Source organism: Microcoleus sp. FACHB-SPT15, assembly GCF_014849525.1.
Taxonomy (GTDB): domain Bacteria; phylum Cyanobacteriota; class Cyanobacteriia; order Cyanobacteriales; family Coleofasciculaceae; genus Symplocastrum; species Symplocastrum torsivum.
The window spans coordinates 1-57,671 of sequence record NZ_JACJNU010000054.1 but is presented as its reverse complement, the minus strand read 5'-3'; the positions used below and the strand labels follow the sequence as shown (position 1 = coordinate 57,671).

Below are 57,671 nucleotides of genomic sequence, written 5' to 3'. Positions count from 1 at the left end.
CTTGGCGGAAGAACTTTTACCTCGCCTTGCTTGCCCTGCTGTGTTTTTATGGGGAACAGAGGACCCTTGGGAACCTGTTGAACTGGGGAAAGAGTTGGCTAATTTCTCGAAGGTAGAAGCGTTTATTCCTTTAGAGGGCTTAGGTCATTGTCCTCAAGATGAGGCACCAGAAATTGTCAATCCAATCTTGCAAAATTGGATTTTGCGGCATTCTGTTGCTCAGTCATAACTATTAAAATTTATTTTCAATAGTCTTGTTCTCTGTAGACAGTCATCCCTTTAACTTTGCCCCTGTGATGAATTTGCGTCCACTATGTAAAGCCCAGGGAACTGATACAAAAGCACCAACCTTACCCGCGTGCTCTCCCAGGGGATTAAAGCATTGAAAATGGTAGCCTTGGTCGTTGCTGAAGACAACTAACAGCCAACCCTCGAAGGTTTCCAGATGATTAAGCATAAACGGGTTCAAAATACTATTGAAGAGTAAAATCATTTTTTAGACTCAATAGTATTCGTTGTACGCTCTCAACGGAACCGTATTGACATCAATCCTAGTATGGGTGCTGATTTGGCAATGTGACTCCGTCTAAGCCACAAAGCCTGTACTGTCATTCGATCAGGACATTCAATAATTAGCTCTAGACCGCGTAGTCCTAATCGACACTGTTGCAACATCTTCCGATGAGGTAACTTTTGATGCTTGAGGAAAAGAGCGATCGCTCTCTGGCTAAATGCGGTGTAGTCCATACTCAACTCGACTTTTACATTGTTTAAAATTTGAGTTCCAGTGCGATCGCTTGACCAAAAAACGAGACATTAGCAAGGTAGCCAATGAATTAAAGAGTAAAAATACTTAAGTTATTAGATATATTGTAGGTAAAATATAAATCAAGAAGTTTAGTCGCTTGCCTAAGCCACTAACTTTTTGTTCGCTGGTTTATCAACCACTTGTCATCCGAGAGAAGAACCAGGGCAGAGGTGATTATTCAACCTTCTGCCCTCAACTTTACTGTTGTATATCATTCAAGAATTATACCAACTTATTGAGAGATGATCGCAATTATTTTTAGCTCTATTGTCCTCAAGACTACTCAGCAGAAGTAGCAGCCGTTTAGCCACCAAGTTTGGGTGACTAAACGAAGCAATCAACGTCTTAGAAATTGAGCAAACCCTTTTCCGAAGAAGCTTGCTTTTGTAGCCAGTCTTGACCTAGCTGAATAGTGACATCCGAATCCAGACTGCCGGTACTTTCAACGCGCACCTCTCCAAATCCCAAGGATTTACGGATAGTCTCAGCACTGCTGCCGTCTCCCTGTTGCGCGACGATACGAGTGACACGCAACGGTTCCTTCCATGCCTCATCAACATAGACATTTGGATAGCCAGCCTCTCGAAGTTGGCTGACTAAAGATTCAACAGCACTTGGATCATCGGTACTATCTTGAATCGCTACACGCAAATAGCTTAGGTCAGTATTGCGATCGCCACCATACCCTTGGTCAAAGTGAGTCGCCATCATCTGCTCGATTCGGCGATGGTCTGGTAGCCAGTAACTGACCTCACTATGCCCAGTTCCGCTAAACCGCCCTGGTACCATCAGCATTTGTACATTCGACCGATTCGTCTTAGTACCAAAACCGACTAAGGCAACTAGCTCCTCGACCGTTAAGTTCGTGTCAATATGAGACTGAATAACTGAGAGGATTTTTGGCATTCGAGCCAAAGTCGTGGGATTGAGAGCTTGTTCCATAAGCGCTCTCATCAGAGTTTGCTGACGCTGCACCCGACCAACATCACCATACTTGTCGTAGCGGAACCGCAAAAACTGCATGGCTTGTTCGCCATTTAAGTGCTGTCTGCCTTCCTTGAGGTCGATGTAGAGGTGCTGAGAGTCGTCTTTGTACTTCATGTCCTTTGGGACATAGACAGTAACCCCACCTAAAGCATCCACCAGTTTTTCGACACCTTGTACATTGACGCGGATGTAACGGTCAATCCCAACCCCTTCAAGGAGTTCACTTGCTGCCTTCGCCGTCAGCGCTGGCCCTCCGTGGTAGTTGGCAGCATTGATTTTAGTAATGCCATGCCCCTCTACATAGGTACGAGTATCGCGAGGAATGGACAGAACATTGAGCTTTTCTGCCTCTGGGTCAAACCGAAGGAGAAGCATCGTATCGGAAAGCCCATCAAAAGAGTTGACTAGGGCGTGGTAGCCCACATCTTCTTCTGGAGGACTCGGTAAGTCAGAGGTGAGTACTTTAGTTCCTAAAATCAGGATGTTGACTGGTCGAGTCAGCTCTGGAAGCCGCATACTACTGCGAGAGATACTCCCACCCTTGCTAAAAATAGCGGCTTCATCTGGGCTAAGTTTACTTTGTAGTAAGGGCGTACTGGACAGGGATACCGCTAGCAAGGCTCCTGCTGTGGCGGACAACATTGCCACGCCAGTAAAGCCCAACCAAAGCCAGAGCCAATGCCCTTGCTTGACCTTCAAAGGCGTTTTCCGACCAGGGTTAGTCGTTTGTTGCCCCGGACTGGATTTGTCGTAAGTTTTTCGAGCTGCCACTTGGCTTCCTCACACACGTGCAATTTAAGGATGGGAATTTAGAAAAGATAACTCACCAATGTACTAATGCTTCACCCTGAGCCTGATACAAAGTGTTTAATCAAGAACACTCATAGCAGTTTTTTGGACAGTTTGCTGCTTATACCAGGGAATTACTCAGCAAAGAGGTACAACTGAATATAACTTGTTGCTTTGGGGACTGGGAACTAGTGAGGCGTTAGCTGGGTAAGATTTCCCAGTTTCTCTACTCTCTATCCCCAATTACTCAAACTAACTAGGCTAAGACCCATCACCCTGCGCGAGATAGAGTTTGAGCAATCGACGCTTTGATAGATGCATCAACACTGCCTCACCACGGGGGCAGCCAATGCCGAAATGCTTAGAAGCTTTAACTTAAGATAAATGCTTACGCACGGTTCCTTCAGCAACACGGCTGATCCCTGGTAAGCGCGGTGACCGACGTTGCCACAGACGCACCATTAACCAAACACTCACTAAGAAGTAACCCGAAGTGAGCAGGGTATTCATAAATAACAGGCGTAGTGTCCAGAACTCTGAGAACGGCACCCCTGCTGATAATAAAATGTAACTGACCAACCAACCAAAAGCCAAGGTAACAGACAGACGACTTACAGCTTGTTGTTCCCGACTACCTTGACGACAGTAAAGCGTCCAGAGGGCAGGAAAAAAGCCAAGTACTGGAATAAGGTAGATATACAGTTGTAGGTGCTGAAGCTTTGGATTGTCTAACGGGTCAAGCTCTTTCATTAGAATCAGGGCTTAAGGCTTAGGGTTGGAGGCTATATATCTTACACAACTTCAGTCTCTTGTCCTTCTTTATGATGACATTTTTGGTGGAGTCTGTCGGTAAACGGCTTAAGTGAAGCGATCGCACCCTATTTTTTCTCAAGACAAAGTGCGATCTGCGCTTCGCAGCAGCGCTTCGCTATCGCGAGTAAAATCTCTACTCTCAATGTTCTTAGCTCATTCCCAGAGCCTTCCAAGTTTGTTGACCAACAATCCCATCCGCTACCAAATCATTTGCCTTCTGGAATGATCTAACAGCCGACTTTGTGCCTAAGCCAAAAACACCATCAATTGTGCCAGGGTTAAATCCCTTATCTTTCAACCGTTGTTGCAGTTGCTTAACTAGGGGACCACTTGAGCCTTCTTTTAAGAGTTGTGCTGAGCCACCTGTACCTTGGCTATCTATCAGATCCTGCCCGTAAATCACCGTTGTGTAGAAGACGTAACGGTCATTTAGCTGATAGCGTTGATCTTTTTTAATCAGGCTCATAAATTCCCGATGTCCCTGACGGGTACGTCCAACTAAGCAACCCGCACTAGCAAAGTAGACGTTTGTGTAGGGTAAGTCGTAGCCCCAGTGCTGATTGATCGCAAAGTATCCCGTATCCAGCTTGTCACTAGAGCGTTGGTAATCTTTATTCAAGTCCCTATGAACACTAAGCTCACCGCCAGTCTGTACAAGCCCCTCATGACGGTCAGAGGTTCCGTGAATTCCTACCTGCCAAGCTTTATACTGACCAAACTTGATTCTGGCTGCCCCGCCTGGGTTCATTGGACGCTCAGTGTAGCGGTTGCCTGGTTCAGTCGTGGCTTCCCAATTGCCGATAATCGCCGGAACACCATCAAGAATTTGAATGACCAGCCGACGGTCATTGAACTGGTTGGGAGTATCCTTGTTGAGGGTACCATCAGCATTCATTCCCTCAATGTAGACAATGTTGTATTGTCTAATTCCTTGAAAAATCTGGTAACCTTTAGCTTGCATATACCTAATGATGCGGCTTGCCAAGTCGTTACCTAGCTTGAGTTCAGGGGTTGGTATATTTTCTGGCTTGGTTTCGATTAGCTTTTCGGCAGTGACGGCACCGAGCAGTTCTGGCTCGTTACACTTCATCAGGGTTTGGAATTGCTTAAGGGCAGCTACTGAGATCGGACCAAACTTACCATCTGCTGGTGGATCTAAAAGTCCAAAGGTGATTAGCCGACTTTGGATTTGGGTAGCAAGCTCTTTATCAGAGGCAATGCCTTCCATTGTGTATTTCAGGTTTTTTTCGAGAAAGTCTTGCAGCTTCATGATGCTTTTACAGTGGTGTTGGTATGGGAGATGACTTCAGTATCTTGATCATCCAATCCGGATTTTCTGGTTCTCTTGCGATCACACCCTACCCGACATCAGGCAAGAGTGATCGCGTTAGTACTAACTTTCTACTAATAAGGTTTTATGAGTACTCAAGTGAACTTCATCCTCAAAGTTTTAATCTTCTCAGGAGGAATATCAACTTTGATTAAGTATGGTGGTTCTAGCTTGCCTGTTGAGGCAACTGCTGTTAATGCACTGATTGCAATAGTGACACCTACGATTGTTTTAGCGATCGCACTTTTGTGGCGGGCTTGGAATTATCGGCAGCTTAATTAAGCTACATTGGGCTGGCTTAAGGTAACCTTATTCAACTGAAAATCGCTATAACCGTGTAGTCATGTTGAAACAATCGCCTGGGGAATAGTAACAGTAAATGTTGTTCCAACTCCGAGTTCGCTGTTGACCGTAATTGCTCCACCCTGTAAATCCAAGCATTTCTTTACCACTGCCAATCCTAATCCTGTTCCCAGAATTGCTTTAGCATTACTCCCTCGACTGAATGGTTCATATAATTGGGCAAGATTCTCAGATGGAATGCCAATACCTTCATCTCGCACCTGAAAACTGACTCTCTCTGGCTCACAGATGAGCGTGAAGTGTACTGGGCTATCGGGCAAAGAATATTTGATAGCATTTGATAACAAATTACTGAGAATAGAGTAGAGCAGTTTTTCATCGACATAGGCATGTAAACAACTACCTTTATCGGTAAATTTGAGCGAACACTTTGACTCACTAAATAGCTGAAAATCTTCTACTAAATTAAGACAAAACGTTTGCATTTCTAACCAGTCTGGACTGTATTCTAGTTTTCCTGCATCTGCTCTTGCCAAAGTCAAAATGTCACTGAGCAACTGAGTAATCATCTTTGCAGATGATTGAATTCGGTACAGGTTTTTTAATTTATTAGGTTCAACTTGATGCTTTATGCTTTCTCCTAACAATTGAGCCGAGCCTAGAATTAAACTGAGGGGAGTGCGAAATTCATGAGACACCATTGAGAAAAGTTGAAGTTTGAGTTCGCTCAATTCTTTTTCCTGAACTAGCTTTCTTTGGAAGGCTTCGGCTTGCTGTCGTCTCAGCATCTGCCGATACAATATGACAAACACGCTGGAGAGAATACCAAAAGTCAGGACTGTACCAACTGGCTCAATGAGCATTCTCATTTGTAAATTGGCTTGAGCTTCCTCAACTTGAATTTCAAGGAGTTCTTCCTCCTTTGTTTCTAGCTCTGAAATAATTTTACGGATTTCGTCTAAGTTTTCTTTTGTTCGTTTGATTAAGGGGTCAGTTGAAACAATCTGAGATTGTCTACCTTGATAGGTTTCGATTGACTGTTGAAATAATTTCACTCGCTCGGCAATTAAATCTTCTAACTGATCGAGGCGCTGTTTTTGAATTGGAGTATCGGCTAAAGGTTGTCGGAGCTTATCAAAAATATCATCTAAACTTTTAACGGCAGCATTATATTCATCTAGTTCTTTGCGATCGCCAAAGAGAATATAGCCCCATCGCCTTGATTCTGCCTCGGTAAGTGCCGCCGAAATATCCGTTAATACATCTAAAAGCTCGTTAGTCTGCCTTACTTGATTCGCGCTTTCCACCAACTGTGCAGCATTCTGGTGCGAAGTCACACTGAGCGTGCCCATCAGCATCAAGACTAGCGCAAATCCGCCAATTGCCCACTTTCCTTCGCTTGACCACCTCATACCAAGTTGCTACTGGAGTCTAACTTGCAATTAATAATTTAGAGTGTAACTTCCCAGTGATTCTGAGACTGAAATGCGAATTTTAGTTGTAGAGGATGACGTGCAGATAGCCGATATGCTTACTGAGGCACTGACAAACCGTCACTACCAGGTTGATGTTGCCCATGATGGGGAAATCGCATGGAACTGGATTGAGGCATTTGAGTATAACTTGATTTTGCTAGATATTACGCTCCCTAGAATGAGCGGCATTCGCCTCTGTCAACAATTACGCGATCGCAACTGGGGCATTCCAGTTCTAATGCTCACTGCTCGTGACACCATTGCCGATAAGATTATCGGTTTGGATGCTGGGGCAGATGACTATATGGTGAAGCCCTTTGACTTAGATGAGTTAATGGCTAGGGTTCGCGCCCTACTCCGGCGAGGCGGTTCTGCAACTAAACCAAGCTTTGGCTGGGGAGATCTCCGGTTAAACTCTGTCACCTACGAAGTCACTTACAGAAACCAACCCATCACACTGACACCCAAAGAATATGCACTTCTGGAATTGTTAGTCCTCAATGGTCGCCGGGTGCTAGGACGGCTGGGCATTATCGAGCGGTTGTGGACAATCGACGATTCTCCCACAGAGGAAGCCGTCAAGTTTCACATCAAGACCTTACGTCAAAAACTTCGAGCCGTTGGTGCGTCAGAGGACTTTATTGAAACCGTACATGGTTTGGGATATCGAATGAAACAACTCTAAATCTCCCGAAATCCTCCCGAAATTCTTCCGAAACTCTCCCGTCTAAGAAGTAAATTTATCGAATTGGAGCCTATAAAAATCTAACGGAGGTGAGCAGCGAGACAGCTAACAATTCTAGATGAAGATACCCACCAGGAATTGCCATGCTACTGTATCGCTCAGTCTATGAAGGTTAAAAACCATCAGGAAGAAGTTAGACAGCCAGCTCTCGATACTTTACCGCCACCAATAGAACGAGTCCATATCTCGTCCTTGAGACCAGAAGAATTTGTTGAACACTATCAACGCAAAGGTATACCAGTTATCATCAAGGGTTTGCTCGATCGCGAACCAGACTGGAATCTTCACTACCTCTGCCAACATATAGGGAACCAAGAATTTCCAATTCGATATTACGGGCGAGAGCGATACAAGCAAGATAAGCGGCAGTGGACGAGTTCCGGCAGTGGTGTAGAAGCTCGCACCCTGCTGTTTTCTGAGTATGCTGAAATGCTGAGGAGTGGAGAAGCCTACGAGCAAGATGCCTATTTAGCTCGGTGTTCTCTTCAAGATACGTCACTAGCAGATGCATCGACATTGAGACGTGCAGAAGCATGGCTTAGGCTCAGATTGCCTGCAACCTCCCTTAATCTTTGGGTCGGTTCAGGAGGGCATACCTCTTGCCTTCACTACGATCCAATGGACGGTGTCTTGATGCAACTGCACGGAGCCAAGAAAATCCTGTTGTTCCCTCCACCCCACACGTACAACCTCTACCCCATTCCTGTTCTCAAGCAACTCCGCTACGGTTTGCAACTGCGGGCTGTATATAGCCAAGTCTATCCAGAGCATCCCAATTTCAACGCATTTCCAAAATTTAGACAAGCCCTTCCCCATCGCCAAGAAGGTATTCTCAACAGAGGAGAAATTCTCTTCATACCAGCAGGTTGGTGGCATGAGGTGACAGCATTGGGCAACGGAATCGTTTGCTCTGTGAACCGATTCTGGAATGTTTTTCCAGTTTCGCGGGCGATGTGTTCCTGGAACAAGTGGCGAGCGCACTTAGGGGGCGTATTGGCTGCACCTCATATTGGGTGGCATTTCTTGACAGCACTAACCAGCAGTAACCATCACAGAGAACTCAGCAAGTTAGTGCAAAGGTTGTAAACGTTATGGTAGCTTTGAGCGCCATGTTATCGCCTGTTATGAATCGGAGAATCAGGGATTTTTCAACCGACATCGAGACAACACCACCAAAGGCACAGCCCATCGACGTTTTGCCATGACGCTCAATCTCAACACGGGAGAATACGAAGGAGGGTGTTTGTGGTTCCCGGAGTATGGAACTCGGCTATTTCGTCCAGGAGTGGGAGAAGCCGTAATTTTCTCCTGTTCTCTGCTACATGAAGTTACTCCTGTCACCCGTGGCAGACGATTTGCGCTACTTTCCTTCTTCTATAACGATGAGGCTGAGGCTGCCCGCGTTCGAGAGCAAAATCGGAAGTACCTTGCCTCGAATGAGCATCAAGCCACTACCGCTACCAAAACGAAATCAAAATTCGACAAACCATCTGTGGGCTTTCAGCCTACTTCCAGAAAAAAGCCGCGCTAAAGATGCAAGAAAAAGCCATATTGCTCCTAGTAGCCGCTAGTATTTGGAGGTTTGATGCAGAGTTGATTTACCTAAATAAGTAGAAAATGTCTTCCACTGCCTTTGAAATTTTTCTAGTTCTTCTATTGATTATCGCCAACGGCATCTTCTCAGGCTCTGAAATTGCGATCATTTCGGCTCGTAAAGTTCGACTGGAGCAGCAAGCCAGCCAAGGCAATAAAAAGGCAAGGGCAGCGTTGAAACTAGCAAATTCCCCCAACAATTTTCTCTCCGCCGTTCAGATTGGCATTACGCTGATTGGAATTTTGAGCGGTGCAGTGGGAGGAGCAACATTAGCATCCCGAATGAAAGCGCTGTTGGATTTGGTTCCACCCCTTCGACCTTACAGCGAACCCTTGAGTATCGGAATTGTAGTGACGTTGATTACATATCTGTCTTTGGTCATTGGTGAACTGGCACCTAAGCGGATTGCTCTCAACAACCCAGAGAAAATTGCCTGCAACGTTGCCAAGCCGATGAGTTGGTTGGCAAAACTCACGGCTCCACTAGTCCATCTACTCGGTGTGTCAACAGAGATGGTGCTTAAGGTGCTGGGTATCCGGGCAACAGAAGAGCAACCTGTGACGGAAGAAGAAATCAAAGTCTTGATCGAACAAGGAGCAAGGGCAGGGCTGTTTGAGGTGGCAGAACAGGAGATGGTGTCGCGGGTGTTTCGGTTGGGCGATCGCTCGGTCAAATTCCTCATGACTCCGCGAGTCGAGATTGTCTGGCTGGATGTGGAAGCGTCTCTGGAAGAAAACCAGCAATTGATACGGGAAAGTCCCTATTCCCGTTTTCCATTCGCAAGAGATAACCTCGACAACTGCATCGGGATTATATCTGTGAAAGAGGTTTGGGAGGCAGGTTTATCGAGTGAACCGCTCGATTTGAGAACACTTGTACAGCCTGCATTGTTTATCCCCGAAAATACACCAGCACTTAATGTTTTAGAACAGTTCCGGCAGTCGAGCAATCACATGGCGCTGGTAACCGATGAATATGGCAGCATTGAAGGGCTGCTTACCTTGAGCGATTTAATGGCAGCGATCGTGGGCAATCTGCCTAATGAAGATGACTCTGACGATCCCCAAGTGATTCGACGGGAAGATGGCTCTTGGCTGTTGGACGGACTATTATCAATTGATGAATTGAAAGAGGTGCTACAACGAGACTCCTTCCCCTTAGAACAAGAGGTGAACTATCACACGTTAGGTGGGTTAGCGATCGCGCTTTTTGGACGGATTCCCACTAGCGGAGATTATCTTGAGGTTGATGGTCTGCGGTTTGAAGTAGTAGATATGGATGGCAATCGGGTGGACAAGGTGTTGGTGATGCCTGTTCAACCGGACGGGCACGGAGGGTCATTAGTAGGCAATGAGTAACATAAAGCGCAGGATCAGACCATGAACTCATAAGGCTTCTAACGTTGGATTTGGATCAATAATTCTCCTACTCCCCGCTCCGTACTCCCGTTCTGAAGGAACTTGGTCAAGCAGAAACAATGTATGGAGACTCTATGGCGCTCATCTGCTTCGCATCGACCAAAGCTTGATAAACCATCGCCGCCACCTCAGCGCGAGTCGCGTCTTTAGTGGGATTGAGTTGCTTGAGTTGCGGGTGATTCACAACAATCTGCTTTTTCGTTGCCGTTGCAACTTCATCCTTAGCGTAGTCAGGAATTGAAGTGCGGTCATCGTAAGCTGCCAACACATTCGCATCACCTGCTGATAAGCCCAATCCACTCACTAAGGAAACAATCACTTGGACACGTTGAACCTCATCCTTGGGTCGGAAGGTGTTATTTGGGAAGCCTGAGAGGAATTGACCCCGATAGGCTTGTTGAATCACATCCTTTGCCCAAAAATCATCAGTGATGTCAGCGAATATTGTCGCCTCCCGTTTTGCTGTAGGGTTGAATGCCTTGACAATTAAGGCTGCATATTCTGCGCGGCTCATCTTGGCATCTGGTTTGAAGGTGCCATCACTAAAGCCGCTAATCAAGCCTTGGTTGACTAGAGCTGTGATAAAGTTAGCCGCCCAGTGACCTTGAATATCTTTGAACCCCACTGGCGGAGTTCCACCATCTGTACTCGCGCTGACGATATAGGGAGAGTTAATGGCACTCACCTGCTTGGCATCAACAAGAGATTGATAAACCATTGCGGCTACCTCAGCACGGGTAGCATCTTTGGTCGGGTTGAGTTGTTTGAGTTGTGGGTGATTAACAACAATCTGTTTTTTGGTTGCCGTTGCAACTTCATCCTTCGCATAGCTGGGAATCGCGTTGCGGTCATCGTAAGCGTTTAAGGCGTTGGCATCTGGTGTTGAGGTTAATCCCAGTCCACTTACCAGTGAAACAATTACTTGAACACGCTCAACATTATCATTCGGTCGAAAGGTGTTATTTGGGAAGCCGGACAGGAATTGACCGCGATAGGCTTGTTGAATTACATCCTTTGCCCAAAAATCAGCCGCGACATCGGTGAAGGTTGTGGCTGCTCGTTTTGCTGAAGGATTAAAGGCTTTGACGACTAATGCCGCATATTGCGCTCTGGTCATCTTGGCATCTGGCTTAAAGGTTCCATCACTAAATCCACTAATTAGCCCTTTGGCAAGCAATCCTTCAATAAAAGGCTTTGCCCAATGGGTTTGAATATCTTTGAAGCCTGTGGGTGGATTCTCCTCACCATCAGCGCCATCACCACCTGATGAACCACCACCATCGGCTATAGTGCCATCAATTTCAACTGGGCCTTTGACTTTTGAGGCAGTCAATTGATTACCGATTGAAATCAGCTTGGTACTGGTGGAATTGTTGACATCAAACTTTGCATTATCCCGCAGGGTGTTGCTGCCTGGGTCATTGCTTTTGCCTAAATCGGGTACAGCTTTACCTGTAACTGACAGACCATCTTCTGTGTTTTTTTCAATCAGGTTATTACGCAGGATGGGCTTAGCTTCACCAGAGATAATTATCCCATAGCGGTTTTCTGAGATTTTGTTATCAACTACCTTAGGAGCAGAGGTACCGTCAATGGTGATACCGGAACCCGCTTGTTTGCAAGTATTTCCTCTAATTTCGCCTTGGCTGTTACGGGTAATTGAAATGCCATTACCCTCGTTGTCGATGAATGCGTTATTGAGGATGGTTGGCTTGGCATCACCAGTTGTGAAGACACCCTCACGCTTGGAATTGCTGAAGGTACAGTTGGCAATAGTCGGGGCAGTCGATTCAACCCAGACGGCTGTGCCTCGTTTAGCCAGATTGGTAACACTTACTCCTCGGAGTTCAGCGGCATTGGCAAGCAAGATTGTCACATTTTGACCAGCTTGGGTGCGGCTATTGTACTCGCCACTTCCTTCAATCAAAATGCCATTGCCTTTGTTCCCTTCATTGCCAACAACTTTGACTCCAGAGGGAATGTCTAGGGGGAAGGTTTCGCCACTAGCCGCGTTATAGTTCCCGGCAGTGAGTTGAATGGTCGTGTCGGATTGGGCTTGACTCAGTGCTTTGGTAATCGTTTTGAAAGGAGCAGACTGACTGCCAGCAGCGCTATCACTGCCAGTTCCTGGGTTGACGAAAAGAGTTTGAGCCATGGTTAGAATTTCACAAAAGTTATAAACAAGGCAACAGGGCAAGCAATACGTGCTTTGACCTCTCTAACAGGCGCGACAAAAGGCTCCTCTAGTACTAAAGTTGCAGACAAGCAAAGATACTTAGCCCTAAGGTTGAGTGAGTTTTAGCAGCCCCAGATGTAAGATTTACAGAAATATTGATCATTTCTGGAAAGTCTTTCCAAATAGGCTCTAAGTAAGCTGCACTGTTTTGCCTATCTTTCCGTCCTTCAAGCTGAAAGGAGTATCCGGAAAGTCTCTAAAATCCTGGCTAACTAGCAATGCCAGCATAAGTCCAACTACCGCACTAGTAATGAGGGCTGTTGCCCCATCGTTGTGCCTGTTGTTACTGTAATTTTTCACAGTTTAGGCTCGCTCTTGGGCAGATGTCCATCAACCGATCGGGTCATATTGATTAAGTTTAGGCAAGAAGTTGTGTTGGGTATTTGAGTGGAAGCGTCGCTTTTAAGATTACTTCCCCATCCTGTGAAAAGAGGCAGGGGGAGAAGTTTCAGCTTCCAAAGTAATCACCGTTGAAGGGAGAGTCGATGACTCAACGACTAGGGTGACCCAGTTGAGTGAGGGCATCTGTGATTGGAGCCACCTACGATCTGGTATGTTGGCATGATTGTCCATCGTTCACCCTTTTTCCTAGGCAAGATGCTTCCTTGCTAAGAAGGCTAGCTGTACAAGTGAACCTCTTGGCTTCTGGTAACGTCAAGATTTCTGTAACACTCGTAGCGCTGCATGAAGCAGCTAGAACAAGTATTATGCGTCGGATTGTTGGCATTCTACCTTTAGTATTTTTGCTGCAAGGTATTCCTGTAGTAGCCCAAGAAACAGCACCCCTTGACCCCATTGAACAAGTAGTGGCAGCTCGATTAATGAGTCCCTATCCAGATGGGAATTTCCGCCCCGAACGGATTCTCAATCGTGCAGAACTCGCATCAATTTTGGTCAAAACCTTTGAGCTAGATAAACGGGCATCTCGAAACAACAGTGGAATCCCACTTCAAGATGTCCCTCCTTCTCACTGGGCATATAACGACATTCAGCTAGTTTTGAAAAATAATGTGATGACTGGCTACCGGGAAGGACGCTTTTTCCCAAATCAACGGGTAACTCGTGCTGAGGCATTTTCGATTTTGGCTCAAGCTTATGGGGTGTTCCAGTTCCCAGAGGAAAGCGTTACAAATCTGCTTTCCCGCTATCCTGATTCAGACAAAATACCCACTTGGGCGAGAAAGTCATTGGCAACAGCACTGTATGAGGGTTTTGTGAATGTCGATGCGGCGACAAACCAGATTAAGCCTCTAGAGCCGATGACTCGTGGAGATATGGCTTACGCTTTGAGTAAGTATCTGGAACGACAGGAATCAACAGCACCAATTCCCTGGCAAGTAGAAGAACCTGCTCCGTTGTAGGGTATTGGTTGTTAGGTAGTGATTGATGGCTAGGATAAGTAGCTTTTTCTGTCCTAACGAAATCTCGACTAGGCAATTTCTAGGCTGGCTGGAGTGGACGACCTCAGAGCTATGAGAATCAATTCACCTGCTTGTTTGACTCTAAAATTGCTGTGACTTTTTGCAATAGTTGGCTCTGCTCTTGGCTGATTTCCTCTATCCTTTGCAAGAGTTGAGCCAACTGTACCTGCTGGTTAGGCGATTCTAGACTTAGAAATTGCTCAGGTTTAGGTAAAACTGGTTGCGAGGTATTAGCTCCCTTCAAACTAATTAACTTACTACTACCTCTGAACAAGAACTGACCAAGTAGAAAGGGTGATTTCAGAACTAGCAACCAAACTTTCTCTATTGATTGAGCGAGTAGTTTGAGAAGTCCCCGCAACAGGAAAACTACAAGTAGCACTATCCCCAAGGTTTGCAGGGGATGGCTAATTGCCCAAGAGATGACTGGATGAGCCGCCAGCCAATTGTGAATCATCTTACTCAGTTGAACTTGAATAGCATCAGCAACGCCACCTGTTAGAGTCTCGGTTTCTTGAACCATTTCATTGATAGAAGCTTTTGCTTGCTCAGTGGTTTCGGAAAGGGAGTTGAGCGACTGCTGTGTCGCTTGCGTAACCTGGTTCACTGCTTGCCCAGTTGCCTCGTTAAGACTGACTTTGGCTTTTTCAGCCGTTTCTGCAACTGTACCAACCGCTCTCTGTGCTGACTCTTTGACAGTGCTTACTGCCTTTGAAGCTGTTTCGCTTAGCACTCCTGTTGCCTGCTCAGCCGTCTGAGTGACTGAGCCAATTGCCTGCTCTGTTACTTGCGTAACCTGGTTTACTGCTACCCCAGTTGTTTGGGTGAGAGTCTCTTTAGCATTGTCAGCCGCTTCAGCAACTGTGCCAACCGCTTTATTGATAGTTTCAGTTAAAAAATCCTTAATTCCTTTGGAACCTTGGGATACTCCTGTTGGTAGGCTGAATTCTGGAAACAACTTGTTACTTCCTGCTTCACTTGTCATGATGTCTTCACTGTTAAAATTCAGAGAGTTTAGGGTATTAACTAAGCTGAGTAAACCTCAAAAAGCTTACTTATAGGATTCCCTTGATTCCTTCTGAACTAACAGTTTTGATGCTCTAATTGCTTAGAGCCTCAGTTGCACTCTTGTGAAAAAAGCAATAGCCGAATCCTCAGCTCAACGATTTTGCGTAAGCTGCCTAATACCGTCTTGTTGGTTGATATTAATCCCCTAGATAGCGCCTCACGAAGCTCTCTAAAGATTCCAGCTTCAAATTGTAAATTAACTCTAAATTAGTAATCTCACTTTTGGTGCAGAAAAATTCATTCGCTAGCAAAGTTCGGAAGGTACCAAGACCTTTTCGAGCTTGGGGATTTACAAAACCGATCGCATTTCGTATCCCATCCAACACTAACAAAGGTGGGTTGATTATAATCGGCTCTCGATTAAATATTCTGCCAAAGATGCGAGGAATATCTTCACGCTTCAGAATATCTGGCCCCCCTACCGGAAAGATTTGATTGCGTGCCCCTTCAACGGTGACAGAATCAACAGCAATCTGCGCCAAGTCATCAGTGCTAACAATTGATGTCCGGTTCTTGGGGTCGCCATTGAGTAGATAAATCCCAGTTTGCCGAAATTGTTCTGCGAGTGGGATAAGATTTGATGCTAATCCAGAAGGACGTAGAATAGTGTAGTTCAGACCACTTGCTTCCAGGTACTTTTCTACTGCCCGTTTTGCTTTGAAGACTGGGGCATCCTCATACCCTCTATCTGCTCCTAGCACGGAGATAAAGACAAAGTGCTGGACACCTTGCTCTTTTGCTTGGTCAATTAGTTCAATGTTGGCTCGGTAGTCTAAGGATTGAGCATCAATTCCAGAACCATGGGTGCTAATGATGTACTGCACACCTTTACAGGCTTTCTGGATATCTTTGTCCTGCCGTAAGTCACCGATAAATATCTCGGCACCTCGTTGCTCCAATTCTCCATAGCGAGAAGTCAATCGGACAAACGCCCGTACAGGTTGTTCCCGCTCCCTTAGTAACCGCACGACGCGGCGTCCAATTCCTCCTGTTGCTCCAGTAACTAAATACATCGTTCAATCTTTGTCCTAAAAATAGGTGTTAGGTGGTAGGGAAGAGGGATTTTCACGTCCCTTGGCGGTTTCAACTGTTACCAAACAATTCGGATATAGCAGTTCTCAGTTACGCGCGTGTACATCAAAAAACCTAACCCCCAACCCCTTCCCTTCAAGGGAAGGGGAGTAAGAATCAAAGCCTCTCTCAAGAGTAGGAGAGAGGTCAGAGTGTATCTCATCTAATCGAGAAGGGCTATAAATTATTAAGATTGTTAGCTAAATTCAACAATCACGGGTGTGTGGTCGCTAGGTTTCTCTAGCTTTCTGGGCGCTACATCGATCTTACAACTTGTGCAACGTTCATAGAGGTTGGCAGTGAGGTAGTGATGGTCAATGCGCCACCCTAAATTGCGGCTGAAGGCGCGGGTACGATAGTCCCACCAGCTAAAGTGACCACCTTCGGAGGTAAATTTGCGAAAAGCATCGGCTAACCCTAAGTCTAAGACTATCTGTAAGGCTTGGCGTTCAGTAGGGGAAGCCATAATCTGATTTGCCTTGCCTTTGGGGTCGTAAATGTCCCTATCTTCTAGGGCAATGTTGAAATCTCCACAGATGCACAGGGCATTAGGCTGCTTTACTAAAAGGGCTTGGATGTACTCGCGCAGCACAGCAAGCCAACGAAGTTTGTACTCGTATTTTTCGCTACCGACTGCTGCACCGTTGGGAACGTAGAGATTGACAATGCGAACGTTGCCGACGATTCCAGCAATAACCCGCTTTTGTTCATCTAAATCTCCTATATCGGTACCCACCACAGGTGCAAAGCCGATGCTGATGTCTTCTACTGCCGTCCGGCTGAGGATAGCAACACCGTTGTAAGATTTTTGCCCAGCAATGTAGAGATGATAGCCCAGTGACTCAAAAGGCGATCGCGGAAAATCAGCATCCACGACTTTGGTTTCTTGCAGACAAAGAACATCAACATTCGTTTCTTGTAGCCAATCCACGACATGAGTAAGGCGAGAGCGAATTGAGTTGACGTTCCACGTAGCAATTTTCATGAGGCTGATGATTAGGTTGAGATAGAATGCGATCGCTAAAATTTAAAACAGATATCCCTTTCCAACAATTGCCATCCTCATGACACTCCAAGAACTAGAGGCACAGCTACTTGCCTTGACTCCAGCAGAGAAAGCTCAGGCAATTCAAATATTAGCCCAAAGTTTAGCGAACACTTGGCAGGGAATTAGAAAGACTCCAGGAGTGATGGGTGGTGATGCTTGTATTAGACAAACTCGGATTCCAGTGTGGTTGATGGTGAGTTATCGTCAGCAAGGGGCGAGTGATGCCCATATCCTACAGGGTCATCCAGATCTTAGTGTTCAAGATTTAGCCAATGCTTGGGCTTATGCTCAGGCATTTCCTGACGAAATTGAAGCCGCCATCAAAAAGCATAACGAGGCGTAACTGATGGCGCGTCTGTATGCTGATGAACAGTTTCCCAGAGAAGTTGTGGAATTACTGCGCCCTTTAGGGCATGATATCCTGACAGTTCAGGAAGCGGGGAATGCTAACCAAGGGATACCCGATGAGCAGGTGCTAGCTTTTGCGGTGAGCAATGAACGGGCAGTTTTGACACTCAATCGGTTTGATTTTATTCGGCTGCACAGAACGCAACCTGACCACGCTGGTATCGTTGTTTGCAAAGAAGACCAAGATTGGGAAAGGCTGGCTATACGAATTAATGAGGCAATATCTACTGCTGAACCCTTAACAGGCAAACTAATTCGAGTCAATCGTCCGTCTTAGACTCAGCAATACCGCGCAGGATGGCGAGGAGTTACCTTGGCTTCCTGTTAACTGTTATGTGAGATTTCGTTGGCGAGAAATAAACAGTCAATTCCTCTCTTCCTCGCTATCCCTACCCCTCCAAAAACGGCTTCAGCGTCTCAGGGTCAGCAATACCGCGCAGGATAGCATTGATAATCTCAGCTTCTCTATAATTCAATGCCTCGCACAGCATCTCCTCATCTCGCTCACCGTCTAATAAGCGATGGATGGCAACCCCACAATTACCCGAACCATGTTCCGCCATTTCTTCTAGAAGGGGTTCTAGCTTTTCCTTCTCTTCTGCATCATCCACTGCGACAACCACCGCTACAATCAACTGCCCAAATTTCCGCAACTCATACTGCACCCCCCTTGACCTTGTCTGCCGCGACAGGCGACGATATTCTTTAGCTTGGGTGGTGTTGTTCTGCTTGTCGGCAATCACTGCCAAAAGTCCATAGGTTTTCCAAATTTCAGCCGCAGCAGGGTCTAAGGTTTTGCTGATACCTAAGGCTTCCTCCGCCAATAGCCGTGCGTCTTGCAGGCGGTTTGGTTGGGTTTGTAGGAGGTTAGCGAGGTTGCCGAGTGAAATTGTTACTTGCAACCAATCTTCCATAGATTTGCCGCTTTCAATCGCCTTGCGATACCAAGCCTCTGCCTCTTCAGGTTTCCCAGCAGACAGAGTGACTTGAGCTAAGTTATTCCAAGTTCCTGCAATACAGTACCGACTTCCTTTGGATTCCTTAATGCGTGCTGATTCTCTGTATGCCTGTTCTGCTGCATCCCACTGCTCGGCTATTGCGTACATTCCACCCAATCTATGCCAAATCTCTGCTTCCATTTCTGGTTCATGCAGTTGCTGGAAAGTAGTTAGTGCTTTCTGGTTGCGTTGCACTGCTTCTGGTAGACTGCCTTGGAACAGGGCTAGGAGACCTAGATTATATTCAACTAGAGCTATCCCACGCTCATTCTTTTGTTCTTTGAAAATGACTAATGATGCCTCATAATTGAGCCGTGCCTCAGCATAATCCCCGATATTCCTAAGTACATTAGCCAATTCAAACTGCAAACCTGCCACTATTGGCTTCACCTCTTCACCAGATGCCGACAACTGTGCCGCTTGTGCCAACCCCTGACGCAAGTAGGCTGCTGCCTGCGCTGCTTGACCTTGTTCCTTCAAGCACCGCCCCAGTTTGGATATAGTCTCACAACGCTCAAGACTTGGTTGCTCACCCAACCCTGATAGTATCTCAATAAATACCTGTGCCGCTTCTTGATGGCGACCTGAAATGTATAGTTGGTCGCCTCGATTGGTAGTGGTAATCAACCAGTTTTGGGAACCCACTTCCACTTGACCAACTGCTTGTTCAACCCATTGGTTCAGCGCGACGCGATTACGGTTAAATCTAAATATATCGAGCAACGGGTTTAAACCGAGAACAAACTCCACTGCCCATTCCTCACCTGCATCCAACGCCCCGTAGACCGCATACAGTAAATTAGGCAATTCTCGCTGGGCAATGGCACGGGTTTGATGAGGATGTTTACTATCTTCCGCATACAAACGAGCCGACAGCAGAAAATACACTTGCCGATGACGGGCAAGCAGTTCAGCCTGTTCGTCCGATGACAGACGCCACCGGAGGGCAGGGGCTAGGGTGGGGTGAAATTTGAGATAAGGCTCAACGATACCAGGCAAGTGTTCGGGCTGAATCAAACCCGTAGTTTCCAAAGCAGGACGAAGGATCTGCCACTGTTCCTCAGAAAATCTAGTAATCGTCAGCAATATGTTTTCACCAGCCCCACCCTGAAACACCCCCAACCGAGGCAACAATGCCTGCGCCTCACCATCCAACCTTTCCAACGACAAATTCAACGAAACCAACAAGGGATTATCCGGCGTTTCGGCAATCAACGCCTCCAACCGTTGCCCCAACTCTGCTGGACGGCGGTCTTTCAACTGCCTCGCCAACAAGCCAATCGACAGGGGATGAAACGCCACCAGCTTAAACAATTCCAACAACACGTTTCGTTTGGGCAAGCCGAATTGCGGTGCAGGCGGCAACTTCATCAAACTCTGGAAATACGCCAGCGCATCTTCTTTGCCCAACCCCCCCAATGGCAACGACAGATGTCTCAAACTCCCCTCGGTGGGATAATCGGGATGGGCAAAATCCAGCATCCGAGTCGTCAGCAACACCCGACAATCCCCCACTTCAGACCACTGTTTCGCCACATCCAACAATTCCCGCAACGGGTGTGGCTGCAATGCTTCCAAATTATCCAAAATCAGCAGCGTCGGCATTTCCCGCAACGCCTGACTCGCCGCCGACTCATCCATTAAACTCTTATCCAACACCGTCGCCAGGGTACTGACTGCCAACGCCACCGCATCCACACCCTGAAACGCGGCATAATCCACAAAAGACACCTTCTGAAACATCCCAGTCCGGTACAACCACCGTCCTGCTTCCTGTACCAAATAGGTCTTCCCCTGACCTCCAAACCCCGACACGGTAATCCGGCGCGTCCCTTGCACGAATGCCCGTTCAATCAGCCACAACTCCCGACTCCGCCCAAAAAACCCTGCTTCCTGTAACGGAGGCAAATTCCCCCAGGATGACCTCTCCCCCAACCCCTCTCCTGCAAGGAGAGGGGAGTAAGAGTCAGAGTCTTTCTCCCGCTTCCCTCGTTCTTCCTCCCCCCTTCCCTGCGAGGGAAGGGGGGCTGGGGGGGTTAGGTCATTCCTCAACAACGGCGTATCCTTACCCGCTTGATACAGCGCTGGTAAAAACCAGTCATACAACTTCATCGTGATTCGTTTATCACCCCGTTGCCTTTCGCCCCGTTCCCGGTTCAGATACAAATCCCGCCGCGCATTATCCAACGCCTCTCCGATACCTTCACCCGACACCAGACGCTGATAAAATTTGGCAAACAATTGACGGGCAGTTATCACCAATACCGAATGAGTCATCGCCAACACCGCCGGAATTCCCGCATGGGTCAACCTTGCCGCCACACAACCCATTGCTTCTTCTCCACCCATCGCCGCCGACTGACAAGCAGACAGTACAATCAATCCAACTTTCTGGCGGTTCAGCATATCCCCCAAGGTTTCAGCGCTAATCAGCGCTAATTTGCCCTGTTTATCCTCAAACAAGAGATAACCCGTATTGCCAACCTTCTCATTACCCCCTTTCGTTGCTGCCACCGGATCGCTGAGTTTCGCCCGTTCGTGCCACTGCCCATCGGAGTCAAACACGCCATGCCCATCAAAATGCACGATATCCACAGGCGGTTTGCGCCGATCTTCCAACCGCGCCACCAAATTATCCAAGGTTGCTGGACGCAAAAACTCTACCTCAACCCGTCCTGCTGCTTCTTGTTGAATGGCATCCAAAACCGCCTGCGCTTCCCCACGCGGGTCAATAAACCCTGCATCACTCGGACGACTCACCACAAACAGCAACCGCAAACAGTCTTTTACTTCAACCTTAAACGGTCTGCGTCCACCCCCCGCCCCTGCCAAACGGCGACGAATGGAGATTCGGGGATTCTCATGGACTAAAAACGTGCCTTCCGGGTCGCGCAATAATTCCCAAGGAAGCGATAAAATCCCTGGATGACTAGCACCAATCGTCAGCAAGCGTCCTGGCTCATCTTCATCTTGGAAATCATAAAACAGTCGCTGGGCAGCACGATTTTTAAAAACGGCGTTAAATAAATCTGTGCCCCATTGCGGCAGCTTATCAGCTATCTTTTTTGCCCGGTCATCGTCAACATCAGTGGTATATCGCGTTGCATAAACTTCCAAATACCATTGAATGTCTTTTTGGTCTTCTTCATTGATTGGCAAGGCAAACTCAAGTGTGTCAGTCTCTACATCATCAAATTTGACAATAACTTGATTAGTTGAGGGGAAACGCAGATTTAATTCTACCGTCACTAAGAATAATCCTCACAAAAAGCCTTGACTCCAATATGAATCACAACCACAGCAACGGCAACAACTAGAAGTTCCAGCCCAGCCCCCGAAAATCCCATTGCTACTAACAAAACTCCAAACTTGTCTATAACATCTTTATTATTGAGGTCAGCCCACTTTTTCCACTGAATATTTAGCAACCCCTCTTCTTCACATAAATCACTTTTAGCAGCACGTCCGAATTTTCTGAGAAAGCTTTTGGGCTTTTCTTTAGTAATTTATTCAATAGCTTGACTCTGCTTAATAGGCAATGAATTAGGCTGTTCAGACTCGTCTGATTTCATGCTTGAATCCGATTCTGCATTCAGTTCCCGCAGTTGGCTGTCGATTTCAGCAGATAAAGTGCTAATTTGTTCCGCTGTAAAAAGATTAGTCACGAGCTGTTCTCTCCAGTTGTTTACGTTTTATTCTAGATCTATGCTATGGCTTCCCAATCTCCCTATGGCTGAAAGTCACAGCTATACAAACAAAGTCCGCGCAGGCGGACTCAATAAAAAGGGGTATTTTTAGTCATTAGTCTGCAAACTAATAACTAACAACCAATAACCAATAACCAACCTACATCTTGCAACTTAAATCCCCAGCTTTCTGCGTAAAGCGGAGGTTTTCGGCATAGTCCACTGGACAATCAATTACTGTCGGGACATCTTGAGCGAGTGCTGTTTTCAGAGTGGGAATCAAATCAGCGGCGGAAGTTACACGGTAGCCTTTTAATCCCATACTTTCGGCAAATTTGACAAAATCCGGATTGCCAAATTTAATGAACGCTGATTCACCTACGCCAAAGTGATTTTGTTGCTTCCACTCAATCAAACCATAGCCACCGTCATTAAAAATTAAGGTGACGAATGGGGTTCCTACCCGCAATGCTGTTTCGAGTTCCTGACAATTCATCATGAAGCCCCCATCACCCGTAACAGCAACAACGTTTCGCTCAGGATGAACCAGTTTTGCTGCTATTGCTCCTGGTAGCGCAATGCCCATTGCGGCAAAGCCATTGGAGATAATACAGGTATTCGGACGCTCTCCATGATAATGACGGGCTATCCACATCTTGTGAGCGCCAACATCAGAAATTATGATGTCCTCAGGTCCCATGACCTGCCGCAAGTCATAAATTAGTTTTTGTGGCTTAATCGGAAAGCCTTCATCGTTGGCATAGTATTCGTAGTCTTCCCGGATTTCCCCTCGTAATTCAACAGCAGATGGTGTTGGTTTGCCTTGACGATCTGCCTGCTTCATTATTTCACTGAGCGAGTCAGAAATATCACCGACCACTTCCACCAAGGGAATATAACTACTATCAATCTCTGCGGGTTCTGCTCCGATATGAATTATCGGAATATTTCCTTGGGGGTTCCACTTTTTCGGTGAATATTCAATTAAGTCATAACCAACCGCGATGATCAAATCGGCTTGGTCAAAAGCACAATTGATATGGTCGCGCTGTTGCAGTCCTACCGTCCACAGCGCTAGAGGATGAGTGTAGGGAATGACACCTTTCCCCATAAAGGTATTCACAACGGGAATATTCATCCGAGTTGCAAACTCCGTCAGTTCCTCACCAGCACCCGCACGAATTGCCCCATTTCCTACCAGGATTAAGGGGTTTTTTGCTTTGGAAATCGCAACAGCGGCTTTGCCTAAACTACGGAAAGAGGCATAGGTCTTTTCTCTGCTATCTTTAGTGAGCGGTTCGCCAATTACGGGCATTGCCGCAATATTTTCTGGCAAATCAATGTGAACTGCTCCCGGTTTTTCGCTTTGAGCGATTTTAAACGCTTTCCGAACAATTTCTGTTGTATTACTAGGACGAACAATTTGAGCGTTCCACTTTGTTACGGGTGCAAACATTGCCACCAAATCTAAGTATTGGTGCGATTCAATGTGCATCCTGTCTGTTCCAACCTGACCCGTAATTGCCACTAGTGGTGCCCCATCCAGGTTGGCATCAGCAACGCCAGTCATTAAGTTAGTCGCGCCTGGGCCCAATGTCGAAAGGCATACTCCTGCCTTACCTGTTAAGCGTCCATACAAATCTGCCATGAAGGCTGCGCCTTGTTCATGACGGGTTGTAATGAATTGAATGGAAGAATGTCTAAGCGCTTCTAGGACATGCAGGTTCTCTTCCCCAGGCAATCCAAAAACATACTCCACACCTTCGTTTTCTAGGCAATGCACCAACAGTTCTGCTGTGTTCATTTCGCCCATTATTAATCTCCCTGAATATTTATTTGTTTCGCTGCCAAAGGCATCTTTGGGGCTAGCTAGTATCTCAACCCTAGCCCCAATTTCAATTCCTCGCAAAGCAGCCTCTATTACTTCACCCAGACTGTTTTGATGTTGACAAATTCATGGATGCCCTGAATCCCTAACTCTCGCCCATATCCAGAACGCTTGGTTCCGCCGAAAGGTAGACGCGGATCAGACTTAACTAAACCATTGATAAAGACTGCCCCGGCTTCGAGTTCATCAATTAAGCGATGTGCTTGCTGTTCATCGGTTGTCCAGGCACTCGCGCCTAATCCAAAAAGTGTTGAATTGGCGAGTTCAATCGCTGCATCAATGTCCTTAACTCTAAACAGGAGTGCTACGGGACCAAAGAACTCCTCTTGGTCTGCTGGGGTTCCTGGTGGGAAGTCTGCCAAAATTGTGGGTGGGTAGAAGTTACCAGGGCGATCGCTTAATCGCTGTCCGCCAATCAGAACTTTTGACCCTTTTTCGATACACTCTTGCACTTGCTTATCCAAGTCTTCGAGGATGTCAGGAGTTGCTAATGGGCCCACATCCGTGTTCTCATCCATTGGGTCGCCGACTTTCAGAGTCTGGAATTTCTCAAGGAAGCGTCGCTCAAATTCATCAGCTATCGACTCTTCGAGAATAAACCGTTTTGCCCCAATACAGGATTGACCATTATTGAGTAACCGCGCAGTCACAGCCGTTGCAACGGCTGCCTCTATATCAGCGCTTTCTAGGACAATAAAGGGGTCACTTCCCCCTAGTTCTAAGACAGTTTTCTTAATTTGCTTACCTGCTGCTGCCGCTAGACTGGCACCCGCAAACTCACTCCCTGTTAAGGTTGCGGCTTTAACCCGTTCATCATTAATAATTGCTTCAACTTGGCTGGCACCGATGAGTAATGTTTGAAACGCTCCCTCTGGAAATCCGGCTTCTGTAATCACGTCCTCGATCGCCAACGCGCATTGCGGTACGTTAGAAGAGTGCTTCAGCAAACCCACATTTCCCGCCATTAAAGCAGGGGCTGCAAAGCGGAACACCTGCCAAAAGGGAAAATTCCACGGCATGACGGCGAGAACCGCTCCAAGTGGTTGGTAACGCACAAAGCTTTGGCTGGCATCAGTGCCGACACTCACATCAGCGAGAAACTCTGCGGCATGTTCAGCGTAGTAGCGGCAAACTAAGGCGCACTTCTGGACTTCTGCGATCGCACTTTTAATGGTTTTACCCATTTCTGTGGTCATGATCTCACCGAAGTGAACCTGATCACGCTCTAAAATATCAGCCGCTTTGTAGAGCCATGCCGCTCTTTGGCTCATTGGTGTTTTACGATATTGCTCGAATGTCTGTTGCGACAGTGCTAACTTAGCTTCAATTAATTCTGTGCTAAGTGGTTCAAATGTTTTTAGTGTTTCCCCGGTTGCTGGGTTAATCGTGGCGATACCCATTGCCTCGCTCTCCACTCCCAAAGTATATGGGACTAACCTTGCTCTCCCAGTCTACTGTGCATACAACATTCAAAGCCTTAGATTATGTAGATTGCTTTACAGATGCTCTCACAAAACTCACACCGTCAAGGTTGTTACAAGTTCTGTAAAATAGGCTTCAGCAAATACTTTTGCAAAGGTAGCAATTCTTAAACAATTCTTTATTTTGTTATAGATTTGCACTACAATGACGAATGCAAAGGCAGCCCTGCTAGCTTGAAGAGGTTTTTCCTTAAACCCAAAGCAAAGACTTGACGACCTGGCGGATTGACTACGAACCAGCCAATAACAAGCGCCGTACAGCCGCTTGAAGAGTGCCTCGTCCACTCTTAGGGTAAGAGGAACGTGACCGTCGTAGGAGTTCCCTGAGGGTAGGATGGGTAATTTGGAATTTTCCCCTTTTTATGAGCAAAAGCTTCTCAGTGTTGTTGGCACTCAACTTTCCAGCGCCACACAACAGTTAGTTTTGGTCGTTGACGATGACGAAGACAATTTGCTGCTTTTAGCTTACGCACTAGAGCCGCTTGGTTGCATTGTGGTAACTGCGACTGATGGGATGAGAGGGCTTTTACTTGCTCAAACGTATCAACCCGATTTAATTCTGCTGGATGTCCTCATGCCTTACATGGATGGCATTGAGGTTGTAACTCAGCTTCGGAAAGACAGCATTACTAAGTTGATTCCTGTGATTGCGGTTACAGCTTTAGCGCTCAAAGAAGACCAAGAGCGTCTTCTAAAAGCAGGCTTCAATGATTACATTATCAAGCCTTACATGATAGAAGATATTGAAGCCACAGTTCAGCGCCATCTCTGCCAAAAGGTCGCTATTTCTTAATTTTAGGAATCGCCTCAGGATTACGAACTTCTGGAGTGATATCCAAGACAGCAATGATGCCAGTACGCCCCGTTTCCAGTGTGGCATCGCTCAGAAGATCTAGGACACCAACACTCAGGACTTCCTCTATCAGCGCTTTTAGCTGAGGTTGGATTGCCTTATCCAAGTCTGAGCGAACTTTTTGAGCTAACTCAACTTGACCTGTGTTCGCTAACAATTGCTCAGGCGGCGTAATTGAGTCTTCGACAATAACTGCCAGCTTCTCATCAAAGAGTTGACAGGTTACCTTACTAGGCTGATGTCCTAACTGCTCACGGTATAAACCCTGGAGCCGTTGAGAAAGCAAACGTTCTAGCTGCCCTCGCGTAGGCTTTGAAGACTCGTGGTTCATACAAGGGGTTGCTTAAAAAGACTAAAACAATCTAAAGGCATATTTTAAAATTATTCAACAATTTGTGCGTAACTGCTCTGGGCTGTAGAAAATCGTCGAACATTTTCTGGCGATTTTCTACGAGAGTGCTTGTCGCCTCCCTAAGACTTATCTGCTGCTGGCAAAGGATGAGAGTTTTCATTCGTCCTTGCTTCACACTTGATTGTTAGTGAGGTAACAAGCTAAATTAATGGAATTTCATGCTTTTGGGATATAAACTCAGCAATTAGCTGACTTCTGCCACAAACTTTATATTTTTGTCGATTTAAAGTAAGATATGTCTTCAGACAGGGATTGAGTTAATAAACCTCAATAAACTCCATCAACTTAGAATCAGCACAGATTAAATACAAGCCAGTCCATACAAAGCGCCATACTGCCGCTTGATGAATGCCTTGTCCATTTTCCTGTTGAGGATTGTCTCGCTTTGTTTACGACTTCCCAGGAGCAGAACTTGGATATGGAACGTCCCATCAGCAGTACTGATCAGTCTGCTGCTCAACAGCAATTAGTTTTGGTTGTCGATGACAATGAAGACAATTTGTTACTTCTTTCCTTCTTGATTGAGCAACTTGGTTGCACGATTATCACGGCTGCGGATGGTCAAACGGCTCTAGACTTAGCGCAACATCAGACACCGTCTCTCATCTTGCTGGATATGATGTTACCCGATTTAGACGGCATGGAAGTTGTCCATCGCCTCCGGGAAAACTCTCTAACCGTAAATATTCCAGTGATTGCGGTGACGGCGATGGCAAGAGTAGAAGATCGAGAGCGTATTTTATCGGCAGGCTGCAATGAGTATGTCAGTAAGCCTTATGTTGTTGATGAGCTTGAGGTGCTGCTTCGTCGTTACCTGAGTTGTTGAGTCCAGTTAGGATATTGCTTGTTGGCTAACGTTCTTAAGACTAGACCTAAAGAATTCCTTCCGAATTCGTGAAGACTTTCTTAAACTAAGGGTGTCAGTCAATGCGCCTATTGTCTCAACCGATAACTTCGGTTAGGGACAAGCCCCACCCATAAACGGATGGGGCTGTTGACGGAAGAATCAAGAATGGGGTCTCCAGGCGGGAAAACCTAATGAAAATCTCACAGCGACTTTGGCAGGTGTGCCTCTTACTTTTGTCAGTATTCGGTGGCATCCTGATGGGGCTGACACCAGCACCTGTAGAGGCTTGGCCTTTAGCTTGGATTGCTCTAGTTCCCTTATGGTTTGCCGTAGCTAATGGTCAGAAGCTTCGCCAATGTGCTTTGTACGGTTTGCTTTGGGGCATTGGCTACCATGGGTTGGCGTTGTTTTGGATTACTGGCGTTCACCCGATGGATTGGATGGGGGTGCCGTGGCTTGCTAGTATTGCGATCGCACTTTTTTGCTGGATATTTATTACCCTCTGGGGCGCTGCCTTGGTTGCAATCTGGGCAGGTTTTCTATTTTGGCTCAATCAAAAATCTAAGCTTTTAGCTGTGATTCGAGTACTCATCGGGACAGCACTCTGGTGTAGCTTAGAGGCTCTTTGGAGTTCGGGTTCCTTGTGGTGGAGTTCTCTATCCTATACTCAAAGCCCTCACAATCTAATAATTTTGCACTTGGGTCAATTGTCTGGCCCGACAACGGTGACAGCAGCAATTGTTGCTGTAAATGGTTTAATTTCTGAAGCTTGGATTAGCTACCAGCACAGCAGAGAACAAGGGCGAGAACGAGTAAGCCAAAAGGGAAACAAGAGAGAGATTTTTTACCAATCTCTAGGCAAGTCAGCAACTCCATCACCCCATCACCCCATCACCTCATCGCCCTATCGCCCCATCACCTACATAAGCATGGCACTAGGGCTATTGATTCTCTTGCACCTCATTGGCTTCAGTCTGTACAGTCGCCCATTAGTTCAAGCACCCCAAGCTGCACTGAAAGTAGGGATTATTCAAGGCAATATTCCCAACAGAATTAAGCTATTTCCGGCTGGTTGGCGTCGAGCAATTGAAGGATATACAACTGGCTATGAGGCTTTGGCAGCAGAAGGTGTTGATGCAGTTCTAACTCCTGAGACGGCTTTGCCTTTCTCATGGATTGAGCAGGTTCGCACTCAAAGTTCCTTCTATTCAGCGATTTTGGATCAGGGTGTTCTTGCCTGGGTAGGAGGCTTTGGAGAAGAGGGACGTAGCATTACCAATAGCTTGTTTACTGTTAGAGGCACAGGTGAGACAGTTAGCCGCTACGACAAGGTGAAGTTGGTGCCTTTGGGAGAATATATTCCGTTTGAGCAATTTTTGGGAGGTCTGGTTAACCGACTTTCTCCTTTAGATGCTCATCTCGTTGCGGGTAAGCCAGCCCAAATCTTTGAGACTCCTTTTGGTAGGGCAATTGTCGGTATTTGTTATGAGTCAGCGTTTGCAAAGCATTTCCGACGTCAGGCGGCGGCTGGTGGTCAGTTTATTCTTACTGCCTCAAACAATGCCCACTACAGTGAAACAATGCCAGCCCAGCATCATGCCCAGGATGTGATGCGGGCAATTGAAACAGATAGGTGGGCAGTTCGAGCAACGAATACTGGTTATTCTGGCATTGTTGACCCCCATGGCAGAACCCTATGGATTTCTGGAATTAATACCTATGAAATCCATGCACATACAGTTTATCGGCGGCAAACGCAGACTTTATATGTGCGTTGGGGAGATTGGCTAACGCCAGTTTTGTTGGGGTGTGCTGGATTATCGTGGTTTGTTTTTAGCCGTAGATATAGGCGTGTTAGTGGAGATTGATTTCTTGTTTTAAGAACAGCTTAGAAAATAGACCTCGTTCAGGCAAGAGGATATCTAGGGAGTAAAAAAGCTCTCGTAGCGGTAGGCTATCGATAGTGTTTAGGTACAATCAATCCCGTTCGGCTTTATTAAACCTTTGGCTTCCTGGCTCAGTGGACAGGGAACAGCCTTTTCTCCTGACCAATCTGTGAAAGTCTCGTCATTCTGATAATGCCGAGAAGTTTGCATCAGCAAGCGCCATGCCTCTCCTCTTTAGCGCGATTAATAAGTTCTGTTTCAGACGGCATTCTAATCTTTGATGCTAGATTAAAAAATTCAAACAGTTTGATCAACCAAAATGTTGGATCTGGCAAATAAGCAACCTTACCTGCTCGCAAGGTTATACCGTGTCGGGCTGATGATTGAAATGCATGATGCAGATTATGCCAGCCTTCACCCAAAGTCAGAACTGCAACGAACCAGTTGTTTCGACTATAATCATTAGTGCTAAACGGTTGTTCACCAACGGTGTGGGTCAGTGAGTTAACCGTTGCGACCCCGTGAAAGAGCAGGGTTGTGCTGAGGAAAAAAGCACTGAGATAGTCTACTCCACCCATAAGGTAGGAGATTGCACCCAGCGCAATGGTGGGAATGAAGTGCAATCGATCAACCATCCTCAAAACGACATCATTTTCAACATCAGCGGGCAACTTTGCGGGTAAAAAGTGTGAGGATAACAGCCATCCAGCTTGAGACCACCAAAAGCCTTTGATCCCTTTAAACGGTCGATACGGCGAATGCGGGTCGTGTTCCTGGTCGGCAAATTGATGATGCTTTGTATGATGAGCTTTCCACCAACTGGGTCCCATTTGTCCAGCGGCGGCAGCGACGATGCTACCAATCCATAGCACTAGCGCTGAAGCTTGATAGCTTCTATGTGTCAGCAACCGGTGGTAAATGCTAGTAATGGCAAACATTCGGATGACATATAGTAACACTGCCCAAGCGATCGCCCCCCAGGATAAGCCAGTGAAAATCACGAGTAGTGCACCAACATGGCTCACTACGATCAAGGTAGGACCGATGATGTAAGAAATAACGGTGAGTTGAGAGTACGGCTTCATTAAGCGTTTAATTTCCTCAGAGGATGTCTGAGAAGTGAGAAAGCTCATGTAACTAGACAACTATGGGGCAGCAACTATATGCAGTTGCTGCCCCACAGATAGTGTTCTATTTAAGTGTTTGCTTATGCAGGAAGCAACACTGTGTCAATGATGTGAATAACGCCGTTATCAGTAGCAACATCCGGCGTTGTAACTGTAGAATCATTCACCTTGACACCGTTGGAAGCGTCAATTTTCACATCTGAACCTTCAACCGTAGTAGCTGACTTCAGCTTCACCACGTCTGCCGCCATTACCTTACCTGAAACAACGTGATAGGTCAGGATTTTCTTAAGTTTTGGAATGTCCTTGAGCAAGGCATCTACTGTGCCATCAGGAAGCTTTGCAAACGCTTCATCAGTGGGCGCAAATACGGTGAAAGGACCAGTACCTTTGAGGGTGTCTACTAAACCAGCAGCTTTGACAGCAGCAACTAGGGTGCTGAATGAACCAGCATTAACAGCAGTATCAACAATATCAGGCATGTAATTAACCTAGTTTTGTGTGTCTATTAAGAATTATAAACTATTTTCTAAGGATTGTGTTGAGCTACTCAACTCTGAGCAATAAAAATACGGTGACATCTATCATACATAGGCATACGCATTTTGAACCTTAAAAGGAGTTTAATTAAAGGATAAGACTTGAGATTTGGGTTGTGTACTGAGTTGCCTAGTAAAAAAAAATACCAAGAGCAGACAAACGATTACAACCTTAGTCGCCGTATAGTTTTTAATCTATTTAATATTACTTAATATAATTTGTGTATTTAACTGTACTCTAAAAAGAGTAGTTAAAGAAAAAAGCGATCGCATCCTCCCATCAACGTAGAAAATGCGATCGCTCAACAACTTGTCTCAGTTTGTGTCTAAGTCCCACTAAGACCTTTAGTGAAGTGCAAAGGTCTCCAGAACAAAATTGTTCCTGTGGAGAGAGCAATTTAAGAGAGCTAATAGTGTAGTTTGTTTCCAACTAATACGGACTTACCCCTCACTGCTCCCGCATTACGCACTATGTCACAGCCTACTCTTGAGGAACTTGCTAAACGAGGAGATACTAACGCGATCGCAACTTTACTCAATCGCTCTTTTGAACCTAAAGGCGCGACGGCGAAAGCGGCTATCAAAAATGATGGCTTGAATATCATCATTGAAGCCGTCGAAACTCCCAATAAAAAGGAGACAGTCGCCCTGATCCGTGATGTAATTACCCGCTTACAACTGGAACGAGTCGAGACAGTGAATGTGTATGGGCGTCAACCGGGTGATGATATTCCCGATTGGCATCAAACTTTTGTAGTGGTTGATGTCTCAGCGACGCTGAATAAGGGTAAATCTTCAACAGAAGAACCATTTTCATTTTTCTCCTTTGCCAAAATGATTGGCGGGATTGGTGAATCTATTAGCCACACCACATCTCAGGCGGGGAAAGTAGTGGTGGAGACAGCCGCAGGTGTAGGTGAGGTTGTTGGTAATACAACGTTAGGGACAGGCAAAGTATTGGTCGATACCGCGACTGGCGTAGGTAAGGCAGTCAGTGATACTGTCTTTCACACCGGAAAAGCGGTAGTGGAGACAGCATCGGGAGTAGGAGGTGCGATCGCAGGTGTTGGTGGGGCAATTGGCAATAATGCGTCCCAAGCAGGTAAAGCCGCTGTCAAAACAGCAGTAGGAGTTGGCGGAAGTGCAGCAAAGCACAGTTACCAAGTCCTCAGCCAAATCACAGAATTTGTCGCGGGTACTCCGATTCTGCGAAAAGTCGTCGATCAGGTTGATTTGGTGAAAGCGGAGACAGCGGTTAAGAAGATAAAGCAAAAGTATCCCAATGAAACGCCACGACAACTCGCACACCGCTTTATGGTGGAGAAAGCGATTTATGCCGGGAGTAGCGGATTGTTCACGAGTTTGGTACCAGGGGCAGCCGCTGCATTGTTTGTTGTTGATTTAACCGCAACCTCTGCACTACAGGCGGAAATGGTGTATCAAATTGCAGCCGCTTATGGGCTTGACATTCGCGACCCAGCACGTAAAGGTGAAGTCTTAACGGTTTTTGGTCTAGCTCTGGGTGGAAACAGGCTGATAAAGGTAGGTTTAGAGTTATTGCAAAATACGCCTGTAGCTGGTGCGGTGATTGGGGCAAGTTCCAATGCAGTGATGCTATATACAGTAGGTTATGCGGCTTGCCGCTTTTATGAAGCGAGGCTGAATTCAGAAGCGACAGAGGAAACCTTAGCCGCTTCCAAGGAGGCGAGTCAAGACTACTTAAAAGGTGCGATCGCACAGCAAATCATCATGGATCAGATTTTGGTTCATGTCATCTGTGCTGAGAATCCAGAAAAATCCTGGGAAGACATTTTGCCAGAATTAGAAGCACTGAACATTAGTCCTGCCTCATTAGCGGTGATTAAAGCGAACATCAAATCTCCGCCACCATTGGATCAACTTCTTGCTCAACTCAACCGTGATTTTGCCATGCCACTCTTAGCCCAATGTGAGCGAGTTGTTCAACAGGATGGGACGACGACACCAGAAGAAGCAAAGATCATCGAAAAGATTTCTCAGAAGTTCCAGATTGACTTAAACACGATGAAAGAACAACTGGTAGCAAAATAGCTTACTAAATTTATAGCAGAAAGCCGTCAGCTATCAGCTATCAGCTTTTTGGTTTTCCTAGCTCTGCTCTTGTTTCACACACCTCCCGCTGTACCTCATCTCTCTAGGAAACTGCTTATAGCTACTCTTCACTCTCATTATGCAAACATTCTGTAGCAAATCCTTGCAAGGCGTTGCTCAATGAGATAATGCTTTTGGTAAATTTTGAATTGGTTAGAGGAAAAGCGATCGCTTTTTCCTTACCACTTCCAACTCAAGCCTCCAATTGCCTGTAACTGTGGCTTTAGCCAACCTTCGTCTTATATAAGGCTAAAAGCCTACAAGCTTTACATCTACTTAAACTATTTATTCCTGCTTCTCCCACTTCCCAATTTCGCGCCAAGAAGACACTCTGTAGCTTGAGACTTACGCAACAATTTCAAGACGAAAGTATCACTATGTCAATTACAGGTTCACTCTCAGACTTTTCCTTACAAGAAATTTTTCAGTTTCTTGAGAACGGGAAGAAAACGGGTTTACTAACACTTCGTACCTTGCCGGAATCCCCAACGACACTGATATCATTTCATTACATCTGGGTATCTCAAGGGAACCTTGTTGCAGCAGCTAACCAGTTAAATCACAACGGATTAGTTTCACTGATTACTCAATACCAGTGGGTGAGTAACCGAGCCGTTACTAAACTAGCTCAGTTTTCTCCTCCCAATCAACCACTAGGTTTATATCTAAAAAATCAAGGTGTCCTGCAAATGGCACAACTCGAACACCTATTTCAAATGCAAGTTGTGCAAGAACTATGTCCTTTATTTCAAGCGAACGATGCTCTATTTAAATTTGACCAAAATGTGCCACTACCGATGCAAGAAATGACTGGATTGAGTGTATCTGGAGTGGCTTTAGAGTTGATGCTGCAAAAACTCGTTTGGTTACAAAAAGTTTTTAAGGCAAGAGAGCAACTGCGAGAAAGGAGTGGATTAGGGAGCGCTCATGAAAAGTATTGTTGCCAGCTTAGCTTAATTCTTGATACTGCCTTTTTTCACTCATTGAATTTCTCCTTGTTTGATATTAGCGCTGGATTCGCTAAGCTCTCTCACGTTCTTGAATTATGCGATCGCCCTTATGATTTACCTAAAGGTAGAGAGGTGCAAACAGTATGTTGTGCCGGAAGATAAATTCCTATGGCTAATCTGAAAAATAGGCAATACTTGAGGAATAACTTCTAAAAGGATTGAAGGCGATCGTGCTCTAAAACAGCCGCAACCTTCTATAGAACCCATTTGAGAGCTATTCCTGAAACTAAAAGCCTTGCAGCTAGCTGGTTTTATCCCTGTTCTTGCAAAAAACAGTCTTGTTAAGCAAGCTCTATCATTGATCGCAAAGTAACGGCTTACTTCAAAGCCAAGCACCCCAGCAAAAGATGTCAAATGGGTTCTATACAAGAGGGCAATCGAATTTGGCTGAACTACGAGCTAAGTTACAAATTTTATAGATTGATCGTCAGGATTTTTTTCTTGCTTTTTTTGTCGCTCAACACGACTGTATTGTAGGGTGATGTATCCGTTCCCAGCGGAATTGGCAGCCTAAAACTGGGGCTTTTATGATCGAGTTCGCCTAAATCAATGCTTTTCGTTATATCGCCATCTGTTGCCAGATAAGCGGTAAGTTCGCCTTTATAATCTTCAATTAAAAAGTCTCTAAAGGAAACGGCTTCCCCACCCTCAGGATCTATACCAAGGAGGACCGTACCGCTGAAAGTTGCGCCTTTTCGTTCTTCATCAACTGTTGCCATTATGATTTCCGAGGGGTCTTGACCGGACATATCTGCCATAAACTTTTTCCTGGGCGAATTCTCAACAATTGAAAATGATTTTACAAGAGCGCTATGGGCGATCGCAAAACTCTCAGGACGTATTTCTGCATCGGTCTTGCAAATGTATAGCCAAGTTACTTCGGGTTTAACGCCTAATTGGAAGATTGAGTAGGGATGAGTAGAGGCTGAAAGCGATCGCGAAGCGTTGCTGCTCTTCAGATCGCATCGCAGAAACCTGATAGAGGGAGACGTTGAGAAGTTTCCGGATTCTGTTCTAGCAACCTACGAGAGCCACGGGAAGGGGTAGGCAGGAACACCAAGGTCAATTGCTTGTAGGTCATTTTCAAGGGGTCAGGAAGCGATCTCCAATCCTTGAGCCAGTTGTCCAGGACAAACAGGACTGTCCTGAAGACAGTCGTCGGGAGCTTCGCGGCCGCGATCGCCCTTCCGGTCAAATGCTAGTCACCACAAGAGAGGTTTAGTCACCACGGGTCGCGGCGGCGGCGGATTCCTTGGGATGTCCATGCCGAAGAGAAGTCACCTGGTTTTATCCCTGTTCTTGCAAAAAACAGTCTTGTTAAGCAGGCTCTATCATTGATCGCAAAGTAACGGCTTACTTCAAAGCCAAGCACCCCAGCAAAAGATGTCAAATGGGTTCTATACAGTTTCACGTTCTGATGATGTGGAATTAGGAAGAGACTAACATTCGTGGCTACTGCTATATAAAAAACCGCCCATAGCTCAAAATGGGCGGTAGGAGGTTAGATATCAAGTTACCAAGAGCAAGAAGAGTTACCTGGAACGCACACACTCTTTTTACTTAAGTGCCAGTGGAGAACGTCCGGAGAGCAAGGCTTTCGTTGTAGACTCACCCGCTTCTCGTAGCTGTCGCGTTAGCTGTAGACTCAAAAGCCCCAGCATTAGCGACTGCCCGATGACGGCCAGAAAGACACTGATTCCACTAACAGTCTCCAAACCGATCCAAGGGACAGCGGAAAACATCCACAAGCCAGGGTTTGTGGTTGGTGTCATTGATAGTATGCTCAAAACTATTGGTGGTAAGACAATTAAGCTAGCTACGCTTGTCGCGGCTAAAGGTGCCCGCTTCGATGTTTTCATGAACAGCATGATTTGAGCAACGGCAGCGTAGACGGAGATTAGAGTTACTGTTACCAGCAGCCCCCAAATTGCGAAAGTCTTGTACTCATTAATCGGCCATAGCGCCATCCAAGCAAGCAAACTTACAGAAGCGATCAATAAGTTCAACATCACAGCAAAGATAGCAGGGCTTTTTTCACCCCAAACTAAATCAGCAACAATGCCTCCTTTGCGGGAAGAACGCTTTTGATGACGGTAACGTGCCCAATCCTGCATCGCTTGACGGTGTGGACTTAGCGCTGCAATTAGACCTAAAAACAGCAGCAGGTTGAATACCAGCACCATTTGATAATTATCAAATAGACCTTTTGAAAGTGGTCTCCATTCTGAAATTTGAGGATTCAGAGCAAATCCAAGCAGCACGACTTCAAAGCAAGCCGTCAGCCAGTAGCTTTGTTGTTTACCCAAAAGAGTAGCGCTGGGGTTATGGAAGCAACGTTTAAGCCCTTGCCACACCCAGAACGTCCACAACCCGTAGTTGAGTACCATACAAGCTGCCAGACTCCAAAAACTCGCCCCAATTGGCAGATGAAACATCTGTAGTTCTCTGAACCCTCCAGTAGGGGAGCTATTAGCAGCATCTAGAGAATAGGAATCAATCAGGTACGGTACCAATATTGTGGGATTAAATAGATTCAGCCAGTCTAATGGGTTGTGTATGACGACATTGCCACCAACCCTAGCCATGCCGAACACGAACAGCAGCAAGACACCACTACCTAACCAAGCTTGGAAACCTCCTAACCAGGTACCCACTAAACCAAATAGCAGGGCTGCACTGTAAAACAACAAGCAACTAGCCGCCAGGACACCGTAAAATGCCAAAACCTGAGTGAGAGGAATTTGACCCAACAACCCAGCGACAAAATGTAACGGCAAAGCTAAACCACTCACCAAATAGAGCAGAATCGGTACTCCCAGAAGCTTGCCTGTTAAGATGCTGCGACTAGACTGAGGGGCAAGACGCAGAAAGTTCAGCGTACCTCGTTGTTCTTCTTTCGAGAGGTCACTGATTAGCATATAAGTGCCGACCACTAGTAAGGCAAAGATAGCGGTGATACTTAGTGAGGCAAATACGTCTGTCCACCACAGCGACCAGTTAATCACAAAACCACCCAAACCGTCAGCAACGCAGGTAGGAGCAGCATACTCTCGTACGACGTTAGTGCAGAAGCGGTTTTGAACTACATTTTTACCATTAGCAACGGGTAGCTGAGCTGAGAACACCATCAGCAATAGTAGTTGACCCAAGAGTGAGATGGTAACGGCAATCAGGATGTTGCGAGGCTTGAGCCGTCCTTTGAGTTCTCTAAACCATTGGGGATTCCACTCACCCACTTGGTTAACAAAATTCACAACCATGTATTTTTAGTCTCCGTATGTAGAAGCGATACTAGCTTTGAACCTGAATAAGTTAGGAGTTGCCTCAAAATCACGAGAGGACACGCTTACGGTTCCGGGCATAACTCAAAATTTTGAGCAGGTAAGGTTGCCTGATCCAATACATCAAGATGCCTGCTGATGACCCAGCTTGAGAAAAATTGTTTCCAAGTCTTCCTGGGTGCAATGGAACTCTGTTAGAGGAATCCCAGCAGAAATGAGCGATCGCAATAATCTAGCACAATCCTCTTTCTCTCCTTTAAAGTCAATTCGCACCCGTCCCGCTTCTGGTAATCTCTCACAGTTTTCGACTAAGGGATTCTTTTTGAGTTCCGCTTGTAGAGCATCTAGCTTACCCAGTGCTGACAAGAAAATTTGCTGACGACCGAGACGCTGATACAACTCATCTAACGAGGCACTTTCTACTAAATAGCCGAGTTCCATAATGCCGACAGCCGTACAGAGTTCAGCTAAATCGCTGAGGACGTGTGACGAAATCAAAATCGTCATCCCCGCTTCCTGCAACGTCTTAATAATTTCACGAAACTGCATCCGTGCGATCGGGTCAAGTCCAGACACGGGTTCGTCCAACAGCAGCAGAATTGGCTCATGAATAATCGTGCGAGCAAGGCTAAGGCGCTGTTTCATCCCTCGTGAGAGAGTAGAAATCATGCTGTTGCGCTTATTCGTGAGTTGTACCAGTTCCAAGACTTCGTGTAGGCGTTGGCGGCGTTGCTTGTGCCGTAAGCAGTAGAGTCGCCCAAAATAATCCAGGTAGTCCCAGACGGTTAAGTCATCATAAAGTGGGTAGTCATCAGGGAGATAACCCAAGCGCCGCTTCAGGGTTGGATTGCTATCATCCCGTAAAAGGCGATCGCCATTAATATAAATTTCGCCTGTTGTTGGTTCCTCCGCTGCTGCCAACATCCGAATTAAAGAGGTTTTACCTGCACCGTTTGGGCCAATCAATCCGTAAACGGTACCCGCCTCTACCTGTAAATCAACGTCATTGACAGCGATATGACGATCAAACTGCTTAGTGAGTCCGTGAGTAGAAATTGCCAGTTCTTTTGCCATGAGTGTTTTTGGGGCGAGACAATTGGTTAATGCCTAAAGCTGAAAGCAGCTTTCCGTGTGTACCTGCTCTAGCTAAAAAGAGCAGCTTGTAAGTGTCAGTCTTAATAGACCTTTTGCATAAATCCTGCAATGCCCCTTCGCATCCCCCTTTTGGGAGACTTTAAATTCAAGTTCTCCGCAGAATTGGGGGCTAGGGGGCAAAAATCGACTTTTGCAAGAGGTCTAATGAACGGAATCCTAGCTTTAGCTACAACATCTGATAGGAGCTTTTGAGAAACTTAAACAAATTTTGTAAACTGTGTTACTCGATTTTGGTTTCAAAGCCTTGTGACATCTACAACCAGGGACGGACGGTGTTTTCTGCTAGGTCAGCCCTTAGATCAGTTAAGTCCTTAGCCGTGAACGTTAAATTGACCTTAGATAACAATCAATCTAGCCCAGATAGGCGTTGAGCCGTCTTGGTCTGTTAAGCAATCTTGGTACAAAGGAGACATCTATGGTAAATGAGAACCAGCCGACTTGGAATAAGCCTGACGACAGTATTGACCGCCTTGTGACGAGTCAATCCAATACTCCTACAACAGGCACAAGCACAGGCAGTAGGTTAGTGACAGAAGAAAATCAGCCTACTACAACAGGCACAAGCACAGGCAATAGGTTAATGACAGAAGAAAATCAGCCTACCACTATGTCTCAATCCAATGCTTCCTCAGTAGGCATGGGGATAAAGGGAATGAATCCTACCTTAGCGAGACTACTTGTAGGCGGACTTGTTGGTGCTACGTTGGGTACATTAGCTGGTGCTTTGACTGGGAAGAAAGCTACTAACGGTTTTAACCACGCTGCACAAGGTGTGGGGCAAGCGTTAAAAACTATAAGTGGAGGACTTAACCAGACAGCCAAAGGTGTAGGCGACGCAGTAAAAAGTGTAGGTGAAGGTGTTGGTCAAGCTGTAGTTGGTACTACATCGGACGTAGTAACGGGTACAACTGAAAGTCTCAAGCCAGTTGTACAAGGTACGTTGGATGCCGTCAAAGATACAGCTAATAATGTTAAGCAATCGGCAGTAAGTGCAACCGATGCCGTCAAGAACAGTGTCAGTCAATCGGTAGTAGGTGCAGCCGATGCCGTCAAGGACACAGCCGAGAATGCCAAGCAGTCCGCAGTAGGTGCAGCCGATGCCGTTAAGGATACAGCTGAGGATGCCAAGCAGTCAGTTGGAGGTACAAGCCAAACCACTACTGGTCAGACTAGCTATATGCAGTACACCGAACCTCAGACAACCGACATAATAATTCCAAGGGAAAAAGAGCGACTGATCATCGATCAAGACATGGATGTAGAGCCTGGTGCAGCAGACTTCACTGAAGGGCAGACTACTGACATGGAAATATCCAAAGAAACTAGTGACTCAGACTTTAATTATGGCGTGTGAAGATTTTAGTCTTCATATTGCAGCTAATAAAATCTGTCGGCACACTCAAAGCTTGAGTACTAAGGTTTTAAGCTTACCGATGAAAGCAATACACTGTGAGAAATGCTCACTCTTTCAGTAATACATCCCTTGGCTTATAGCCAAGACAAATGTAAATAAGGTAGTCATAAAGCTCTAAGGGCAAACAGCCTTTCCAAGGCTTGAAGGATGCGATCGTATCCCTACAGCTTTATGACTACCTTCAAAAGCAATAATTAGCAAATTATCTGACCTAAACTTTTTGATTAGCTCCTCTTGCAAGGAGAGAAAGCAAGGTCTAATTGCCGCTTTTTGGTCGTATTACTAAACAATCCCTAAATTTTTGGCACCAAACAGAAGATTATTATGAGTGAGAAAAACCAGGTTTTGGATACAGAGGACGAGATTACGGTTGAGCAGATTCCGTATCAATCTCAATCTGATAATTATTCAGAAGGGACTGCTAAGGGTATTGGATTAACTAAAATAGCGATTGGAGCGCTCATTGGTGCAACTTTGGGTGCAGTAGCTGGGGCTTTAGCTACCAAGGGAACAGCCGAAAGGGTCAACCAAACTGTAAAAGGTGTAGGGAACGCAGTTAAGAGAGCAGCGGAAGGTGTTAATGAGACTGTACAAGATGTAGGGAACTCTACTCAGAGTGTCGCTAACGGTGTTAACGACACGGTCAGGGATGTAGGGAACACTGTTAAGAACACAGCAGAGAATGTCAACGACACTGTCAAAGGGACAGTGGATGTTGTCAAAGGGACAGTGGATGTTGTCAAAGGGACATCCAAGGATGTGAATGATAGTGTAAAAGGTACAGTGGACACGCTTAAGAATGTAGCTGAGGATGTCAAGCAATCTGCTAATCAAGATGCCAAGCTATCTGAGAAGCAAAGAACATATATTTTAGTCCCAGTGGATGACGATCAATCGGGTGAGCCAACTGTCCGTGTAAATGCTGGAACGTTAGGAAGTACTGGTGAAACAGCTTAAAATTTTTGAGCTACTTAATTCCTGTGAACTGGTGTTCTCCTATCTGTAAGTAAATTTTCATTGACATCGTGAGCCGCCGACGAGTGCGTTGGCGGTTATGTTTTATAGGCTATAGGCGCTACTCAGGAAACTAAGAAAAAGGCTAGTGCTTATCTTCTCTCCAGAGATTGATGCAACTAATTGATAATTAACTATTAACTATAACTAGGCTCGACGTAATACTTTTTCTAATTCTTTGGGTGAACAATTATGGCTTGGTTACATAAGCTTTTCGGTATGGAAAAATCCCAAAATCCTGAACAATCTCCAAACGAGCCAAATCAACAATCTCCAAACGAGCCAAACACCAAAAACCAGTCAAATAAGCAGGGTTTTTCTAGTGTGCTGCAAGTCATAGTAGAAGAAGTGATCACCGCCACAGCCTATTGGCTCATCACTATGGTAAAGCAGGGCTTAGAGTCAAAGAAAACCTCTGAAGTTGCTCCCCAATCTGCTCCTGTGCAAGACCCTGTAGGGAACCGCCTGGTGGGTCTGGAAGAATTGTTGCCAAAAGTTAGTAGTTTAATCGACCAATCGTACCAGCGAAATGAAGCCATGGCTGCCCTAGAGAGCCGCCTAGGTGCTATAGAGAGATTCTTGGAAGCCGATAGAAGTTCAACTCAACCCATAGAGCAATTCACTCAGGTAATGACGGCGCTAGAGAGTCGTATAAGTAAAGTAGAAAACTTAATGGGGAACGTTGAACCTCTGGTAGGGAGAATCAGTCAATTGAGCCAGATAGTAACGACTCTAGAAAGCCGTATTGCTCAGGTAGAAACCTTACCAGAGTCGGTTGAACCTCTAGCAGGACAAATCAGCGAATTGAGCCAGACGGTAACGACGCTAGAGAGCCATATGGCTGAGGTAGAACGCTTACTAGGGAGTGTTGAACCTCTAGCAGGACAAATCAGCCAAGTGAGCCAAACAGTAACGGCAGTAGAGAGTCGTATGGCTGAGGTAGAAAGCTTACTGGGGAGTGTTGAACCTCTATCAGGAGAACTCAGTCAATTTAGCCAGACGATAACGACGGTGGAGAGCCGTATGGCTAGGGTGGAGAAAGTGCTAGGTAAATTTAAGATTATTCCAAAATTAGTCGATCAACAGGGTCAGGCGATCGCATCTTTACAAAGCCGTCTTCCTACTCTAGAGTCCTCACAGGGTACAAATAAGAAGAACTTCCCTGAAAGTACAACGCTTCCAACACTCAGCCAGAGCGAGGCAGCTCATTGTTGTACTGACCTGCAATCAAGTTAAACAACGATTCCATCTGCACGTTTGCTAGGTATGATATTTAATCGGCAAAAATTTCCGCCACCGTTTAAATAGTCAACTTAGCAAAACGTACAATGACCCACTCTTACCGCATTACCCTACTCCCCGGCGATGGTATTGGTCCGGAAATCATGGCAGTAGCGGTCGATGTTTTAAAAGTCGTAGGTGAGCAGCTAGACTTACGGTTTGAGTTTCAAGAAGCCCTAATCGGGGGTGCAGCGATTGATGCAGTAGGTGAACCACTGCCCGCTGACACTCTGGAAATGTGCCGTAACAGTGATGCGGTATTGCTAGCGGCAATTGGTGGTTATAAGTGGGATTCTTTACCTCGCCATTTACGCCCAGAAACGGGACTCTTGGGTTTAAGAGCTGGTCTTAGTTTATTCGCCAATCTCCGACCCGCAACAATATTACCCCAACTAATTGATGCCTCAAGCTTGAAACGGGAAGTGGTTGAGGGCGTTGATATTATGGTGGTGCGAGAACTCACGGGTGGTATCTACTTTGGTCAGCCTAGGGGTGTCTTCACCACGGAAACAGGTGAGAAACGCGGAGTCAATACGATGGCTTATACAGAAGCCGAGATTGACCGAATTGGACGGGTAGCATTTGAGACGGCACAGAAACGGGGCAAAAGACTTTGCTCGGTGGATAAAGCGAATGTGCTGGAGGTGTCGCAGTTGTGGCGCGATCGCATTACGCAGCTAGCCTCTGAGTATCCTGATGTTGAGCTATCTCACCTGTATGTTGATAATGCGGCTATGCAGCTACTCAGGGCACCGAAGCAGTTTGACACAATTGTCACTGGCAATCTGTTCGGAGACATTCTCTCCGATGCAGCCGCGATGCTTACTGGCAGCATTGGGATGTTACCCTCTGCGAGTTTAGGGGACAAAAATCCTGGTGTCTTTGAACCTGTCCACGGCTCAGCACCTGACATTGCGGGTCAGGATAAAGCTAATCCCTTGGCTCAGGTATTAAGTGCCGCAATGATGCTACGCTATGGCTTAAATCAGCCTACAGCAGCCCAACGGATTGAGCAGGCAGTGCTACAGGTGTTGGACTCAGGCGATCGCACCGGGGACATCATGTCGGAAGGAATGAACCTATTGGGCTGTCGCGCAATGGGAGATTCCTTAATTCGCGCACTAGAGCGTAGTTAATTTTTGTACGATTAAAGCAATTTTTTACGCTCCGGCGCCTCTTGCTGTAATGGCGCTAGTGGATTAAAGTCGAGCATAAACAATAGGGGTAGAGGGGTAGGTGGGTGGTGTACACGTCACAGCAAGCGCAAGGAAGTTACGCAGATCGGATGGATTTACCGATGCTGCTAGATCCGGCTCTCTTAAGAGCAGCCCGACAGATTTACCGTACTTATTATGAAGTTCATCCAGAACTCACACAGCGTCCTTATGGTGTAGCTATTGACCGCTATACCCATCGAGGCAAGCTTATTTTTAGAAGTAAAGTTATTCTTTTACCGCAGGAATCTTTTGTGCCTTTTAGTCAGCTTGAGGCGGAAATTTATTAGTTATTGGTTGTTTGTTGTTCGTGATTGGTTGTTCACCAATAATTAACAGCAGACAATTAGCAACTAAAGTTAAGGATTGCTACATAACATGGAAGCTCTGGTTATTAGTCTGACTTCTTTGATTGTTTTTGCTGTAGGTGCCTCGATTGGTAGCTTCCTAAATGTTGTAGTTTATCGACTGCCAGCTAATCTATCGATTCTCTGGCCTCCATCTCGCTGTCCCCAGTGCTTACATAAGCTGGGAAAACGCGAGAATATTCCAGTATTGGGTTGGTTTTTGTTGAAAGGGCGCTGCCGTCACTGCCGAAGCCGGATTCCGTCGCGATATCCCGTGGTAGAAGGGATAACGGGTGTGCTGTATGTGTTGGTTTTCTGGATGTATGGCTTTGGGGTTGAAACGTTAGGCTATTGGGCTTTTTTGAGCTGGTTACTCGCACTCTCTCTGATTGACCTGGATACGATGACCCTACCAAACTCATTAACGCAGTCTGGATTGGTAGCGGGTTTAGTATTCCAAGGAACTGCTGGTTTTTTACAAGCGTCTCAACTGCCAGACGGATTCAAGCAGTTAATGGTGGGCATTATCGGTGCTGTGCTTGGGATTTGGCTGTTTGACATTATTACCGTTGTTGGCTCAATGATCTTTGGGCAAGCGGCGATGGGTGGGGGAGATGCAAAATTAGCGGCAATGATGGGAGCTTGGCTGGGATGGAAATATCTGCTGTTGGGGGGATTTATTGCCTGTGCTGTTGGTGCTTTCGCTGGTGGAGGTGCGATCGCTCTCGGTTGGCTAGATCGTAGGCAACCAATGCCCTTTGGTCCGTTTCTCGCCTTAGGAGCAGCCTTGTCGGTTTTCTGGGGAGAGGCGATTTTATCAACCTACCTACGGCTATTTTTCCCTTTTAGCTAACGAACGATTGGGACGAGTAATAGGGAACTGGTAATTAAGAACAAAACGATCAGTCTGGACAATTCTTATACCCCCTCCCCGCCTTAAGATTACCTAATATAAATCCTCTCCTAATCCCCAATTCCCAATCCCCAACTCCCAATTCCCTGTATGATTTACCCAAAAACAACCGTCTTGACTTGATAAGATTAACCTGTGTCCTGGATAACGCTGAAAACAACGAATGCCCGTTGGGAAGCCGAGCTGATGCAGCAGGTGCTAGCGGCGCATGACATCCCCAGTCGGATTGTTGACGCGGGGATAGCTTCTTATTTCGGTGCGTGTAGTCCTGCTGCTTTGCAAGTTCTCTCACATGACCAATGGACGGCTTTACTCCTACTGAGTTCTCCAGAGGAGGAGCAAGCAGGAGCATCAGATAACAATTAAGGATAAAAAATTTTCATGTCTCTATTCGATTGGTTTGCAAATCGACGAAAGCCAGAACCGAGCAGTCAACAACGACAAGAACGTGAGATTGCTGATGGGCTGTGGACAAAGTGTCAGGCTTGCGGAGTTATGGCGTATACCAAAGACCTGCAAGCGAACCAAATGGTCTGCCTAGAGTGTGACTATCATATGCGGGTGTTTAGTGACGAACGTATCCGTCAGCTCATTGATGCCAACACCTGGGTTCCTATTGATGAGCATCTGCATCCAACTGACCCTTTGAAATTTCGCGATCGCAAACAGTATAGCGATCGTTTACGAGAAACCCAAGAAAAAACACATTTAGTAGATGCCGTTCAAACAGGTACAGGTCAGCTAGATAATTTGCCAGTGGCTTTGGGGGTCATGGACTTCCGCTTTATGGGCGGTAGCATGGGTTCTGTGGTTGGAGAAAAACTCACCCGTGTGATTGAACAAGCCACACTAAGACGGCTACCTGTCATCATTGCTTGCGCTTCTGGTGGGGCAAGGATGCAGGAGGGGATGTTGAGTCTGATGCAGATGGCGAAAATCTCCGGGGCACTACAGCGTCATCGTGAAGCAAGCTTGCTTTACATCCCGATTCTCACACATCCGACAACGGGCGGTGTCACAGCAAGCTTTGCCATGCTTGGAGACATCATTCTGGCAGAACCAAAGGCAACCATTGGTTTTGCAGGACGGCGAGTGATTGAACAAACCCTCAGAGAAAAGCTCCCTGACGATTTTCAAACGTCTGAATATCTGCTACAGCACGGCTTTGTTGATGCGATCGTACCCCGTACTCAGTTAAAAAGAACTCTTGCCCAACTCATTCGCCTTCATCAACCTCTTCCAGTGACACCCCTAGTGGCTCCGATCCCAGAAGCAATGCACTTGAGTGTTAGAGGTTCTGATTGATCCCAACCCAGTTTTTGATATAGGGAAAGGGGTCGTAAGAGTGGCATCATATTCATATTAGAGTGACTCGATCTCAATCTTAGCCAGCCAAGACTTATGGGGTTTGCAGACCTATCGATTGCGGATATTGCCGCAGAATATGATCTTCCAGTTGCACAGGTGTGCTATTTACACGAACAGTTGGCAATTGCTTACAAAACGCAAGAAACCAATCTGATCCTGGAGGATGCCAAGGCCATTATTTCTAAAATTTTGTCCGAACGACAAGGCTCAGCCACACTATCGGAGGAAGGATTAAAGTCCCCTGATGGTAGGCAGCACCTTTGGGAATGAGCCAAAGTGCCAGTGTGTGGTTCTTCCGCACGTTAATACGTCTTTATTACCCCTGCTAAGTGGTTGGCTGCGATCGCCTTCTTAATCTGAGGAGTTGCAGTGATTGAGTCGGTGCTGTGCTTTAGCATCCAAAACGAATGAGCCAAATTTTCCAAGGAGAACCAAGAATGAAGCGATTCATCTTGCTTGCTGTGGCAACTGTATTCTTTGCCTTTCAAATTGCAGTCGGGAGTGTATCAGCGGTTGAACTGAGTACCGACATTCGCACGATGCCTTTGAATGAAGCGGGTGACACCACTGTCCTGACGCTTGAGCAAGTGCAGAAAGGCAAACGCCTTTTTAACGATACCTGTGCTCAATGTCATGGTGGAGGCAGAACTAAAACTGACCCTAACGTAGGGCTAGATACAAATGTGCTTGCCGGGGCAACGCCACCGCGCGATAACATTGCTGCCTTAGTGGATTACATGAAGAATCCTACGACTTATGACGGGGAACTTGAGATTTCTGAGTTACACCCTAGTCTCAAGAGCGCTGATATCTATCCTGAGATGAGAAATCTGACTGAGGATGACCTAGAAGCGATCGCAGGTCATATTCTGCTTCAGCCGAAAATCCTCGGCAGAATGTGGGGAGGCGGCAAGGTCTACAACTAACATCTGGATGATGTGAATTGGTTATTGGTCATTAGTCATTGGTCACAGTCCCAATCCCCTAGTCATTGGTCAACTAAAAGCCAAGCTAAGAACCGAGGATGAACGATTAATGACTCATGATCAATGACTGAGGACTCATGACCAATGACTAAGGACTAAGGATTAATGCTGACCAGAGCCATCAAAATCACTCAATATTTGCATTCATTACGGCATCAACTGTTCTCCGTTCCCTGTCTACTTGCCGCTTTAATTGCCTTTTTTAGCGTCTTTATGGTCAGTACACCCGCTCACGCGGCTGTAGACACCTACGTCAGGCGCTACCTAAAGGCAACGGAGCCAGTTGCTCTCGCTCTGGATGGGCAAGGTCAGACGAAGCCATTCTCGGCTGAAGACCTGTCTGCGGGTAAAGAGTTATTTGAGACTCACTGCTTGAATTGTCATGTTGGTGGGGCAACGTTGCCAGACCCAACGGTATCCCTTGCCTTAAATACTCTGGCTGGTGCTACGCCACCTCGCGATAACATCAATGGTTTAGTCGCTTTTTTAAGAGAGCCAATGACTTACGATGGTAGTGATATCAGCTTTTGGTGCCGCCAAGTTCCAGAGAGTTGGATGCCACAGGAGCAAGTAGAAAAGTTAGCTGCCTTTGTTCTTAGAGCCGCCCAAAAAGCGCCTGGATGGGGCACATCAGATTTTTGAAAAAAGCCCCACAGCGGAAACGACTTGGGGGTGATTGTGGGCAAAAGTTCCCACAACACGGCGAGAATGCTGCCTATCGCAAGGGATAAAACCTTGCAAGACACCGCCACCTCGCGAAACGCAGGTGGAGGAGCATTCATGAACCACTAGGGCAAGGTTCTCACAAACGTAAGAAAGGTAAAGAGTTGCCCTAAAATGTTAATAAAGAATTCAATTACGAATTTTCGGAGAAAATGATGAAATTTAAAGCCGCAATTCCACGCAGGCTAGGTTTGCTACTGTCTGCAATCCTCCTAGTAGTCGCTAGCTTTGCATTGTCAGCAGCACCCGCAGCCGCAGAAACCTATACGGTTAAGATGGGTACCGACAAGGGATTGCTTCAGTTTGAACCAGCGACTTTGACAGTTAAGCCAGGTGACACTGTCAAGTGGCAGATGAACAAAGTTCCTCCTCACAATGCTGTCTTTGATGACACTAAAGTCCCTGGTGGGGATAAAGCATTGGCGAAGAAGCTGTCTCATGAGAAGTTAACGTTCTCTCCTGGTGAGTCTTTCGAGACGACTTTCCCCGCAGATGCCACTCCTGGTGAATACCCCTACTACTGCCAGCCTCACCGTGGCGCTGGTATGGCAGGTAAGATCATCGTTGAAGGCTAATCTCTGTCGTTGAGTTGGCTAGCCTCACTTAACGAGTTGTTGATAAGCAAACCAATGATCTCGTTGCCCATGTTATAGAATAGTTTGAGCAGGGCTGGTAAATTTTTTCAATTCCATCTTTTGCCAAAAATTGACCCTTCTCTGAACAGAGAAGGGTTTTTCATTATAAGCTTCAGTGAACAAAGAACATCACATGACCCAGTTGAAAGAAGTTCAGAATGGAGGAGTTCAGGAGTTCAGCTTGGGATGAGTGAGATGGGGATTCTAACTCACTTCAAAGAAAGCCACTCTCAAGAATTTCAGTGGGGGATTGTGACCCCTGCTTTATATCAGGTCACCAGAACTTCAGTTCGTCCAAAGTTTAGGATTCTCCTGAACTTCTGAACTTCTGTATTCTTCTTGTTCATTAGATGTCAATCTATCCTAGTAAGCAGACAAATTAGAACCAGTTAGGACGTTTTTCCAGTTTTGGATAGGTAGGAACAACAGCTGTGTTTCCCATTGACGATAACAATCCAACGCGCCTTACTCCCTATGTGACCTACGGTCTGATTGCTGTAAATATTGTGGTGTTCATCCATCAAGTCATGTTGGCACCGCAACAACTGGAGCAATTCTTTCAACTTTATGCTGTCGTTCCTAGAGAGTTAACGGCAAGCTTTACTGGCATCCCTATCTCTGTGCCTCAAGCAATACCAGAACCACTGACACTAATAACGTCCCAGTTCCTCCATGGTGGTTTTTTGCATATTGCCGGGAATATGTTGTTTTTGTGGATTTTTGGTAACAATATTGAGGACAAACTGGGTCACGTCAAGTACTTTATTTTTTACATTACCTGCGGAATTCTGGCGGCTTTGGCTCAATGGTTTTTCTCAATGCAATCAGGAATCCCTTCCTTAGGTGCAAGTGGTGCGATCGCAGGGGTGATGGGTGCTTATATTCTTAGATTCCCCAATGCCCAAATCCGAACTCTAGTATTCTTGGGTCCCTTTATTGTCTTTCCTAATATCCCAGCGATTTTCTTCTTGGGGCTTTGGTTTGTACAGCAAGCGTTGTACGGTATTGCCAGTCTAGGTGTACAGACTAATGTTGGCATGGAAAGTGGAGGAATTGCCTACTGGGCACATGCAGGCGGATTTGTGTTTGGGGCACTTCTGGCTCCATTACTGGGGTTATTTTCTGATCGACCTAAGTCTTTTTAGAAATGGGATCAAGTTCAGTGACGGAGCACTCCTTAAAAGCTGAATACTGAACGCTTTGAGTGAGCATCACCAGAAATCTACCCACAGTTGGCAGTCAGAGGCAAACAAATTAAGTTATGTTTCTTCCAGTTTTCTAAATAAACAGGAAAGAGACTTGTGGTTCCACTTCGTGATGAAAATCCCATAAAAATCACTCCCTATGTCACTTATGCCTTGATTGCTGCAAATATCTTGGTCTTTATCTATGAGCTAACGTTAGTTCCTCCCCAGCTAGATGGATTCTTTCACCTATTTGCTGTTGTTCCTAGGGAACTGACTGCGAGTTTTGATGGCATTGCCATCAATCAGCCAGTACCAGAACCGCTAACCTTGATAACCTCACAATTCCTCCATGCCGGATTTACTCATGTGGGTTTCAATATGTTGTTTCTGTGGATTTTTGGCAACAACATTGAGGAGGAACTCGGCAGCGTCAAGTACTTGATCTTCTACCTAACTTGCGGTGTCTTAGCCGCCCTCAGCCAGTGGTTTTTTTCGGCTAATTCTGGGGTTCCTTCGCTAGGAGCAAGTGGTGCGATCGCAGGTGTTATGGGGGCATATATCCTAAAGTTCCCTAATGTGAGGGTGGTAACGTTTATTCCTCTCTTTTTCACGGCTATTCGGGTACCAGCAGTCTTTTTCCTAGGGTTTTGGTTTTTACAGCAAGCCTTCAATGGGCTTGCAATGCTAGAAGCACCAGCTAATGTCGGAATGGAGAGCGGTGGCGTAGCGTATTGGGCACACGCGGGTGGCTTTATTTTTGGAGCAATCCTGGGGCCTCTGCTAGGATTATTTTCTCCTGACTCAAAACCCCCCTCTTACTCAAATCCAGAAGCTTTTTAACATCGGTGTCTTACTAATTGCTTACCAAAAAGGCGACTGATTACGGTGAGTTGTCTCACCCAGGATAGAAAAAAGGAGTTAGATTGACTTAGATCTTGACGAATTTGCTAATCTAAAGTTTTTAGAACAGATAAGAATTGTTGCAATTGTGACTTCTAAGCATTTGCCGGAAACCACTGCCTATGTCCGAATTACTCAGCACTCTTGGCAACACGGCAAGATTGAAGGGGAAGTCCAAGCAGCCGAGTATGCGTGGCAGTTTCAGTGGTGTTTCCGGCGAGGTCAGTTATCCGTCAGACCTTCTCTCGGACGTGCCCTGATTCAGGAGCCACTTGGTCGATTTTTAGAGCGGTTCGATTACCAGTTGGAGCCTGGAGGGGACTATGCCTTTACCATCCGGGCAGAACTTTGAACTATCAGTTCTGTTTGTTGGGGAAGTAGGGGAAGCGGGGGGAGAGTGAGATAAAGGTATTTTGAAAATTTCATTAATCCCTAATCTTTGCTTCCTAATTTCTCCAAGTAGCGCTCAATGAGCAGGATGGCGACAATATCATCGACAGGTCGAGGGGGTTGCCGTAATCCTTTAGGGATGAGGAGTTCAATCCCTTTGGGGGGGTACATTTGCCAGTAGCGATCGCGTGCTTCTAAACTGCTGTAGCGCTCATCTACTAACACAATCGGTATAGATATCCCCAATTCGCCAACAATTTTTTGTTTCCAGCTTTTAGCCGTAGTTTGATCACCCATCACAATCGTTTCAATTACGAACTGTTGGCATAATTGCTGAATCGCTGCGATCGCATCTTGTGATAGCACAACCTGATGGTAGAGTAACTGTTGCTCCCGCCCCATCACTGCCAAACCACACTTATCACGTCCTGGGTCAAAGCCTAAAATCATTTGAAGTAGTAGTTAGTTATTGGTTTTTAGCTTCAGAAGTTTTTGGCTGACTCTGATTACTGTTGAGATTTTCTGTGTTCTCGGATTCTGTGGTAGGAATTTCTTCTTCATCTAGCGGCTCTCCAGATTGGTTGACAGGAGAAGGTTTAACATCGAGTAATGGTTCTGATTCTGGAGATTGAGAGTTTGCTTCTTCTTCAAGGGGTTTTTCTCGAAGAATCTCAATTTCTCTTTCTATTTGTTCCCATCCCTGCTCAAAAAAGTCTTGCGAACGGTTTTGAATTTGAGCAGTTCCGGGAACCGTAAAACCGATTGTGGTAAAAAAAGTGATGAGTACAACGACTTTATAATTCATCGGGTTAACCTCTCACTTTAGAGATTTCTAGAACACACAATTTGAAAAATAGCTTTAGTAAGCAGCATAGACTTAAATTATAAATTTTATTCAAAGACAGTTATTTAATATTTGTTTACAGCATTTTTTACTTTAAAGAGAAGTATTTGAGCATTTCGTATGTTTAATTGAAAATTCAAATCTAGAATTCTTGGTCAAGCATCAGCTTACTTTCACTTGTATTGTTATCAGCTTTTATCAAGGGAAGTGACACAGTAAATGTAGCCCCCAACTCTGCTCCAGGGCTTTCTGCCTGAACTGTTCCACCATGTAATTCGACCAACCGATGAACAATAGCTAACCCTAAACCCAATCCGCCAAAAACTCTGGTTGTACTGCTATCAGCTTGACGAAAGTAATCAAAGACAAATGGCAAAAAATCCTTACTAATTCCAGAACCAGTATCACTGACTCGAATTTGAGCCTGTGTGCCTAGGGAGAAGAGTTGAACGTCCACCCGACCTCCAGGGGAAGTAAACTTAACGGCATTCGAGAGTAAGTTCCAAACGACTTGCTGTAGACGGGTGCGATCGCCCGAAACTTGACCCACGTTTGGCTGCAATAAAGTCTGAATCTGTATTGACTTCGCCTCAGCCGCTAGATGCACCGTTTCAATCGCTGCTTCAATAATAGGTACTAGGTCAACAGGAGAGACATTCAGGCTTAGCTGACCTTGAAGAATACCGGAAACATCCAGCAAGTCTTCAATCAATTGCATCAGCAACTTAGCATTACGTTCAATCGTTTCTAGTGCTTTATTGAGCGTTGCTTCATCACACTTACGGCTTTGCAGTAGCCTTGACCAACCCAAGACAGGATTGAGAGGAGTTCTGAGTTCATGAGAGAGAACAACAAGAAAGTCATCTTTCATCCGATTAGCGGTTTCTGCTACCTTTCGTGCTGCCTCACTATCTACACGGGCAATCTGTTCTCGCCTTAGCAAGTCTTCCTTATCTCGATTGGATTGTTCCAAACGGCTGTTCGCTTCAGTGAGTTCAGTGTTGAGTTGAATGAGTTGCTCACTAAGCTGAATGCGGGCTTGATGTTCTTGCGATCGCACCCGTTCCACTGCCAATACCACCATTGTTGCTGCCCGTTCTGTAATTGCACATCCCACTAATAAACTGACAGCGCACTGCACCAAGAGGCTCAGCTTGTGGACGTGCAAGACTTCTGCTGGTACAGGAAAGTTGGGCAATGAGATGGCGTTGGGGTAGGCAAGGAGGTAGGCGAGGAGCGTTACCAACACGCAGAAGCTTGAGGTTAGCATCCCACCTTTCACCCCAAAACGGGTAGCTGCCCAGAGGATGGGTATAAAGCTCAAAAAGGAAAGCTGTTGAAAGGCAAAGTTTGCCTGATTAGTCTTGGAGACAATGAGCGTTGCCGTAGCGACAACGAAGAGTAGAATCGTAACCACTTCTGCCCAAAAGGTGGGTACAAGGTGGAGGCAAAATTCTTCTCTACTTTTTACACCCTGTTCTCTAGAGGATAACCAGCCCCAGTTTTGTAAACATGGGGTCAATACTAATAGGGCTGTGGGTGCGATCGCTAATGTTCCGATTGCATTACCTAGCCACCAGTGGGGGATGCTTGTTGTTAAGTCTGATGCAGGCATTTTACCCACAGCCACTAGGGTGAAACTCCCAACAATGGCAGAGGTAGCACAGGCAGCGACTGGCGCACTCAAGATAAAAGCAACGGCATCCCTGAGGCAAGACAGAGAAAGCGAACCGGAAAAGCAATACCGATAAAGCAACCAGGCAACCAAGGGTTCTGTTGCGTCAGTTACTCCAGCCAACTGCGTCCAGCCATCATTTCCCCATACAGGGGCGATCAAGATTGATGTGATACCCGTTAGGACAACGCCAATTGTGCCGAACCAAAGTGTCAATGCGATCGCCACACCAGAAGGAGGAAACCACAAAGAAACAGCAGGTTGAATCCGATAGATCAGCGCCATACCGTGAGCCAAAAGCAACGCCACTAATGAGAGCGGCACTATCAGCCACCAGCGTCTATATCCAATCGAAGAAGAGTCTGACCTTAAACGCATGAATATTATTTCAATTTAGTATTTAAGACTACATATTCTTGAAATACTATTGTCCTACCCAATTGCAGAAGAAAGTAGCCAGCTTTTTTTGCTACTTAGCTGGAATACTCTTTAGAACTCCAAGTCGCACCCAATCAACTCATCAATTCTCCTGTACCTATATTTTGTCCTAATGCTCTTTCAATTGTTTGCCTGTACGACAAGTGCTTTTAACCACACTCTGTTTAGAGTGCTATCAGGAGTACCGTGTAGGCACCTGCACCTAAGGCAAAAGCCCAGAAGCGACTTTCACGTTCTTCCGGTAGTTCTTCTTTGAGGACATTGAGAATGATACCACCTGCTAAAAAGGCAAAAAGGACAGCGATCGCAGCTTCAGGAATTTTGGTTCCACTACCAATCACCCACCCCACAATAATTGCCGCCGCTAATATCCAACGCCCTCGCTTATCATAAGTATCTTTGTGGTCTTGCCGAAGTCCAAAATCATTCACTAGGAAGTGCAAAGCCATTGCCACAAAAAATAAAAATAAACTTTGAGTATCTGCTTCTTCTCGATGGAGCAACAAGTAACCAATTAGGGCGTTGTAAATGGCAAAAGAGCCAATATGTAACCAAAAAACACCAGCACTAGGAGCATCACTTTCACCTGCCTGACGTTGGCGTTGACGAGATGCCTTAACAACTCGCTCCAATCCATAAAAGACTGCTAGACCTAAAAGCGCCATTAAGTATACATCGTGTTCCAGAAACCCAATAGCTGACCCCTCTAACTCCTGAATCACCTCTTGGTGTTCATTCAAATCAGGTAGCAAGTGAACAAACACATAGGCAACTGAAACCCCACCTGCTAGAGAAAGCCAACGACTCCGAGGAAGCGCATCAAGGAATCTCAATTTGCCAGCATAGAGATGCACAATCGCTAAACTAACGGCAAACAGTGCTGAGAGAAATAGTGTCTGAGGGTTTGATACAGCCAGCGCTAAAACAGCAAACACTATAGAGAACGACAAATTATTATTTAATATTTTTTACAGTTTCATACTGTCGAACACCTAACCACTATCTATAGAGGGGTACACGGCTGTGCATCAATGTCGAGTTTTGACACTCCCCTGACTAAAGTCGAGGGGATTCTTGGTTCACTGAAACCACTTAGATTAGGCTCCTTGCGTCATCTAACCCAGAGGTGGGATTCTCCCCAAGCGTTACTTTCCGGATGCCCTCCGGTAGTTGCATTACTGCAAGTCCTGTTTAGATTGAAACAAATCGTCTTACGCCTTCTGATTCGCCTAGCCCCCATGAATCTTTTACCTACTGCGAGGTCGAAGCTAGAACAATGCAGTAGAACCGCATAGATTCACTTGTCAAGGTTCAGATTGCCGTTAGGCAGTTAGGTTTTTATACAGGTTAATTACCTTGCCTGTTATACTTGATTGTGCAGACAAATGGCATGATATGTCAAGAACAAAAAAGTTAGATATTCGGGTATCTGAGTACGAGTACGAGCAGCTACGACAAGAGGCAGAAAAACAAGGCTGTTCAATGTCTGACTTGGTTCGGAAGTATATTTCTAAACTTCCAAAACCAGATTTTGCAGCAGGATAAATCCTGCAACTAGCTTTCATCCCTTGGCTGAAGCTCTTATGGTTTTCAGCGTATTCCTTATAACAGGTGCTAGGTGTTAGGTATCAAACACCGACAGATAAGGAATTTTGTGTATTCCTTTCGTCCTAACCTTTATAGCGATTGCTAGATGACAGCTACGACAAAACCCGCCTAGGCGGGTTAAAAACATTGATTTTCTAATAAGCACCAGCAGTAAGTCGTTGTTGCTATAGAAAAACCTTACTTAGTTACCGAAACGCTTTCTTTTTCGGAGTCTTGGAAAGACGGTTCCAAAGACTCAACTTGCTGTTCTCGTTGGCTGGCAAAAGAATTTAAGACACTGCTTGTTGCTACAGCGTTCAGTTGGTTAGCCAACACCGCATCAATAGAAAACTGTCCTGCACCATTGATCAAGAAGAACAAGAAGCAGACAGCATATAGCATTGACAGTTCCAGATAAGGAATGCTGAACCCAGCAACCAGAACGTGATGGTACATCGCTACCAACATCGTCGAGAACAAACCAGCCGCAGCCGGACGAGTCAAAAGCCCTAAAGCCAGAAACGGTGCGCCAATTAACTCAGTGTAGGCAGCACAGTAGCTGAAGAAAATCGGAAAGGGTAGACCAATTACGGAAACATAAGCATCCGCAAAGCTCTGGATGTTCGATAGCTTATCCAAACCGTTGTGAATCATCACCAATCCAGCAACAACTCGCAGTACAGTCCAGGCAGCTTGAGACCAAACGTTGTCAAACAGACTGGGCTTTAAGACAGCAGCAAGGTAAGCCGTAAGGCGCTCAGTAGCATTCATAGGTATAGTTCCAAAACAATTTTGATGAGGCGAATGTTACTTATCTTAACGAATAAATTAATTTTTGTAATCATAGAAATTATTATTTATCAGGTAAAAATCCATTGAATGATAGCAAAACAGCTAAATAATCGGACTTACAGACATAGTGAATTAAGATGAGAGCCTCTTCTAGAAGTTGAGCATTTGCTCATTAATTGCTAAAAATTGTTAATTATTGCAATAAAACAAGTCATTTTAAGACAAGAACTGTCTTGATGCAGATATCTGTAAAGTAGGAGCGATCGCAAATGAAACTTCTGAGCGACTGGGGTTTCACCCGTAAAGGCTGGCGTAGCGGTGAGCGCGGAGAATACTTAGTACTACTCCAGGGGGCATTGCTCATTGGCTTCGTATTGGTGCCAGTTTACCGCCCAAGTGAATGGAATATTGGCTCACCAGCATTGCTCTATCTGCGTTGGGGCATCACGGCAGTACTTGGATTGGCAGCCTTCATCCTCATCATCAAAGGACTGCTGGACTTGGGGCGCAACCTAACCCCTTTACCTTATCCCAGAGAAGACGGACAGTTAGTGCGATCGGGTATTTACGGCATTGTCCGGCATCCCTTGTATAGTGGATTGATTCTTGCCGCTTTTAGCTGGGTAGTCTTTCAAGTCAGTCTGTCTCACCTAGTTGCAGCCATTATCTTGTTTATCTTTTTCGACCTTAAAGCCAATAGGGAAGAAGTGTGGTTGAGTGAGAAGTACTCGGAATACTCAGACTACCAACAGCAAGTCAAAAAGTTGATTCCTTGGCTTTATTAAGTGGTGAGGCAATTCATTCTTCCAAGAAACAGAAGGCAGAAGGCAGTGTTTCCTTCATCTATAACGAATGCGAAAAGTGTTCTTAGGTTGCTGCTAAGAGGAATGGTGCTGACTTAAGCCTGAACTAAAGTACCATTCGGGAACGCTTCGCGAACGCGAACGGGCTAAAAGCTAAAACCCGTTTTAACGGGTTGAAAGGCTAATGTAGTAAGCTTTAGCTTACTTCAGCTTTGAGCCGGAAATTTATTTCCAGGCTCTTAACGGGACTTAAACGAAAATCAACAAGCAATAAAGGTATAATCCAGGCAGGGCAGATATTTTACGTTAAGGTTTGAGCGATGAAAGAGACAACTCCTGCCGCCATGCCCCCT

General features: G+C 45.9%; 58 protein-coding genes (1 of these 58 running past the window's edge). 31 read left to right on the top strand and 27 right to left on the bottom strand.

Annotated features, from left to right (window positions below; all coding sequences use genetic code 11):
• Nucleotides 1-229, top strand: partial view of an alpha/beta fold hydrolase gene (locus H6F98_RS21585; RefSeq protein ID WP_192220771.1) — the final stretch only. It extends 689 nt beyond the left edge of the window; the window shows 229 of its 918 coding nt (coding positions 690-918); its start codon lies beyond the left edge, outside the window; its stop codon occupies nt 227-229.
• A 296-nt stretch (nt 230-525) separates the two neighbouring features.
• Here H6F98_RS21585 and H6F98_RS21575 read toward each other — a convergent pair whose 3' ends face one another.
• The 4 genes from H6F98_RS21575 to H6F98_RS21560 all read right to left on the bottom strand — a co-directional run bounded on the left by H6F98_RS21575 (nt 526) and on the right by H6F98_RS21560 (nt 4,667).
• On the bottom strand, nt 526-747 hold the full coding sequence (locus H6F98_RS21575; protein WP_192220769.1) for a hypothetical protein: 222 nt from the start codon (nt 745-747) through the stop codon (nt 526-528).
• A gap of 406 nt (nt 748-1,153) precedes the next feature.
• A complete protein-coding gene (locus H6F98_RS21570) occupies nt 1,154-2,566 on the bottom strand; it encodes an LCP family protein (protein ID WP_192220768.1) in 1,413 nt (470 codons plus the stop codon).
• Nucleotides 2,567-2,959: 393 nt separating this feature from the next.
• On the bottom strand, nt 2,960-3,334 hold the full coding sequence (locus H6F98_RS21565; protein ID WP_192220767.1) for a hypothetical protein: 375 nt from the start codon (nt 3,332-3,334) through the stop codon (nt 2,960-2,962).
• A gap of 211 nt (nt 3,335-3,545) precedes the next feature.
• Entirely contained in the window at nt 3,546-4,667 is a 1,122-nt protein-coding gene (locus H6F98_RS21560; protein ID WP_192220766.1) for a peptidoglycan-binding domain-containing protein, read from the bottom strand.
• Between the two features lie 147 nt (nt 4,668-4,814).
• Between H6F98_RS21560 and H6F98_RS21555 the strand changes: the two genes are divergently transcribed.
• Nucleotides 4,815-5,009, top strand: coding sequence for a hypothetical protein (locus H6F98_RS21555; protein ID WP_192220765.1), 195 nt, complete (start codon nt 4,815-4,817; stop codon nt 5,007-5,009).
• A 59-nt stretch (nt 5,010-5,068) separates the two neighbouring features.
• Here H6F98_RS21555 and H6F98_RS21550 read toward each other — a convergent pair whose 3' ends face one another.
• Nucleotides 5,069-6,442 carry an ATP-binding protein gene (locus H6F98_RS21550; RefSeq protein ID WP_192220764.1) on the bottom strand — a complete coding sequence of 458 codons (1,374 nt, stop codon included), beginning with the start codon at nt 6,440-6,442 and terminating at the stop codon, nt 5,069-5,071.
• Between the two features lie 73 nt (nt 6,443-6,515).
• Between H6F98_RS21550 and H6F98_RS21545 the strand changes: the two genes are divergently transcribed.
• From H6F98_RS21545 to H6F98_RS21530, 4 genes are all read left to right on the top strand, one after another.
• On the top strand, nt 6,516-7,190 hold the full coding sequence (locus H6F98_RS21545; protein WP_192220763.1) for a response regulator transcription factor: 675 nt from the start codon (nt 6,516-6,518) through the stop codon (nt 7,188-7,190).
• A gap of 165 nt (nt 7,191-7,355) precedes the next feature.
• Nucleotides 7,356-8,336, top strand: a complete 981-nt coding sequence (locus tag H6F98_RS21540) for a cupin-like domain-containing protein (RefSeq protein ID WP_192220762.1) — start codon at nt 7,356-7,358, stop codon at nt 8,334-8,336.
• A 28-nt stretch (nt 8,337-8,364) separates the two neighbouring features.
• A complete protein-coding gene (locus tag H6F98_RS21535; RefSeq protein ID WP_192220779.1) occupies nt 8,365-8,781 on the top strand; it encodes a 2OG-Fe(II) oxygenase in 417 nt (138 codons plus the stop codon).
• 86 nt (nt 8,782-8,867) lie between these two features.
• Nucleotides 8,868-10,202, top strand: a complete 1,335-nt coding sequence (locus tag H6F98_RS21530; RefSeq protein ID WP_192220761.1) for a hemolysin family protein — start codon at nt 8,868-8,870, stop codon at nt 10,200-10,202.
• 106 nt (nt 10,203-10,308) lie between these two features.
• Here the strand turns inward: H6F98_RS21530 and H6F98_RS21525 are convergent, their stop codons facing one another.
• Nucleotides 10,309-12,417, bottom strand: coding sequence for an S-layer homology domain-containing protein (locus H6F98_RS21525; protein WP_192220760.1), 2,109 nt, complete (start codon nt 12,415-12,417; stop codon nt 10,309-10,311).
• A gap of 210 nt (nt 12,418-12,627) precedes the next feature.
• A complete protein-coding gene (locus H6F98_RS21520) occupies nt 12,628-12,798 on the bottom strand; it encodes a hypothetical protein (RefSeq protein ID WP_192220759.1) in 171 nt (56 codons plus the stop codon).
• 329 nt (nt 12,799-13,127) lie between these two features.
• Between H6F98_RS21520 and H6F98_RS21515 the strand changes: the two genes are divergently transcribed.
• Nucleotides 13,128-13,859, top strand: coding sequence for an S-layer homology domain-containing protein (locus tag H6F98_RS21515; RefSeq protein WP_313929914.1), 732 nt, complete (start codon nt 13,128-13,130; stop codon nt 13,857-13,859).
• A gap of 118 nt (nt 13,860-13,977) precedes the next feature.
• Here H6F98_RS21515 and H6F98_RS21510 read toward each other — a convergent pair whose 3' ends face one another.
• From H6F98_RS21510 to xth, 3 genes are all read right to left on the bottom strand, one after another.
• Nucleotides 13,978-14,904, bottom strand: coding sequence for a hypothetical protein (locus tag H6F98_RS21510; RefSeq protein ID WP_192220758.1), 927 nt, complete (start codon nt 14,902-14,904; stop codon nt 13,978-13,980).
• A gap of 220 nt (nt 14,905-15,124) precedes the next feature.
• Nucleotides 15,125-16,000, bottom strand: a complete 876-nt coding sequence (locus H6F98_RS21505) for an SDR family oxidoreductase (RefSeq protein ID WP_192220757.1) — start codon at nt 15,998-16,000, stop codon at nt 15,125-15,127.
• A 254-nt stretch (nt 16,001-16,254) separates the two neighbouring features.
• Nucleotides 16,255-17,043: an exodeoxyribonuclease III gene (gene xth / locus H6F98_RS21500; protein ID WP_192220756.1), complete on the bottom strand. Its 789-nt coding sequence runs from the start codon at nt 17,041-17,043 to the stop codon at nt 16,255-16,257.
• 79 nt (nt 17,044-17,122) lie between these two features.
• Between xth and H6F98_RS21495 the strand changes: the two genes are divergently transcribed.
• On the top strand, nt 17,123-17,449 hold the full coding sequence (locus H6F98_RS21495) for a DUF433 domain-containing protein (protein WP_192220755.1): 327 nt from the start codon (nt 17,123-17,125) through the stop codon (nt 17,447-17,449).
• 3 nt (nt 17,450-17,452) lie between these two features.
• Entirely contained in the window at nt 17,453-17,791 is a 339-nt protein-coding gene (locus H6F98_RS21490) for a DUF5615 family PIN-like protein (protein WP_192220754.1), read from the top strand.
• A gap of 112 nt (nt 17,792-17,903) precedes the next feature.
• Here the strand turns inward: H6F98_RS21490 and H6F98_RS21485 are convergent, their stop codons facing one another.
• The 5 genes from H6F98_RS21485 to H6F98_RS21470 form a co-directional block, all read right to left on the bottom strand.
• Nucleotides 17,904-21,761, bottom strand: a complete 3,858-nt coding sequence (locus H6F98_RS21485; RefSeq protein ID WP_192220753.1) for a CHAT domain-containing protein — start codon at nt 21,759-21,761, stop codon at nt 17,904-17,906.
• The gene (locus H6F98_RS32855; protein WP_199348776.1) at nt 21,761-21,940 is read right to left on the bottom strand and encodes a hypothetical protein; all 180 of its coding nucleotides are present in this window, start codon (nt 21,938-21,940) and stop codon (nt 21,761-21,763) included. Before H6F98_RS32855 ends, H6F98_RS21485 begins: the two co-directional genes overlap by 1 nt.
• A gap of 78 nt (nt 21,941-22,018) precedes the next feature.
• Nucleotides 22,019-22,177 (bottom strand): hypothetical protein, encoded by a 159-nt coding sequence (locus H6F98_RS32850; RefSeq protein WP_199348774.1) that lies wholly within the window; start codon nt 22,175-22,177, stop codon nt 22,019-22,021.
• Nucleotides 22,178-22,358: 181 nt separating this feature from the next.
• The gene (locus tag H6F98_RS21475; RefSeq protein ID WP_242058636.1) at nt 22,359-24,002 is read right to left on the bottom strand and encodes an acetolactate synthase large subunit; all 1,644 of its coding nucleotides are present in this window, start codon (nt 24,000-24,002) and stop codon (nt 22,359-22,361) included.
• A gap of 116 nt (nt 24,003-24,118) precedes the next feature.
• Entirely contained in the window at nt 24,119-25,486 is a 1,368-nt protein-coding gene (locus H6F98_RS21470; RefSeq protein ID WP_192220751.1) for an NAD-dependent succinate-semialdehyde dehydrogenase, read from the bottom strand.
• Nucleotides 25,487-25,901: 415 nt separating this feature from the next.
• On the opposite strand from H6F98_RS21470, the gene H6F98_RS21465 reads away from it, so the two are divergent.
• Complete coding sequence (locus tag H6F98_RS21465) at nt 25,902-26,360, top strand: response regulator (protein WP_192220750.1); 459 nt, start codon at nt 25,902-25,904, stop codon at nt 26,358-26,360.
• On the opposite strand, the gene H6F98_RS21460 is transcribed toward H6F98_RS21465, so the two are convergent.
• On the bottom strand, nt 26,350-26,751 hold the full coding sequence (locus H6F98_RS21460) for a DUF2294 domain-containing protein (protein ID WP_192220749.1): 402 nt from the start codon (nt 26,749-26,751) through the stop codon (nt 26,350-26,352). The genes H6F98_RS21465 and H6F98_RS21460 overlap by 11 nt on opposite strands.
• A 499-nt stretch (nt 26,752-27,250) precedes the next feature.
• Here H6F98_RS21460 and H6F98_RS21455 point away from each other — a divergent pair, with 499 nt between their 5' ends.
• The gene (locus H6F98_RS21455) at nt 27,251-27,658 is read left to right on the top strand and encodes a response regulator (protein WP_192220748.1); all 408 of its coding nucleotides are present in this window, start codon (nt 27,251-27,253) and stop codon (nt 27,656-27,658) included.
• A 212-nt stretch (nt 27,659-27,870) separates the two neighbouring features.
• Nucleotides 27,871-29,547, top strand: coding sequence for an apolipoprotein N-acyltransferase (gene lnt / locus H6F98_RS21450; RefSeq protein WP_192220747.1), 1,677 nt, complete (start codon nt 27,871-27,873; stop codon nt 29,545-29,547).
• 227 nt (nt 29,548-29,774) lie between these two features.
• Here the strand turns inward: lnt and H6F98_RS21445 are convergent, their stop codons facing one another.
• Entirely contained in the window at nt 29,775-30,650 is an 876-nt protein-coding gene (locus tag H6F98_RS21445) for an acyl-CoA desaturase (protein ID WP_192220777.1), read from the bottom strand.
• A gap of 122 nt (nt 30,651-30,772) precedes the next feature.
• A complete protein-coding gene (locus H6F98_RS21440; RefSeq protein WP_192220746.1) occupies nt 30,773-31,174 on the bottom strand; it encodes a fasciclin domain-containing protein in 402 nt (133 codons plus the stop codon).
• Nucleotides 31,175-31,702: 528 nt separating this feature from the next.
• On the opposite strand from H6F98_RS21440, the gene H6F98_RS21435 reads away from it, so the two are divergent.
• Both H6F98_RS21435 and H6F98_RS21430 read left to right on the top strand, forming a co-directional pair.
• Nucleotides 31,703-33,301 (top strand): hypothetical protein, encoded by a 1,599-nt coding sequence (locus H6F98_RS21435; protein ID WP_192220745.1) that lies wholly within the window; start codon nt 31,703-31,705, stop codon nt 33,299-33,301.
• Between the two features lie 437 nt (nt 33,302-33,738).
• A complete protein-coding gene (locus H6F98_RS21430) occupies nt 33,739-34,473 on the top strand; it encodes a DUF4388 domain-containing protein (protein ID WP_192220744.1) in 735 nt (244 codons plus the stop codon).
• A gap of 311 nt (nt 34,474-34,784) precedes the next feature.
• On the opposite strand, the gene H6F98_RS21425 is transcribed toward H6F98_RS21430, so the two are convergent.
• The 4 genes from H6F98_RS21425 to H6F98_RS21410 form a co-directional block, all read right to left on the bottom strand.
• Entirely contained in the window at nt 34,785-35,129 is a 345-nt protein-coding gene (locus H6F98_RS21425; RefSeq protein WP_192220743.1) for a hypothetical protein, read from the bottom strand.
• A gap of 464 nt (nt 35,130-35,593) precedes the next feature.
• Complete coding sequence (locus H6F98_RS21420) at nt 35,594-35,782, bottom strand: hypothetical protein (protein WP_192220742.1); 189 nt, start codon at nt 35,780-35,782, stop codon at nt 35,594-35,596.
• A gap of 145 nt (nt 35,783-35,927) precedes the next feature.
• Entirely contained in the window at nt 35,928-37,631 is a 1,704-nt protein-coding gene (locus tag H6F98_RS21415) for an ABC transporter permease (protein ID WP_192220741.1), read from the bottom strand.
• A gap of 144 nt (nt 37,632-37,775) precedes the next feature.
• Nucleotides 37,776-38,726 carry an ABC transporter ATP-binding protein gene (locus H6F98_RS21410; protein ID WP_192220740.1) on the bottom strand — a complete coding sequence of 317 codons (951 nt, stop codon included), beginning with the start codon at nt 38,724-38,726 and terminating at the stop codon, nt 37,776-37,778.
• A 496-nt stretch (nt 38,727-39,222) separates the two neighbouring features.
• Between H6F98_RS21410 and H6F98_RS21405 the strand changes: the two genes are divergently transcribed.
• The 15 genes from H6F98_RS21405 to H6F98_RS21335 all read left to right on the top strand — a co-directional run bounded on the left by H6F98_RS21405 (nt 39,223) and on the right by H6F98_RS21335 (nt 51,141).
• Nucleotides 39,223-40,161, top strand: coding sequence for a hypothetical protein (locus H6F98_RS21405; RefSeq protein ID WP_192220739.1), 939 nt, complete (start codon nt 39,223-39,225; stop codon nt 40,159-40,161).
• Between the two features lie 384 nt (nt 40,162-40,545).
• Nucleotides 40,546-41,178 (top strand): YtxH domain-containing protein, encoded by a 633-nt coding sequence (locus tag H6F98_RS21400; protein ID WP_192220738.1) that lies wholly within the window; start codon nt 40,546-40,548, stop codon nt 41,176-41,178.
• A 249-nt stretch (nt 41,179-41,427) separates the two neighbouring features.
• Entirely contained in the window at nt 41,428-42,471 is a 1,044-nt protein-coding gene (locus H6F98_RS21395) for a hypothetical protein (RefSeq protein WP_192220737.1), read from the top strand.
• A gap of 92 nt (nt 42,472-42,563) precedes the next feature.
• Entirely contained in the window at nt 42,564-43,652 is a 1,089-nt protein-coding gene (leuB, locus tag H6F98_RS21390) for a 3-isopropylmalate dehydrogenase (protein ID WP_192220736.1), read from the top strand.
• A 104-nt stretch (nt 43,653-43,756) separates the two neighbouring features.
• Nucleotides 43,757-44,020, top strand: coding sequence for a hypothetical protein (locus H6F98_RS21385; protein ID WP_192220735.1), 264 nt, complete (start codon nt 43,757-43,759; stop codon nt 44,018-44,020).
• An 88-nt stretch (nt 44,021-44,108) separates the two neighbouring features.
• On the top strand, nt 44,109-44,930 hold the full coding sequence (locus H6F98_RS21380; protein WP_192220734.1) for an A24 family peptidase: 822 nt from the start codon (nt 44,109-44,111) through the stop codon (nt 44,928-44,930).
• A gap of 195 nt (nt 44,931-45,125) precedes the next feature.
• Nucleotides 45,126-45,356 carry a hypothetical protein gene (locus H6F98_RS21375; RefSeq protein WP_192220733.1) on the top strand — a complete coding sequence of 77 codons (231 nt, stop codon included), beginning with the start codon at nt 45,126-45,128 and terminating at the stop codon, nt 45,354-45,356.
• A gap of 15 nt (nt 45,357-45,371) precedes the next feature.
• Entirely contained in the window at nt 45,372-46,295 is a 924-nt protein-coding gene (gene accD / locus H6F98_RS21370; RefSeq protein WP_192220732.1) for an acetyl-CoA carboxylase, carboxyltransferase subunit beta, read from the top strand.
• 96 nt (nt 46,296-46,391) lie between these two features.
• Nucleotides 46,392-46,628, top strand: a complete 237-nt coding sequence (locus tag H6F98_RS21365; RefSeq protein ID WP_192220731.1) for a translation initiation factor IF-2 — start codon at nt 46,392-46,394, stop codon at nt 46,626-46,628.
• A 167-nt stretch (nt 46,629-46,795) separates the two neighbouring features.
• Nucleotides 46,796-47,284 (top strand): photosystem II cytochrome c-550, encoded by a 489-nt coding sequence (psbV, locus tag H6F98_RS21360; protein ID WP_192220730.1) that lies wholly within the window; start codon nt 46,796-46,798, stop codon nt 47,282-47,284.
• 165 nt (nt 47,285-47,449) lie between these two features.
• Nucleotides 47,450-47,986 (top strand): photosystem II cytochrome PsbV2, encoded by a 537-nt coding sequence (gene psbV2 / locus H6F98_RS21355; protein WP_192220729.1) that lies wholly within the window; start codon nt 47,450-47,452, stop codon nt 47,984-47,986.
• Between the two features lie 233 nt (nt 47,987-48,219).
• The gene (gene petE, locus H6F98_RS21350; protein ID WP_313929913.1) at nt 48,220-48,642 is read left to right on the top strand and encodes a plastocyanin; all 423 of its coding nucleotides are present in this window, start codon (nt 48,220-48,222) and stop codon (nt 48,640-48,642) included.
• A 491-nt stretch (nt 48,643-49,133) separates the two neighbouring features.
• Nucleotides 49,134-49,847: a rhomboid family intramembrane serine protease gene (locus H6F98_RS21345; protein ID WP_192220728.1), complete on the top strand. Its 714-nt coding sequence runs from the start codon at nt 49,134-49,136 to the stop codon at nt 49,845-49,847.
• A gap of 156 nt (nt 49,848-50,003) precedes the next feature.
• Nucleotides 50,004-50,729, top strand: coding sequence for a rhomboid family intramembrane serine protease (locus tag H6F98_RS21340; protein ID WP_192220727.1), 726 nt, complete (start codon nt 50,004-50,006; stop codon nt 50,727-50,729).
• A 148-nt stretch (nt 50,730-50,877) separates the two neighbouring features.
• Nucleotides 50,878-51,141, top strand: coding sequence for a DUF3146 family protein (locus H6F98_RS21335; RefSeq protein ID WP_192220726.1), 264 nt, complete (start codon nt 50,878-50,880; stop codon nt 51,139-51,141).
• Nucleotides 51,142-51,221: 80 nt separating this feature from the next.
• On the opposite strand, the gene H6F98_RS21330 is transcribed toward H6F98_RS21335, so the two are convergent.
• From H6F98_RS21330 to H6F98_RS21315, 4 genes are all read right to left on the bottom strand, one after another.
• Nucleotides 51,222-51,629 carry a pre-16S rRNA-processing nuclease YqgF gene (locus H6F98_RS21330; protein ID WP_192220725.1) on the bottom strand — a complete coding sequence of 136 codons (408 nt, stop codon included), beginning with the start codon at nt 51,627-51,629 and terminating at the stop codon, nt 51,222-51,224.
• A gap of 16 nt (nt 51,630-51,645) precedes the next feature.
• Nucleotides 51,646-51,984, bottom strand: coding sequence for a hypothetical protein (locus H6F98_RS21325; RefSeq protein WP_192220724.1), 339 nt, complete (start codon nt 51,982-51,984; stop codon nt 51,646-51,648).
• A 181-nt stretch (nt 51,985-52,165) separates the two neighbouring features.
• Entirely contained in the window at nt 52,166-54,076 is a 1,911-nt protein-coding gene (locus tag H6F98_RS34485; RefSeq protein ID WP_192220723.1) for an MASE1 domain-containing protein, read from the bottom strand.
• 224 nt (nt 54,077-54,300) lie between these two features.
• Nucleotides 54,301-55,086, bottom strand: coding sequence for a hypothetical protein (locus tag H6F98_RS21315; protein WP_199348772.1), 786 nt, complete (start codon nt 55,084-55,086; stop codon nt 54,301-54,303).
• Nucleotides 55,087-55,531: 445 nt separating this feature from the next.
• Between H6F98_RS21315 and H6F98_RS21310 the strand changes: the two genes are divergently transcribed.
• Nucleotides 55,532-55,681 (top strand): plasmid mobilization protein, encoded by a 150-nt coding sequence (locus H6F98_RS21310; protein ID WP_192220722.1) that lies wholly within the window; start codon nt 55,532-55,534, stop codon nt 55,679-55,681.
• A 240-nt stretch (nt 55,682-55,921) separates the two neighbouring features.
• Here H6F98_RS21310 and H6F98_RS21305 read toward each other — a convergent pair whose 3' ends face one another.
• Nucleotides 55,922-56,494 (bottom strand): DoxX family protein, encoded by a 573-nt coding sequence (locus H6F98_RS21305; protein WP_192220721.1) that lies wholly within the window; start codon nt 56,492-56,494, stop codon nt 55,922-55,924.
• Between the two features lie 290 nt (nt 56,495-56,784).
• Here H6F98_RS21305 and H6F98_RS21300 point away from each other — a divergent pair, with 290 nt between their 5' ends.
• Nucleotides 56,785-57,300 carry an isoprenylcysteine carboxylmethyltransferase family protein gene (locus H6F98_RS21300; RefSeq protein WP_192220720.1) on the top strand — a complete coding sequence of 172 codons (516 nt, stop codon included), beginning with the start codon at nt 56,785-56,787 and terminating at the stop codon, nt 57,298-57,300.
• The last annotated feature ends 371 nt before the right edge of the window (nt 57,301-57,671 follow it).

Coding starts and splice junctions, on each gene's coding strand:
- H6F98_RS21425 (WP_192220743.1), bottom strand. CDS start 35,129: ATGGCAGATATGTCCGGTCAAGACCCCTCGGAAATCATAATGGCAACA.
- psbV (WP_192220730.1), top strand. CDS start 46,796: ATGAAGCGATTCATCTTGCTTGCTGTGGCAACTGTATTCTTTGCCTTT.
- H6F98_RS21465 (WP_192220750.1), top strand. CDS start 25,902: ATGGGTAATTTGGAATTTTCCCCTTTTTATGAGCAAAAGCTTCTCAGT.
- H6F98_RS21410 (WP_192220740.1), bottom strand. CDS start 38,726: ATGGCAAAAGAACTGGCAATTTCTACTCACGGACTCACTAAGCAGTTT.
- H6F98_RS21395 (WP_192220737.1), top strand. CDS start 41,428: ATGGCTTGGTTACATAAGCTTTTCGGTATGGAAAAATCCCAAAATCCT.
- H6F98_RS21400 (WP_192220738.1), top strand. CDS start 40,546: ATGAGTGAGAAAAACCAGGTTTTGGATACAGAGGACGAGATTACGGTT.
- H6F98_RS21305 (WP_192220721.1), bottom strand. CDS start 56,494: ATGAATGCTACTGAGCGCCTTACGGCTTACCTTGCTGCTGTCTTAAAG.
- H6F98_RS21560 (WP_192220766.1), bottom strand. CDS start 4,667: ATGAAGCTGCAAGACTTTCTCGAAAAAAACCTGAAATACACAATGGAA.
- H6F98_RS21310 (WP_192220722.1), top strand. CDS start 55,532: ATGTCAAGAACAAAAAAGTTAGATATTCGGGTATCTGAGTACGAGTAC.
- H6F98_RS21380 (WP_192220734.1), top strand. CDS start 44,109: ATGGAAGCTCTGGTTATTAGTCTGACTTCTTTGATTGTTTTTGCTGTA.
- H6F98_RS21545 (WP_192220763.1), top strand. CDS start 6,516: ATGCGAATTTTAGTTGTAGAGGATGACGTGCAGATAGCCGATATGCTT.
- H6F98_RS21365 (WP_192220731.1), top strand. CDS start 46,392: ATGGGGTTTGCAGACCTATCGATTGCGGATATTGCCGCAGAATATGAT.
- H6F98_RS21455 (WP_192220748.1), top strand. CDS start 27,251: ATGGAACGTCCCATCAGCAGTACTGATCAGTCTGCTGCTCAACAGCAA.
- H6F98_RS21435 (WP_192220745.1), top strand. CDS start 31,703: ATGTCACAGCCTACTCTTGAGGAACTTGCTAAACGAGGAGATACTAAC.
- accD (WP_192220732.1), top strand. CDS start 45,372: ATGTCTCTATTCGATTGGTTTGCAAATCGACGAAAGCCAGAACCGAGC.
- lnt (WP_192220747.1), top strand. CDS start 27,871: ATGAAAATCTCACAGCGACTTTGGCAGGTGTGCCTCTTACTTTTGTCA.
- H6F98_RS21325 (WP_192220724.1), bottom strand. CDS start 51,984: ATGAATTATAAAGTCGTTGTACTCATCACTTTTTTTACCACAATCGGT.
- H6F98_RS34485 (WP_192220723.1), bottom strand. CDS start 54,076: ATGCGTTTAAGGTCAGACTCTTCTTCGATTGGATATAGACGCTGGTGG.
- H6F98_RS21330 (WP_192220725.1), bottom strand. CDS start 51,629: ATGATTTTAGGCTTTGACCCAGGACGTGATAAGTGTGGTTTGGCAGTG.
- H6F98_RS21415 (WP_192220741.1), bottom strand. CDS start 37,631: ATGGTTGTGAATTTTGTTAACCAAGTGGGTGAGTGGAATCCCCAATGG.
- H6F98_RS21505 (WP_192220757.1), bottom strand. CDS start 16,000: ATGTATTTAGTTACTGGAGCAACAGGAGGAATTGGACGCCGCGTCGTG.
- petE (WP_313929913.1), top strand. CDS start 48,220: ATGATGAAATTTAAAGCCGCAATTCCACGCAGGCTAGGTTTGCTACTG.
- H6F98_RS21525 (WP_192220760.1), bottom strand. CDS start 12,417: ATGGCTCAAACTCTTTTCGTCAACCCAGGAACTGGCAGTGATAGCGCT.
- psbV2 (WP_192220729.1), top strand. CDS start 47,450: ATGCTGACCAGAGCCATCAAAATCACTCAATATTTGCATTCATTACGG.
- H6F98_RS21300 (WP_192220720.1), top strand. CDS start 56,785: ATGAAACTTCTGAGCGACTGGGGTTTCACCCGTAAAGGCTGGCGTAGC.
- leuB (WP_192220736.1), top strand. CDS start 42,564: ATGACCCACTCTTACCGCATTACCCTACTCCCCGGCGATGGTATTGGT.
- H6F98_RS21475 (WP_242058636.1), bottom strand. CDS start 24,002: ATGAACACAGCAGAACTGTTGGTGCATTGCCTAGAAAACGAAGGTGTG.
- H6F98_RS21460 (WP_192220749.1), bottom strand. CDS start 26,751: ATGAACCACGAGTCTTCAAAGCCTACGCGAGGGCAGCTAGAACGTTTG.
- H6F98_RS21575 (WP_192220769.1), bottom strand. CDS start 747: ATGGACTACACCGCATTTAGCCAGAGAGCGATCGCTCTTTTCCTCAAG.
- H6F98_RS21540 (WP_192220762.1), top strand. CDS start 7,356: ATGAAGGTTAAAAACCATCAGGAAGAAGTTAGACAGCCAGCTCTCGAT.
- H6F98_RS21550 (WP_192220764.1), bottom strand. CDS start 6,442: ATGAGGTGGTCAAGCGAAGGAAAGTGGGCAATTGGCGGATTTGCGCTA.
- H6F98_RS21470 (WP_192220751.1), bottom strand. CDS start 25,486: ATGGGTATCGCCACGATTAACCCAGCAACCGGGGAAACACTAAAAACA.
- H6F98_RS21440 (WP_192220746.1), bottom strand. CDS start 31,174: ATGCCTGATATTGTTGATACTGCTGTTAATGCTGGTTCATTCAGCACC.
- H6F98_RS21430 (WP_192220744.1), top strand. CDS start 33,739: ATGTCAATTACAGGTTCACTCTCAGACTTTTCCTTACAAGAAATTTTT.
- H6F98_RS21555 (WP_192220765.1), top strand. CDS start 4,815: ATGAGTACTCAAGTGAACTTCATCCTCAAAGTTTTAATCTTCTCAGGA.
- xth (WP_192220756.1), bottom strand. CDS start 17,043: ATGAAAATTGCTACGTGGAACGTCAACTCAATTCGCTCTCGCCTTACT.
- H6F98_RS21445 (WP_192220777.1), bottom strand. CDS start 30,650: ATGAAGCCGTACTCTCAACTCACCGTTATTTCTTACATCATCGGTCCT.
- H6F98_RS21405 (WP_192220739.1), top strand. CDS start 39,223: ATGGTAAATGAGAACCAGCCGACTTGGAATAAGCCTGACGACAGTATT.
- H6F98_RS21565 (WP_192220767.1), bottom strand. CDS start 3,334: ATGAAAGAGCTTGACCCGTTAGACAATCCAAAGCTTCAGCACCTACAA.
- H6F98_RS21530 (WP_192220761.1), top strand. CDS start 8,868: ATGTCTTCCACTGCCTTTGAAATTTTTCTAGTTCTTCTATTGATTATC.
- H6F98_RS21510 (WP_192220758.1), bottom strand. CDS start 14,904: ATGACAAGTGAAGCAGGAAGTAACAAGTTGTTTCCAGAATTCAGCCTA.
- H6F98_RS21490 (WP_192220754.1), top strand. CDS start 17,453: ATGGCGCGTCTGTATGCTGATGAACAGTTTCCCAGAGAAGTTGTGGAA.
- H6F98_RS21495 (WP_192220755.1), top strand. CDS start 17,123: ATGACACTCCAAGAACTAGAGGCACAGCTACTTGCCTTGACTCCAGCA.